Origin of the sequence: Roseomonas fluvialis, from assembly GCF_022846615.1 — a bacterium.
Lineage (GTDB): Bacteria > Pseudomonadota > Alphaproteobacteria > Acetobacterales > Acetobacteraceae > Neoroseomonas > Neoroseomonas fluvialis.
In genome coordinates this window covers 998,552-1,052,979 of sequence record NZ_AP025637.1, presented here as the reverse complement: position 1 = coordinate 1,052,979, position 54,428 = coordinate 998,552, and the positions used below count along the sequence as shown (strand labels likewise).

The following is a 54,428-nucleotide window of genomic DNA, read 5'->3' as shown; positions in this document are numbered from 1 at the left end:
GAGGACCTCACCGCCGTCATCCATGCACTCACGCATCCGCGCCCCGACGCGGTGTTCAACGCGCTGCACGGCCGCTTCGGCGAGGATGGCTGCATCCAGGGCGTGCTCGACTGGCTCGGCCTGCCCTACACGCATTCGGGACTGCGCGCGTCGGCGCTCGCGATGGACAAGGCCGCCGCCAAGGCCGTTTTCCGCCAGGCCGGGCTGCCCGTGGCCGAACACCGCCTGGTGACGCGCGACGAACTTGAAGCCGCCGATCCGCTGCCGCTGCCCTATGTCGTGAAGCCGGTGAACGAGGGTTCGTCCGTCGGCGTGCACATCGTCCAGCAGGGCGACAACCGGCGCGCCGAGATCGCACGCAGCTGGCGCTACGGCGACCACGCCATGGCGGAATCCTACATCCCCGGCCGCGAACTCACGGTCGGCGTGATGGGTGACCGCGCGCTGGCAGTGACCGACATCATCGCCGATGCCGGCGTCTTCTACGACTACGAGAGCAAGTACGCCGATGGCGGGTCGCGCCACGTTCTGCCCGCTCACATCAGCGAGGACGCCTATGGCCGGGCGCTCGACATCGCGCTGCGCGCGCACCAGGCGCTGGGCTGCCGCGGCGCCTCGCGCGCCGATTTCCGCTACGACGAGGCCGCAGACCGGCTGGTGCTGCTGGAAGTGAATACGCAGCCGGGCCTGACACCGACGTCGCTGCTGCCCGAACAGGCGGCGCATTGCGGCATCCCCTTCCCCGCGCTGTGCGCCTGGATGGTCAGGGAGGCCCGCCATGGCGCGTGAACGCCTCGCACGCACATCGAAGCCGCAGCGCGAACCTTCGCGCCCGTCGCGCCTGCGCATATGGGTGAAGCGCCGTCGGTCGCTGGTGAAGCCCGCGATCTACGGCGTCCTCGGCCTCGGCGCGCTCGGCGTACTGGTGCTGGCAGTGCGCGCGGTCGACCCCGCCGGGCGCGTTCGCGGTGTGGCGGACAGCTTCGCGCATGTCGGCGAATCCCTTGGCATGACCGTGCAGCAGGTGATCCTGGAAGGGCGGCGCAACACGCCGACCGACATGATCCGCGCGGCACTCGGCGTCTCTCGCGGCGACCCAATCCTGGATTTCTCGCCCGAGGCGGCGCGCACCCGCATCGAGACCATCGCCTGGGTGCAGACCGCGCATGTCGAACGCCGCCTGCCCGGCACGATCCTGGTGCGCATCGAGGAACGCCGGCCCTTCGCGATCTGGCAGAACAACACGCGCTTCGTGATCATTGACCGCGACGGCCGCGTGGTGGCGGCCGATGGGCTCGACCAATTCGGCCCGCTGCCGCTGCTGGTCGGCCCCGGCGCCGATTCCGCCGGCCCCGCGCTGTACGACCTGCTGAAGCGCGAACAGGACGTGGCCGACCGCGTGCAGGCCATGGTGCGCATCCACGAACGCCGCTGGAACCTGCGACTGCACAACGGCACCGACGTGCTCCTGCCCGAAGGTGCCGAGGCCGCCGCCATCCAGCGGCTGGCGGAATTGCAGCGGGAGGCGCGGCTGCTCGACCGCCCGCTCGCCGCCATCGACCTGCGCCTGCCCGACCGCCTGGTGCTGCGCCCGACGCGCCAGGCGGAACCGAGCGAGATCATCACCCCACGGCCTGGCGGAGCACGCCGCGGATGAACCAGATGTCTCGCCTGCCGCCGCCGATCGAACCCGGCGCGCCGCCGCGCCGCCGCCGCCATGCGCGCAGCGGCACCTTTGGCGTGCTCGACATCGGCTCGACCAAGGCGGTCTGCATGATCGCCCGCATCGAGAGCGACGGCACGCCGCGTGTGCTCGGATTCGGCTGGCGCCAGGGCCGCGGCGTCAAGGGCGGGTCGATCGTCGACCTCGAGGAAGCCGAACGCGCCATCCGCGCCGCCGTCGGCCAGGCCGAGGAGATGGCGGATACGCGCCTGCCCGGCGTGATCGTGAACCTCTCCTGCGGGCAGCCCGACAGCCGGCAGCTTCACATCCAATGGGGCATCGGCGGACGCGCCGTGACCGAACAGGACCTGCGCGCCATCCTGCACGAAGGCCGCCGCCGCACGGTCGAGGACGGGCGGGAGACGGTGCACGCCATCCCGCTGGCGTTCACCGTCGATGCCACGCCCGGCGTCGAGGACCCGCGCAGCATGATCTGCGACACGCTGGGCGCGCGACTGCACATGGTCAGCGCCTCGCAGGCCTCGCTGCGCAACCTCGGCGCCTGCCTGCTGCGATGTGATCTCGAAGTGGAGGAACTCGTCTCCGCACCCTTCGCCGCCGGCCTCGCAACCCTGGTCGATGACGAGAAGCAACTCGGCGCGACCGTCATCGACATGGGCGGCGGCACCACGTCGCTCGCGGTGTTCAGCGAGGGGCACCTGGTCCACACCGCGCAGGTCGCGATCGGCGGCGGCCAGGTGACGAACGACATCGCGACCGTGCTGGCCACGCCGCTGACGCATGCCGAACGCATCAAGACCCTGCACGGCAGCGTGCATGGCGGCGCCGACGACGACCGCGAATTCCTGCCGGTCCCGCTGCTGGGCGAGGACGAGCACGCCATCGCGCGCATCCCGCGCAGCATGATCGTGAACATCATCAAGCCTCGACTAGAGGAGACCTTCGAGCTCGTGCGCGAACGACTCGATGCCGCATCGCTCGGGCGCGAGGGCGGCACGCGTGTGGTGCTCACCGGCGGCGGCAGCCAGCTGGTCGGCGCGCGGGAGCTCGCCGCACGCATCCTTGACCGCCAGGTGCGCATCGGCCGCCCGCTGCCCGTGCGCGGGCTTGCGGAAGCGGCCTCGGGCCCGGCCTTCGCGAATGCCATCGGGCTGCTGCTCTGGGGGGCCGGGGAAGGCCGCCCGGTGCTCGACATCGCGCCCGGCCCGGCGCGCGCCGGCAGCCCGTTCCGCCGCTTCGTCAACTGGGTGAAGGACCGCGTGTGAATGCGCCTCGCCCCGAATCGATTCCACCGCGTAGACACGATCAACCAGGAGGCCCGCCCATGACCCTGAACCTGACCGTGCCGCAGCAGCAGCACACCGATTTCAGCCCGCGCATCACCGTGGTGGGCGTGGGCGGCGGCGGCACCAACGCGGTCAACAACATGATCGCGATGGGCCTCGACGGCGTCGAATTCCTGGTCGCCAACACCGACAGCCAGTCGCTGTTCCATTCGCGCGCCGAACGCCGCGTGCAGTTGGGCCCGCACCTGACGCAGGGCCTGGGCGCCGGTGCGAAGCCCGAGATCGGGCGCGCCGCGGCCGAGGAAGCGATGGAAGAACTCGCCCGCCACATCGAAGGCGTGCACATGGTCTTCATCACCGCCGGCATGGGCGGCGGCACCGGCACGGGGGCTGCGCCGGTGATCGCGCGGATGGCGCGCGAGCGCGGCATCCTGACCGTCGGCGTAGTGACCAAGCCGTTCGACTTCGAAGGGCCGAAGCGCAAGAAGTCCGCCGATTCGGGCATCGAGGAACTGCAGTCCTTCGTCGATACGCTGATCGTCATCCCGAACCAGAACCTGTTCAGGCTGGCCAATGAACGCACCACCTTCCAGGAAGCGTTCAAGATGGCCGACAATGTCCTGTACATGGGCGTGCGTGGCGTGACCGACCTGATGGTCAATCCCGGCATGGTGAACCTCGATTTCGCCGACATCCGCACTGTCATGGCCGAGATGGGCAAGGCGATGATGGGCACCGGCGAGGCCGAGGGCGATGACCGCGCTACCAAGGCCGCCGAGGCCGCCATCAGCAACCCGCTGCTCGAGGACATTTCGATGGCCGGCGCGCGCGGGGTGCTGATCAACATCACCGGCGGCTACGACATGACCCTGTTCGAGGTCGACGCCGCCGCCAACCGCATCCGCAAGGAAGTGGACGAGGACGCGAACATCATCTTCGGCACCTCGGTCGACGAGGGTATGAACGGGCGCGTGCGCGTCTCGGTCGTCGCGACGGGCATCGACGTGGCGTCGGCGAACGGCCGGGGCGAGGTGCCGCTGAAGCTGGTCGCGAATGGCGCGCCCACGCAGGCGGTGGCCACGCAGTCCGTGGCGCCGGCCGCTCCGGTGCGCACGTCGCCGTCCTTCATCCGCACCGTGGCGGCGCCGGCCCCGGCGCCGGCGATGCGCCCGGCGGTCGTGGACTCCACGCCCGAGCAGCCGCCGCTGGCTGAGCCGGAGGCGCTGGACGCCTATGCCCCCGCGCACCAGGCGCCGGCGGACGCGCCGATCGTCGTCGGCCCCGCCGTGACCGCCGAACCCGTCGCGCCGCGCCAGCCCGAACCGGCGCGCCAGTCCTCCGGCATGATGAGCAGCTTGTTCAAGCGGGCGACCAACGTGACCGGCATGATGCGCCGCACCCTGCCGGAGGCCCAGCCGCCAATGGCGCAGCATGCGGTGCGCGTTGAACCCTCGGTTGTGCCGCAGCACGCGGTACCCGCGCAGCGCGCGGCCCCGCGCGCCGCGGCGCCGGACGAAATGGGCCTCGAGATCCCGACCTTCCTGCGCCGTCAGCACAATCCCTGACCGCATCGGCCGTTTTTTGGCCTTATTTTGCGCTGCACTAATTCAATGTTTTCAGTGGCTTGCAGCGTAATATAGAGAAACAAGGCTTGAATAGCGCCCCGGCTCGCAGAATGCTTCTGTGATCCGGGGCGTTGCCCATCACAGCATCGCGCCGCATCGAGGGGGATGCGGCACCTGCGGTGAAGGCAGCGACGCCCCCGAAAGGCACGAGGGCTATGGACGGCTTCATTCCGGCGGAGAACGGGCGACGCAGGACGCTGAAGGCACCCATCGGGTGCGTCGGCACCGGCCTGCATTCCGGTCGTCGCGTCGCGCTCACGCTGCGCCCTGCGGCTGCGGGCACCGGCATCGTCTTCCGCCGCACCGACCTGGGTCTGGACATTCCCGCGATGTTCGACCGCGTGGTCGACACCCGCCTGTGCACCGCGATCGGTCAGGGCGACGCGTCCGTCTCCACCATCGAACACGTCATGGCGGCGCTCGCCGGCAGCGGCATCGACGATGCCGTGGTCGAGGTCGACGGCCCCGAAGTGCCGATCATGGATGGCTCCGCCGCCCCGTTCCTGTTCCTGATCGATTGCGCCGGCATCGTGACCACGGCCGCCCCACGCGCCGCGATCGAGGTTCTGCGCGCTGTCCGCGTCGAGGAGCCGAACGGCGCCTTCGCCGAATTGCTGCCCGGCCGCGAACCCGCCTTCGACGCCGAACTCGAGATCGACTTCCCGAATACCGCGATCGGCCGCCAGGCGCTGGCGCTGCGCGTCTCCCCCCTCGCCTTTCGCGAGGGCCTGGCCGATGCGCGCACCTTCACCCTGGCCGAGGACGTGGCGCGGCTGCGCGCCGCCGGCCTGGCGCAGGGCGGCAGCCTGGCCAACGCCGTGGTCGTGGATGGGCCGATGGTCCTCAACCCGGGTGGGCTTCGCCGTCCTGACGAATTCGTGCGGCACAAGCTGCTCGACGTGGTGGGCGACCTGGCCCTGGCCGGCGCGCCGATCCGCGGGCGCTTCCGCGGTGCGCGGTCGGGCCATGCGCTGAACAACCGCGTGCTGCGCGCGCTGTTCGCCGACGCCACGGCGTGGCGCATGACCGGCCTGCCCGTTATGTCCGAGGGCGCGGCCGCGACCCCCGTGCGCGCCGCCGCCGCACCCGCCATCGCCTGATCGGTCGCCGCTTGGCGGGCAGGGCCCTCGCCATGATATACAGCGGCCCGACCTCATGGCTCCCCCGATGATTCGCGTCGCACTCCCTATTCTCGTTCTTGTCGCGCTGGCCGGATGCAGCCGCTTCCAGCAGGGCACCGGCGCGGATCCGTCGTTGGCCCCTGGGGCCGCCGTGGCGGATGCGGCCGACCAGTCGCCCGAGGCGCTCTACGCCGCCGGGATGCAGGAACTGCGCGCCAACCGCTTCCAGCGTGCCGTCGACCTGTTCGACGCCGTCGAGCGCGAGCACCCCTATTCGACCTGGGCGACCAACGCGAAGCTGATGGCGGCCTATGCCGACTACACGCGCAATCGCTACACCGAGGCGATCGGCGCGCTCGACCGCTTCATCCAGCTGCATCCGGCGCATCGCGACGTCGCTTACGCGTACTACCTGCGCGCGTTGTCGCAGTACGAACAGATCAACGACGCGCAGCGCGACCAGCAGCAGACCATCACCGCGATGACCGCGCTGCAGGACGTGGTGAACCGCTTCCCCGACACCGCCTATGCGCGCGACGCCCGGCTCAAGATGGACCTGGCGCGCGACCACCTGGCGGGACGCGAGATGCATGTCGGCCGCTTCTACCAGCGCCAGGGCCTGCAATCGGCCGCGATCGGGCGCTTCCGCCGCGTGGTCGACGAATACCAGACCACCAACCACGTGCCCGAGGCGCTGCACCGCCTGACCGAGATTTACATCTCGCTCGGCCTGACCGACGAGGCGCGTCGGACGGCGTCGGTGCTCGGCTTCAACTACCCGGGCAGCCCCTGGTACCAGGATTCCTACGCGCTGCTGGTGGAAGGCGCGCAGCCCGCGCCGCAGGACCGCCCCGGCTTCGTCCGCCGCAGCATCAACTGGCTGTTCTGAGAGAGGGGCACGGAAGCCCGTGCTCGCCAGCCTCGCCATCCGCGACGTGGTGCTGATCGAACGGCTCGATCTCGCCTTCGGCGCTGGCCTCACCGCGCTGACCGGCGAGACCGGGGCGGGCAAGTCGATCCTGCTCGACAGCCTGGGCCTGGCGCTCGGTGGCCGCGCCGAATCCGGCATGGTGCGTGCCGGGCAGCCGCAGGCCTCGGTCGCTGCCGCCTTTCATCCGCCCGCCGGCCATCCCGCCTTCGACATCCTGCGCGAACAGGGCATCGAGCCCGAGGAGGACCTGGTGCTGCGCCGCGTGGTGCAGGCCGATGGCCGTTCCCGCGCCTTCGTCAACGACCAGCCGGTTGGCGTGGCGCTGCTGCGGCGCCTGGGTGCGACGCTGGTCGAAGTTCAGGGCCAGCACGACCAGGTCGGCCTCGCGGACCCGGCCTCGCATGGCGGGCTGCTCGATGCCTTCGGCGCGCTGGAACCCCGCCGCGTCGCGACCGCGGAATCGTGGGGCGCCTGGCGCACCGCCACGAAGCGCCTTGCCGATGCGCGCGAAGCGATCGCCACCGCGCAGCGCGAGGAGGAATGGCTGCGCCACGCCGTCGCCGAACTGCGCGAACTGAACCCGCAGGAAGGCGAGGAAGACCGCCTCGCCGCCGAGCGCCAGCGCCTCCAGCAGGGCGAGCGCCGCGCCGAGGCCATCGCCGCCGCCATCGCCGAACTGACGCCGCGCGACCGCCGCGCCGCCACGCCCTCCCGTGCGTTGCGCGAGGCCGCCCGCGCGCTCGAACGCCTGCCTCCGCCCAACGACGAAGCCCAGCCCGCCATCGCCGCCTTGGCGGCCGCGCAGGACGCGCTGGCCGAGGCCGAGGCCGCGCTGCAGACCCTGCTCCACGAGGGCGGCCCGGATCCGCGTCGGCTCGAACAGACCGAGGAACGCCTGTTCGCCCTGCGCGCCGCCGCCCGCAAGCATTCGGTCGCGGTGGTGGACCTGCCGGAATTCGCCGCCGGGCTGCGCGCGCGCCTCGAAGCACTCGACGCCGGGTCCGGGCGCGTCGCCGCGCTGGAACGCGACGAGGCCGCCGCGCGGAAGGCCTACCTCGCCGCCGCCGCCGCCCTGACCGACGCGCGGCGCGACGCCGCGGCGAGGCTGGAGAAGGCCGCCGCCAAGGAACTCCCGCCGCTCAAGCTCGACCGTGCGCGCCTGGTCATCGACATCGCCGCGAAGGACGAAGCCGGATGGGGGCCGGACGGGCAGGACCGCGTGGCCTTCCTGGTCAGCACCAACCCCGGCCAGGCACCCGGCGCACTGGCCAAGATCGCCTCGGGCGGCGAACTCTCGCGCCTGATGCTCGCGCTCAAGGTCGTGTTGGCGCGCGGATCACCCGTGCCGACGCTGGTGTTCGACGAAGTCGATTCCGGCATCGGCGGCGCCACCGCGGCGGCCGTGGGCGAACGCCTGGCGCGCGTGGCCGAACGGCTTCAGGTGCTGGTGGTGACCCATTCGCCGCAGGTGGCAGCGCGCGGCGCGGCGCATCTGCGGGTGGCCAAGATGGTCAAGGGCGGGCGCGCAGAAACCCGCGTGGAAACCCTGCCCGAAGGCGAGCGGCGAGAGGAGCTGGCACGCATGCTCGCCGGGGAGCGCGTCACTGACGCGGCACGCGCCGCCGCGGAAAGCCTTCTCGCGGATGCGCGGTGACAGCAAGGTCGGGGGAGGGAACTCCCCCGAACCCCCTCCTTTTTCTGGAACTCCGCCCGCGCAGACGGGCAGCGCCATCAGGCGCGCCACGCCAGACGATGCACGGGCACTTAAACACCTGATCGCGCAACTCAACCGCGACCAGGGCGACCCGGACGACCTGCTCACCGACGCGCATGTCGAACGCGACATCATCGGCAACCCAAGCACGATCGCCATGGTCGCCCAAGGCACCGACGGCGCACTCATCGGCTACGCCACCGCGCACGCCACCTACGAGACCGGGCATGCCGAACACGGCCTGTATGTCGCCGACCTGTACACGTCGCCCACGCATCGCCGCAGAGGCATCGCCCGCGCGCTGCTCGCCGGCATCGCGCGCGCCGGACACGCGCAGGGCGCACGCCACCTCTGGCTGACCGCGAAGGCGCAGAACACCGCCGCCCACGCCTTCTACCGGCGCCTCGGCAGCCGCGGCGAAGCCGTCATGGCCTTCGCGGTGGTACAGCAGGATTTCCTGAACCTCGCCGCCGAACCCCCGCCATGATCCGCACCGCACGCCCCGCCGAAGCCGACGACGTCGCGGCCATGTTCAACGCCATCAACAGCCTCGATGGCCCAGGCCCCGTCGTGCCCATGACGGGCGCGCATGTGCGCCACCACTTGCTCGGCCCGAACCCGCTGTCGATGCTGCGCGTGGCGGAAGCGGATGGCGTATTGGCCGGCTTCGTCACCGGCAACATCGTGTTCGATTCCACCCGCGCGGCAGGCGGCTGCATCGTGGTCGATCTGTTCGTGCGCCCGGAATTCCGCCGCCGCGGCATCGCCCGCGCGCTGATGGCCGCACTCGCCGCCGAAACCCGCGCCGCCGGCGCCGTCTGCCTGTGGTGGGGCGTCGATGACGGCGATGACGAGGCCTCGGCCTTCTATGACTCGATCGGCGCCGTCATCGAGGAACACTTCACCGGCCGCCTGCTCGCGGGCGCCGCCTACGACACCCTCGCCGCCGAGGCCACCCCATGACGCCGCGCGACCCCGCCACGCTCACCGAAGCCGAGGCCGCCGAGGAACTCGCCGCGCTGGCCGCCGAGATCGCCCGCCACGACGCGCTGTATCACGGCCAGGATGCGCCCGAGATCAGCGACGCCGACTACGACGCGCTGGTGCGGCGCAACCGCGCGATCGAAGCGCGCTTCCCTGCCCTCGTGCGCGCCGACAGCCCATCCCGCCGCGTCGGCGCCGCCACAGCCGAAGGCTTCGCGAAGTCCCGCCACGGCGAACCCATGCTGTCGCTGAACAACGTGTTCAGCGCGGAGGACTTCGCCGAGTTCTGCGCCTCGATCCGCCGCTTCCTCGGCCTCGGCCCGGAGGAACCGCTGCGCTTCGTGGGCGAGCCCAAGATCGACGGCCTATCGATCAACCTGCTGTACGAGGACGGCGCCTTCGTGAAGGGTGCCACGCGCGGCGATGGCATCGAGGGCGAGGACGTCACGGCCAACCTGCTGACCATCGCCGACCTGCCGAAGCGCCTGCACGCCCCCTTCCCCGCCCGCATCGAGATCCGCGGCGAGGTCTTCATGGACAAGGCGGATTTCCTGGCCTTCCGCACCACGCAGGAACGCGCCCTGGCCGAGCGCGAAGCCCGCCGCGCGCGTGGCGATAAGCTCGGCGATGCGGTGATCGTGCCGGCCAATCCGCGCAACGCCGCAGCCGGTTCCGTGCGCCAGCTCGACGCGCGCATCACCGCCTCGCGCCCGCTCAAACTGTTCGCCTATGCCATGGGCGCCGCGAGCGAAGCACCGGCCGAGAGCCACCATGCCTTCCTGCAGCGCCTTGAAGCCTGGGGCTTCGCGGTGAACCCGCTCTCGACCCTGCTCGACAACGAAGCCGATGCGGAGGCCTTCCAGCGCCGCATCGGCGACGGGCGCGCATCCCTCGGCTACGATATCGACGGCGTGGTCTACAAGCTGGACCGCCTCGACTGGCAGCGGCGGCTTGGCTTCGTCGGCCGCGCGCCGCGCTGGGCGACCGCCTGGAAATTCCCCGCCGAGCAGGCCACCACCGTGCTCGAAGCGATCGAGATCCAGGTCGGGCGCACCGGCGCGCTGACGCCACGCGCGGTGATGCAGCCGGTCACCGTCGGCGGTGTCGTGGTGCGCCACGCGACGCTGCACAACGAGGACGAGATCGCCCGCAAGGACATCCGCATCGGCGACACCGTCCGCATCCAGCGCGCCGGCGATGTCATCCCGCAGGTGGTCGAAGTCCTGCTCGACAAACGCCCGCCCAGCGCCCAGCCCTTCGCCTTCCCCACCACCTGCCCGGCCTGCGGCAGCCATGCCATCCGCGACGGCGAGGACGTGGTGCGCCGCTGCACCGGCGGCCTGGTGTGTCCCGCGCAGGCGGTCGAGCGCCTCAAGCATTTCGCGTCCCGCCGCGCCATGGATATCGAGGGCCTGGGTGAGGAGAACATCCAGAAGCTGTTCGACGAGGGCCTGGTGCGCAGCCCGGCCGACATCTTCCGCCTGGCACAGCACGCGGATCGGATGCGGCAATGGGAGGGCTGGGGCGCGCGGTCGAAGAAGGCCGACGATGCGCGCAAGGTCGCCAAGCTGCTCGACGCCATCGAGGCGCGCCGCAACGTCCCGCTGGAACGCTTCATCTTCGCGCTGGGCATCCGCCGCATCGGCGAACAGAACGCGAAGCTGCTGGCACGCCACTACCACACGCTCGAGGACTGGCGCGCCAGGATGATCGCCGCCCACATCATCGGGTCGGAAGCGCGCGAGGAGCTCGGCTCCATCCAGGGCATCGGTCCCGCCATCGCCGAGGAGCTGGTGGAATTCTTCGCCGAACCGCGCGCGGTCGCGGCGCTCGACGACCTGGCGCGCGAGGCCCCGCCGCTGCCCGCGGAATCCAGCGCTGCGGCCGACAGCCCCTTCGCCGGCAAGACGCTGGTCTTCACCGGCACGCTCGAGACCCTGTCGCGCGATGAGGCCGAGGCGCAGGCCGAACGCCTCGGCGCCAAGGTCACGAAATCGGTGTCGAAGAAGACCGACTTCGTCGTGGTTGGCGCCGATGCCGGGTCGAAGGCGACCAAGGCCACGGAACTCGGCCTGCGCATCCTGACCGAGGCGGAATTCCGCGACCTGGCCGGCATCACCTGACGGCCCGGCCGATCGCGGGCGCGGATCGCAAGGCCGCGGCCAGGACGGGATGCCGCTGCGGACGCTGGCTCCGCGCGGGCCTGCGGCACCTTGCATGCGGATCAGTGCCGCCGAGCACGCGTCGCGGATCGCTGGCAGGAGCAGATCCCGGTCGGCATGGGACATTTGATCGGGTGACAGTGCTCGCAAGGACAAATGCCGCGCACCCGGGCGAGCGGAGGCGGCTCCCGCGTCTCGCGTCGCTTGCACCGGCGGTCTCAACGCCCAACCTGACTGGGTGAGATACAGCGACAGGAGACCGACATGGCCGACAAGATCGACGCGAAATTCACCGCCCATGCCAGCGCCACTGGCGGGCGCAACGGCCACACCGCGGCCGATGACGGCCTGGTCTCCGTGGACCTGTCCGTGCCCAAGGCGATGGGCGGCCCCGGCAAGCCCAATACCTCGACGCCCGAGCACCTCTTCGCCGCCGGCTACGCCGCCTGCTTCGGCGGCGCGGTGGACTTCGTCGGTCGTCAGCACAAGGTGAACGCGGCAGGCGCCAAGGTCAGCGCGGCGGTCTCGATCGGCCCGCGCGAGGGCGGCGGCTTTGGCCTGTCCGTCGTGCTGACGGTCGAGGACCCGACCATTCCCCAGGCGACGCTGGAAACCCTCGCCCAGGAAGCGCACGAGAAGATCTGCCCCTATTCCCACGCCACGCGCGGCAACGTGGACGTGACGCTCACCATCAAGGGCGGCTGAACCGGCCCGCGAGGGCCAGCAGCGCCGGACGGACGGCATGGCCCCGCGCCATGCCGGCGCCCGGCACACACGGCCGGATGCAGCATCAACGCACCTGATGCATTCCATCAAGGCAATGCGTTGGACGAATGGTGAGCGGTGGGCGCATCACGCTGCCCATGCCCGTCGATCCTTCCCTGCTAGCCGGATTCCTCATCGCCTGTCTGGTGCTGGTGGTCACGCCAGGCCCGGACATGGCCTTCGTGCTCGGCCAGACGCTCTCGGGCGGGGCACGGCGCGGCTGGGCTGCCACCGCTGGCGTTTATGCCGGCGTCGGCGTGCACATCGTGCTGGCCGCGCTTGGCGTCGCCGCCCTTGTCGCGGCGAACCCGGCGCTGTTCACCGCGCTGCGTATCGCCGGCGCGCTCTACCTGTTGTGGCTCGGCGCGCAGGCGATCCGTGCGGCATGGCGCGGCCCGGCCGCGGACAGCGCCGCCGAACCGGCCGCCATCAGCCTGTCGGCTGCCTTCCGCCAGGGCTTCGTGACCAACCTGCTGAACCCGAAGGTGGGGCTGTTCTTCCTGGCCTTCGTGCCGTTGTTCGTCGATCCCGGCCGCAGCCCGGCCTGGGTGCAGATGCTCATCCTCGGGCCACTGCTGCCCGCCATCGCGCTGCCCTTCTACGCGCTGCTGATCCCGGCCGCGGCGCGCATCGCCGGGCGGCTGCGCGCGTCATCGGCCGGGCGCTGGCTGGATGGCGCGGCGGGCACGCTGTTCGTTGGCCTCGGTGTCAGGATGCTGCTCGGGGCGCCGCGCTGAACAGCGCATCGAGACCGACGCGCATCATCGCGACGGGGTCGCGCCCCGGTCCGCGGCTGACGCTCGCAATGTGGCTGCCGGCCAGCACCACATGCCGTGCGCCGGCGATCAGCGCGCTGTCCACCGGCACCAGCCCGTCATTCGGGCCGTAGCCGCGCTTCTCCATCCATTGCGCGGCGGCCAGGTGCAGCCTCTCGCGCCCGCGCGCGGTGCCGGGGGCGAGCGCGGTCGCGAGGCACGCCACCGGCAGCGCCGCCAGCAGACGCGCGATCGGCCCCTGCGCGGCCGCCATCCAGTTGCGCCGTACGCCGGTCGTCAGGTCGCGCACGCCCTGCTCGGTGCCGATGCGCATCATGCGCGCGAAGCCGCCGGCCGCGGCCTCGAGCGGCTTGGCGCCAACCACCACATCTGCCACCGGGCTGCCGTGGAAAGGCGACTGCATCGCCAGGAAGCCCATGCAGCGCGCCTGTGCCGCGGGGTCAAGCAACGCCGCCAGCGCCTCCAGCCCGCCCTTGCTGTGCGCGATGACCAGCGCGGGGCGCGGGTCGGACAGGATGGCGGCGCGCAGCAGCGCGGCATTCGCCGCGACGGATTCCGCGGTGCGCAGTTTCACCACCGAGGCATCCGCACCCTGCGCGCGCAGCCATTCGGCCAAGGGCTGCATGTATTCCAGGCCAAGCGGCTGCAGCGCGACCGCCAGGTCGCCCATCAGCCCATAGACGAGCAGCACGCGCTGCCCGCCCAGGCGCGGCGTGTCACTCCCGCTCGGCATCCAGGCGATAGGCGATGCCGCCCTTCTCCGACACCAGGCGCGCGGTGGCGCGGCCCTCCGCGCTGCGTTCCAGGACAAGCAGGAAGGGGTCGTCGGGATCGGCCGAGATCCGCAGAAGCACCGCGAGCGCCCCCGGCCCCGCCGCCACCGCCAGCCCGCGTCCCCGTGCCGACACCCATTCGCAGGGCGCGGCATTCGGGTCCTCGCAGATGCCGCGATCGGCGGTCCATTGCAGTTCGACCGGACCGGCGGCGTCCTGGATCACATGTAGCCGCAGCGTGGCGGCGCCGGCGCGGGTGCGGATGCGCGGGTCGTCGCGCAGCAGCGACCAATTGCCGTTCCACGGCCCGGCCGCAGTGCCCCTCGCGCGCTCGGCCGCCGCCAGGGCACCGGCGGACTGCCCCGCCGCCGGCCCCGCCAGCAGCGCTGCCAACGCGGCGGCCCGGGCGGCGTGCCTCATCGCGGCGCCTCCAGCGCGCCGAGGCCCTGCTGCGTCCAGGCGACCGACTCGCACTGGCGTATGCAGGTCACGGTGGTCACGCGCACCCGCACCTGGTCACAGGACGCACCAACGGCCTGGGTGGGCGTGATCGAATCCCTGGATTCGCCCGCGTCGACGTTGCTGACATTCACGACGGAAACCGGAAGCGTCAGCGCCGCGCTGTTGCGCATATCGGTGGCGGCGATCTCGGCGATGAAGGTGCTCAGGCGCACCGTGCCGACGTTCCGAATCCGGAAGACCATGCCGCAGCGCGGCGTGGCGCCCCCGGTGTCGGTCTGCGCGATGACCTGGACCTCCGCCCGGTTGAGCACCCTGGCAGGGGTCTGCGCAGTGGCGGGGCCAGCCGCCAGGACGACGCCAAGCGCCAGCGCCATGTATCGAACCATTCACCCGGTCTCCATCGTTGCTGTCCCGGTCACCGCCGGGTGGCACAGCCTAGATGCCGCGCAGACCGTGTCACGACTGCATTTCACAGCATGGAATCCCCGGTCGGTGACCGCCGCCTGCACGTCGGCCGCGGGTTCCTAGAGCGGGGCGCAGGCCGCCGCCAGCCAGGCCGCCGTAGCGCCGTCCAGCGCCGGGCCGACCTCCGTCAGCACCCGGGCGTGATAGGCGTTCAGCCAATCCCGCTCCGCCACCGTCAGCAGCGCCACATCGACCAGCGCCCGGTCGAAGGGCGCCAGCGTCAGCGTCTCGAATTCCAGGAAAGGCTTGGCCGCGCCCGGCACGGTGGACGGCACCACCAGCAGCAGGTTCTCCAGCCGTATGCCGTATTCGCCGGTGGCGTAGAAGCCGGGTTCGTCGGACAGGATCATGCCCTCGCGCAGCGGCACCACGCGTGCGGCGCGCGAGAAGGCCGCCGGGCCTTCATGCACCGACAGGAACGACCCCACGCCATGCCCGGTGCCGTGGTCGTAGTCGAGCCCGGCATCCCACAGCGGCCGCCGCGCCAGCGCATCGAGGTGCGGCCCCGCGACCCCCGCGGGGAAGCGTGCGGTCGCCAGCGCGATATGCCCCTTCAGCACGCGCGTCGCGCGGTCGCGCAACCCCGCCGGCGCGGGCCCCGGCCCGGTCCAGAGCGTACGCGTGATGTCGGTCGTGCCGTCCAGGTACTGCCCACCGGAATCGATCAGGTAGCACTCGTCGGGCGCGATGCGGCGGTTGCTTTCCGGGGTGACGCGATAGTGGACGATGGCACCGTGCTCGCCCGCGCCCGAGATGGCGGAGAAGGATTCGCCGCGGAAGCGGTCCACCTCGCGGCGGAATGACAGCAGTTGGTTCGCCGCCGAGATCTCGCTGAGGCCACCCTGAGGCGCCTGCGCCGCGAACCAGGCGAGGAATCGCGCCATCGCCACCGCGTCGCGGCGATGCGCCGCACGCGCGCCGTCACGTTCCACCGCGTTCTTGCAGGCGCGTGGCATCCGGCAGGGGTCCTCGCCCGGGCTGACCTCAGCACCGGCGGCGCGCAGACGTTCGGCGAACCAGGCGGGCGTCGCCTCGGCATCGATGCGCACGCGCCGGCCACGCAGCGCATCGAGCGCGGCGGGCAATTCCTCGCGCGGTCGCACGACCACCTGGTTGCCGAGGTGCGAGCGCGTGGCCGGCGGCACCTTGCGCGGGTCCATGAAGACATCGACGCGCGCGTCGTCATGCAGCAGCGCGAAGCCCAGCGCGAGCGGCGTATTCGCAAGATCCCCGCCGCGGATATTGAGGAGCCAGGCGAGCGAATGCGGGTCGGCCAGCACCACCGCGGCTTCCTTCGCGGCGCGGAGTTCGGCCGCGGCCTCGGCCCGCTTGTCCTCGGCCGGCTTGCCGGCGAAGGCGATGGGGTGCGGCAGGGCCTCGGCCATCGGTGCGGGCGGGCGATCCGCCCAGGCGGCATCGACCGGGTTCGCCGTGACCGGCACAAGCGTGACGCCGGGCACAGCCAGGCGATCGATCGCGGGCGCCGCATGCAGCCACGGGTCGTAGCCGATGCGCTGGCCCTGGGCATGCGCCTTCAGCCACTCGGTCGCGGGTTCCTCGGTCAGGTGCCGGCATTCCCATAGCGCCGGGTCGGTCTGGGTGCGCACCTGCAGCGTGTAGCGGCCATCGGTGAAGACCGCCGCGCGGTCCGCCAGCACGATCGCCATGCCGGCGGAGCCCGTGAATCCGGTCAGCCAGGCCAAGCGTTCGCCCGAGGGCGGGACGTATTCGCCGATATGCTCGTCGGATCGGGGGATGATGAAGCCCTGCAGGCCGGCGTCATGCAGGCGGGCGCGGAGGGCGGCGAGGCGGTCTTGGGGTGACAGGGTCGTGATCCTCGTTACCGCATTGTTGCATTCATCCACAGGAAGCCATGCGTTTATCACATAACTTGATCGTGTCCTTGGCGCATCACCTGTGGCCGTGCTGCACCTATATTGCGTCCACGAAGGGTCGGCCGCCCCGCACGGGCCGCCCACCCGGGACAAGGACACTTACCATGGACGCCCGTATCACCAAGGCCGAGGCCGCCCTGCTGCTGCCCGCCACAACCATCCCCTCCCGCCGCCTGGCCGAGGTCGAGGCCATCCGCCTCGCCGCCATCGCTGCGCGCGACGAGGCTGTCGCCGACGGCGTCCGCCGCGCCGGCCAGGCCATGCTGAACGCTGCCGAGGCTCTGGTCCGCGCGCTGGTCACCTTCCCCGCGCGCATCGACACCTACCGCGCGCTGCGCAGGCTGTCGGACCGCGAGCTGCGCGACATCGGCATGACGCGCTTCGATATCCCGCGCGTCTTCGACCCGTCCTTCGCGACGCGCGCCGCGAATGACAGCCCGCAGGCGCCGCAGCGCGCCGCCTGAGGGTCTGTTCGGCACCTCCGCCACCGGCGTCCCACATCCGCATCCTGGAATGGGTCGCCGGCCGGGGGCGGGCCGGTACCGGGCGGCGCGCATGCGCGAGACGGAACATGCCCGACCAGACACGGACACCGTGGCGGCGCGGCGATCACCGCGCCGTTACAATTTTCGTTGTTGGCGCCGCCCCGCCATGCCTACGCTTTCCCTGGGGAAAACCCTGGGGGAACGAACATGCTGCGCATATTCCAGATCGTCGGCGCCCTTCTATTGCTGGCAGCCCCGGCTGCCGCCCAGGCCCCCTGTCCAGCCAATTTCCAGGGACAGTCGGCGCCGGTGACCTGCTCCTGCGCGACCGAGGCGGCGCTTTCGGGCAGCGTGTGGGGCTCCGGGACCTACACCACCGACAGCCGGATCTGCCGCGCCGCGGTCCATTCCGGCGCCATTCCCGCCACCGGCGGCGTGGTGGTGGTCACCCCGGCGCCTGGCCTGCCCGCCTATGCCGGCAGTGCGGCGAACGGCATCACCACCTCCAACTACGGGCCTTGGAGCGCATCCTTCACCGTAGCCGCGCCGGCCGCCGCCGCCGCGGCCTGCCCCGCCACCTTCCAGAACCAGGCCGCACCGCTGACCTGCACCTGCACCACCGAGGCCGCGCTGTCCGGCACGGTCTGGGGGACCGGCGTCTACACCGCCGATAGCCGGGTCTGCCGCGCCGCCATCCATGCGGGCGCCATCCCGGCCACCGGCGGCGTCGTCGCGGTAACGCCGGCGCCCGGCCAGCAGGCCTATGCCGGCAGTGCGGCGAACGGCATCACCACCTCCAACTACGGGCCGTGGAGCGCCTCCTTCACCGTGGCTGCCGCCGGCGCCCTGGCGGCGGACCTCGACGCCTGCCCGGCGAATTTCGAGGGGCGGACCGCACCCGTCAGCTGCGCCTGCGCGCCGGAAGCGGCGATGTCGGGGTCGGTCTGGGGCACCGGCATCTACACCACCGACAGCCGCGTCTGCCGCGCCGCGGTCCATGCCGGGGTCATCCCGGCGACAGGCGGGGCCGTGAACATCGTCCCGGCGCCGGGGCAGAACGCCTATGCCGGCAGCGCCGCCAACGGCATCACCACGTCGAACTACGGGCCGTGGGGCGCATCCTTCACCTTCCGGCGCTGATCGGAAGCTTCGCTTGAACATCGGGTGCCGGCGGTCGATCCCATCGACCGCCGGCCTTGGCGTGTCCCGACCCTCGCATGCGTCCGGCCTGAGGCACCCCTCGGCCGATGCCCGAACGGCCGGGCGGGCTCGCGGGCGGCGGCCGCTGCGGTCACCCAGCCCCGCGCTTGGCCGCAAGTGCCGCTGGCATGACGGCCGAGGCGCGGCGGCGCGCCTGGCCTCGCAGCACCGTGGGGCACGCACCCCTGGATGCATGCCAGGGCAGCGGCGGCACGACATCGTGGCGCCCCAGGCGGCTGCACCGCCGCCGGCCGGGACAAGGCGCGTGCGCGCGTCACCCGTTGCGCAGGCGAAGGCGGCCCTGCCGCGGATAAGCCCGCCGTCCTGCGCGTCCAATCAGCGCTCGAAGCTGAAGGACCCGCCCCAGGGCCCGAAGTTCAACGAGGTGACGCCGTTGGACTGGCTCCCGGTGAACTGGGCCTGCCGTCCGCGCGGCACCATGCCCACGGCGCCGCCCTGCGGCCCGACAAGGCCGGCATGCCGCGCAGCGCGGCAGATCTGGCTGTCGGAGGAATACACGCCGGTGCCCCAGACCGATCCGCTCGCCACCAGGTTGGCGGTGCAGATGCAGGACAGCCGTTCGGTGCGGCCCTCGAAATTCGCCGGGCAGGTCGGTGTCTCGGCGATCTGGGGCATGCCGAAGGTGAAGGATGCGCGCCACGGCCCGAAGGCCTGGGTGGTGATGCCGTTCTGACTCTCACTGGGATAGGAGGCCTGGCCGGGTGCCGGCTCCACGCCCACGACGCCGCCGCTGCGGTCGATGACGCCGGCATGCATCGCCGCACGGCAGATCCGGCTGTCTGAGGTGTAGATCCCCGAGCCCCAGACAGCGCCCGTCCGGCCGGCCTCGGCACTGCAGGTGCAGGTAAGCGGCGCGGTCCGCCCCTCGAAATTCGGGGGGCAGGGCGCCTGCGCGGCCGCCGTGCCGGCCAGGGCCAGCAAACCGCCGAAAGCCAGAATCAGACGCCGCATCGCGCTACCCTCACAGGACCGTGGGCGCCGAGACTAGAGCATCACGCGGCAGAGCGGAATCGACCGGGCGGATCAACGACATGGTGCCTGTTCACCACACCGGCGATGTCGCCTTTGCCGATCGGCCGCGAGCGCATCTTCCGGGCTGTCGGTCGCGGCGCCGACCCGGCCACCCAACAACCGATGCCGGGTGGGAACCCGGCCGGTGCCGCCCGGTCGGAAAGCGCGCTAGCCTGGGACGCGTCCTTGGAGGGATCGCCCCGAATGCGTCTTGGTCTGTTCATGATGCCGCTCCACCCGCCGGCACGCCCGATGCACGAGACGCTGGCCGAGGATACCGAGAAGTCCCTGCTGGCCGACCGGCTGGGCTTCGACGAGCTTTGGGTCGGCGAGCATTTCTCCGCCACCTCCGAACCGATTGCATCCCCACTGATGTTCATGGCCGGGCTGGTGCACCGCACGCGGCTGGCCTTCGGCACCGGCGTGATCAACCTGCCCAACCACCACCCGGCCATCGTCGCGGCCGAGGTCGCGCAATTCGACCATATGTCCGGCGGGCGGTTGATGCTTGGCATCGGGGCCGGCGGCCTCGCCTCGGACTTCGAGCTGTTCGGCGACATCGCGCCGATGGAACGCGGCAAGCGCATGCTCGAATCGATCGAGACCATCCAGGCGATCTGGGCCGGCGGCCCGCCCTACGACATCGCTGGTGCCACCTGGCCCATCCGCCTGTCCCGCACTGTGCTGCCCGACTACGGCGTGGGCTTCATGCCCAAGCCCTTCCGGCCGGGCGGGCCGTCGGTGCACATCTCCGCCCGCCAGGCCGACAGCTACGGCGTGACCGTGGCCGCCGCGCGCGGCTGGGGCGTGATCAGCGCCAATTTCGTGGCGCACCGGATCCTGGCCGGACATTGGCGCAGCATGGCGAAGGGCCTGGCCGAGGCCGGCCGCCCGGTGGACGGGTCGAACTGGCGCGTCGCGCGTAACATGGTCATCGCCGCGACCGACGCCGAGGCCCGCGCCCGCGCCACCGCGCCCGAGGGGGCGACTCGCTACTACTACGACTACCTCGGCAGCCTCGCGAAGCGCGCGGGCCTGGCTGGCACCATGACCCCGCGCGAGGACATGGACCCGATGGCGGCCACGCCCGAGGACATGATCGAGGCCTGCGTCATCGCCGGATCCCCACGCACCGTGCTCGACCGCCTGGTGGCGCTGCGCGAGGAGGCCGGCCCCTTCGGCCACCTGCTGATGCCGGGCCTCGACTGGACCGGCGTGAACGCGGCCTGGGAGGCGGAGAGCATGCGGCGCCTGGCGGAGGAGGTGATGCCGTGGCTGCGCCAGCATGCGGAGGCGACGGCGAAGGCGGCGGAGTAGCGCGCCTGCATGCTGCCGACATCCTGCTGCGCGTGCTCGGGATCTGCTGCTGGCTGGTCGCGATGAACATCCTGGCGATCGTCGCCGTCCACCACGACAAGCGCATGGCGCAGCAGCGCCGGTGGCGGCTGTCGGAGCGGCTGCTGCTCCTGATCGCGCTGCTTGGTGGCTCGCCGGGCATGCTCGTGGCGCGCCGGCGCTTTCGCCACAAGACGCGCAAGCAGCCCTTCACCGCTGCGCTGTATGCGGTCTGCGGCCTGCAAGTGGTCGCCATCGCCTGGCTGGTGCTGAACGGTCCGACCATCCCGCCCGCGGTCTTGCGGCAGGTCAGCGCGTTAACGTCGCGCTAACCGCCGTCCCGCACAGTGCGACGATGCAGGTTGCACTCAACACGTCCATTGCCGCGTCGGTGCAGGGCATGCAGCGGGCCACCGACCGGCTCGCTGAGGCCGCCAGCGTCATTGCGGCACCCGCGGCGAGCCCTGCACGCGGGTCTGACCCATCGCCGGCGCCGCCCACCGGCAATGAGGGCCTGACCGCCGCGCAGGCCAGCGGCGATGTCGAGCAAGCGATGGTCGATACCATCCTGGCCCGCCGCGCCTACGAGGCCAACGCCAAGGCGCTCGAGACCAATGCCCAGCTCCAGCGCGACGCGCTGAGCCGCAGCGCCTGACCGGGCGTCAGGCGAACAGGTCGAGCCCGTCCGTCGCGAAGCGCACGCTGCCGTCGCACAAGATCGGGTTGACCCCGCCGGTGTGGTGGCTCCGTGCGGGCGCGGCGTCGGCCGGCGCAGGATCCCACGCCAGATCCTCCGTCACGGCGGGGCCAGGCCAGTCGGGGAACGTGCCGTCGCGCCCATCTGGCGCTAGGGCCTTGAACAGGAACATGTCCGGCTCCGCGACGGTGTCCTGGCCGCCCGACGGCGGAACGGTCACCTTGATGTGCAGTTCCTTGATCTCGATGGGCATGACGGGCCTCCTTCAGGGCTTGATGAACGCCTTCGCGTTCGCGTTCGACGAAGTGCTTCAGGGCGGTAGGTGGGGGTGCGCGGTCGGTCGCGCGGCGGCCACGACCGTGCAGTACGCGATGCGCCCTGCACGGTGCGCAGCGGGCCCGGGCGCCCAACCCGCCCGGCCCGTCGACGCCCGCGCGATGTGTCAGACCGCGTTGTCCGAGACCTTGACGTAGCCGGTCGAGTACGGCCCCCCGGCTTCGACGCCCGCAGTCGCAAGGTCGGACAGGTCGTCGAATGGCCCCAGCAGGGCCGCAGGCAGGTCCTCGAGCGCCGAAGGCGGGCGCACGGTGACGTATTTCCACTCGACATCGGCCATGGCCGCGGAAGCCGGGTTCTCGCCGGTGATGATCCGGCCATCGACGATGACATCATCGCCCGCGACCGCTTCGATCGTGTCGACGGACACACGGTACTCGCGCCAGCCAGCCGCCGCCGCTGCCTCGCCCGGTGGCGCCGCGTCCCAGGAGAAACTGTCGACCTCGATGGTGCCACGCTGGTCGTCGCCGCCCGCCGTCGCCGACGTCCCGTCGATCCGCGCCCAGGCAAGGACGGTGGTCGCATGGGAGATGCCCGCTGCCGGGTCCGCCGCATCCACCGCCAGGCGCGCGTCGTCCGCCTCGCCCGTCGTCGCGCCGTGCCCGAGCAGCGCTGCCGAGAGGGTCTTGCCGGTGCCGGGCGGTCCCTCCGCCATCCCGGATTCCGGCGTCGCGCCCATGAGCGCGTCGGCGTGGGACAGCTCACCGGTACTGCTTTCGCTTCCGCCCCCGTGGCCGCTGACCTGGTAGCTCGTGACCAGTACGTCCGGGAGGTCCACGCTCGCGGCGGCCGCATCGTCGCGCAGGATGCCGCTGTCATCGGCCGCCTGCGCGTTCAGCTCGTGGTTGCGCACGAGGATCGTCGGGCCGCTGGGCCTGCCGGCCGCGTCCCCGACGGAACCGGCAACGAGCGCGGCATCGCTTGCCTCGGGACGGCCCTTGATGTCGCCGATCGGTATGTAGATGGGCATGGCGGTGTTTCCTTTTCCGTGTGGATGGTGAGGCCACGCTCATGCGCAGCCGGCCGTCCTATGGATCGCTCCGTATCCGGAAAGGAACCCGCAGCCCCGCACGCACCTCATGCGCGGTTGCATCCGCGCAGGCGCCTGATGCAGCGTTGCGGCGGGGGAATGTGATCCATGTCGCTGAACTGGGATGACCTGAAGGTGCTGCTGGCGATCAGCCGGTCGGGGTCGCTCACCTCCGCCGCCGCGCTGCTCGGCATCGACCAGTCCACCGCCGGGCGGCGCATCTCGGCCCTCGAGGCGGATCTCGGAGCCATCCTGTTCGTCCGCTCCAAGACCGGCTTCGCGCCGACGCCCGCGGGCGAGGTCACCATCGCCCGTGCCCTCGAGATGGAAGCCCGCGCCATCCGCCTCAGCGAGGAGGTCGCGAACGCGGGCCAGGGCGCGGTGGGCCTGGTGCGCATCATCGGCAATCCGTGGAGCACGACGCGGCTCGTCGAGCGCGCGGTGCCGGCGCTGCTGGCGCGCCATCCGCGGCTCGACCTGCGGATCATCACTGCATACGCGGGCCGCAGCCTCGGTCGGGGCGAGGCCGCACTCGCATTGTGGTTCGAGGTGTCGCCGCGCGACGCGGAATTCGCGGTCAAGCTCGGCGACGTGCCCTACGCGGTCTATGCGCCCGCCGGCGTCGATCCCGGCCCGCTGCCCTGGGTGTCATTCTGGGACGACGACGCGCCGCTGCGCGGACTGATCCGCTGGATCGAACGCGAACGCAAGGCGGGCGAGGCCCTGCGGCTGACCGCGACGGATTCGGCGGTGCTGCGCGCGGGCATCCGCGGCGGCCTGGGCAAGGGGCTGCTGCCGATGTGCCTGGCCGAGGGCGATGCATCCCTGGTGCGCGTGGCCGACGGCCCGCCCGAACTCGTGCGCACCCTGCACATCCATGCGCATCCGGACACGATCCAGACGGCGCGCATCCAGGTCACCATGGCCTGGCTGCGGGAGTCCTTCGCAGACGTCTTCCTGCCGGCGACCGTCGGGCGGACCGCGTGATAGGCTGCAGGGTGGCATCTGCGCGGACCGGGACCCATGCGGCTTCAGGACGACGATATCGACCTCGTGCGCGGCAGTTTCTGGCATGTCTCCCGCATGGGGCCGGAGACGGCTGCGATCTTCCATGACCGGCTGTTCGAGATCGCGCCACAGACCCGCGTGATGTTTCCCACCGACCTCACGGAGCAGGGCACCAAGCTCATGAGCATGCTGGGGTCCATCGTGGCACGGCTGCATGACCACGAGGTGCTGTTCCCCATGGTGGCCGACCTTGCCCGCCGCCACGTCGCCTACGGCGCGCAGCCCGCGCATTACGAAGCGGTTGGTGCGGCGCTGATGGCGGCGCTGTCCCGCACGCTCGGCGAGCGTTTCACGCCAGACGTCGAGTCCGCGTGGCGCAACGCCTACGACGCCCTGGCGCGGACCATGATCGAGGCCGCCTGGCCGCCAGAGCAGCCCGCCTCCTAGTCGACCCCGCGCCGCGCCGCATGACTGGCCTGCCGCGAACGGAGCCCGCGCCCGACCGCTGCGCTCACAAAGCGCGCAGCTGTTCGCAACGCCGCATCCTGCTCTTCACGGTATGCAACGTTGCACAGACGTCGGCCCCTTTGGCGCGCTCAAAACCAGTGCCGGGCTGATCCGTCGGACAGCCACGCCGCGCAGCGGTCCGCTGCCGTGCAGGACGGACGGACGGAAAGGACCAGTAACGTGCCAGTATTTCTCAAGTGGGACGGGATCGACGATGATCCTACGCCGCCGCCCCCGCCCCCACCCCCGGCGAATGGCGGCGGTCGCGATGGCAAGGTCAGCGATCTCTCGGCCGATCCGGGTGGCCGCGCCGATGGCGGCGGCACGGGCAAGACGCTGTCGGCGACACTGCTTGGGAAGCCCGGCCCGATCGGCGGCGAGGCCGATGCCCATGCATCCGATGCCTTCTTCTTCGACCAGACGGGTCGTCTCGAGCACACGTCGCCCGACGATGGGGCCAGCTTCGTCATGAACGACATGATTCCGGCCGAGCCGACGGAGCAATTCGACCTGATGGGGAGCGAGCCAGATCTGGGTGTGCTGCCCCTGGAGCAGATGGCGCTGAACTTCACGAGGGTCGATTGGGACTGAGGATGCCGACGGCGCGGCAATCCGCCCCGTACCGAGAACCGGGCCGGTCGCTGACAGTCTGGCCCGGGTCAGGCGCCAAGGGTGACCGCCCCTCGCTGGATGGCCGTGCTCCAGACCGCGCCCAAAAGGGCGGCCTCGGGCGCGCAGGCGCAGCCGCATGGCGTTGGACCGACGGGGCGGCTCAACCCCGCCGGCGCAGCACGAGCGTCGTCCAGGGCCCGACATCGATGCGGCGTTCCAGCACCACCCCCTGCCGCCGATGCGCCGCCAGAACCATGCGGGCCTGCGTGCCGAGCAGCCCCGCCAGGATCGCCGTCCCGCCCGGGGCCAGGTGCAGCGCCAGATCCCGCGCCATGTCGCACAACGGCCGCGCCAGGATATTCGCGAAGATCAGGTCGTAGCGCACGCCTTTCATCTGCCGCGGCTTCCAGCCATCGGCCAGAATGGCGCGCATGCGCCGCGGCACCAGGCCGTTCAGCCGCGCATTTTGTTCGCAGACCCGCACGGACCAGGGTTCGATGTCGGTGGCGAGAGCACGGCAGGGCAGCATCTTCACCGCCGCCATGGCCAGGATGCCGGATCCGCTGCCGAGGTCGCAGACCGTCCGCGGCCGCCGATGCGCCACGGCCTCGAAGGCGCGCAGGCAGCCCTGGGTGGAGGCGTGTTCGCCGCTGCCAAACGCCAGACCGGCATCGAGCTTCAGCACGATACGCCCGCGCGTGACGGGGTCCGGCACATGAGTCGGGCGGATCAGGAAGCGCCGGCCGATCGGCATTTCCGGAAACGCCTGCACGGTGCGCGCGAGCCAGCCGTCGGCCTCGACCGGCGCGGCCAGCAGCGGCGGCGGATCGATGCCGGCGACGGCGGCGGCGAGCGCCAGCGCGGCGTCCAATTCCGCGTCATGCGCGCCGGCCTCGCGCACGCCTTCGATCCGCCAAGTGTCGGTCGGTTCGTCGCGGAACAGTGCGACGGTGCTGCACACCTGCTGCAACGCCGCCTCGAAGACCGGCACGGCGTGTTCGGGCAGGGCGTCGATGACCAGCGCCTCCAGCGGCTCGGCGCGGCGGCGCGACAGGGATGCGGCGGTATCGGGCCCCGAGGCGCGCATCAGGACTTCTCCACGAAGCGGTCGAGCAAGCGCTTCTCGCCGGCCTTCTCGAAGGCGATGTCGAGGCGATCCTCCTCGACCGCCAGGACGCGGCCGTAGCCGAATTTCTGGTGGAAGACGCGCTCGCCCACGACGAAGACGGAACTCGCCGCGGGGCGTTCCTTCACCTCCCAGGCACCGGCTTCGATCATGCGGCGCGGGCGCTGCGCGAACAGGCCGCCACCGGCGAAGACCGAGGCTTGCGGGCGGGCCTCGCGCTGCGCCGCGCCTTCGCGCTGCACCTGTTCGGCCGGGAGTTCATCGAGGAAGCGCGAGGGCAGTTGCGACTGCCAATTGCCATAGACCATGCGATTGGCAGCATGGCTGATGACCGCGACGCGCCGTGCGCGCGTGATGCCGACATAGGCGAGGCGGCGTTCTTCCTCCAGACCCTTGTCGCCGCCCTCGTCCACGCTGCGGCGGGAAGGAAACACGCCTTCCTCCCAGCCCGGCAGGAAGACCATGTCGAATTCCAGCCCCTTGGCGCCATGCAGCGTCATCAGGCTGACGCGCTCGCCCTCGGCGGCCTCGTCATTCTCCATCACGAGTGCCACGTGTTCGAGGAAGGCCGCCAGGCTCTCGTAGTCGGCCATGGCGCTGACCAGTTCCTTCAGGTTCTCGAGCCGACCCGGCGCCTCGGGCGATTTGTCCTGCTGCCACATGGCGGTGTAGCCGCTCTCATCCAGCAGGGTCTGCGCCATGACCACATGGCCCTGGACGGGCAGGATGGCGCGCCAGCGGTCGAAGCCCTGCATCAGTTCCGACAGCGCGGCGCGGGCGCGGGCGTTCTTGATCGCGCCGGTCTCCAGCGCGCGCGCGGCGGCCAACGCCAGCGGAATCGATTCTGCGCGCGCGATGGCGTGCATCGATGCCATGGCGGTGTCGCCCAGGCCGCGCTTGGGCAAGTTCACGATGCGCTCGAAGGCCAGGTCGTCGGCCGGCTGCGCCACCACGCGGAAATACGCCATGGCGTCGCGGATCTCGGCGCGTTCGTAGAAGCGCGCGCCGCCGACGATCCGGTACGGCACGCCGATCGCGATCAAGCGTTCCTCGAAGGACCGGTTGAGGAAGCCGGCGCGCACCAGGATGGCGATCTCGCTGAGCGACGTGCCAGCGCGCCGTGCGGCTTCGATGCGCTCGCCGACCATGCGGGCTTCCTCGACGCTGTCCCACATCGAGACGACGCGTACCTTGTCGCCATCCGCATCGTTGCGGCCCGCGCGCAGCGTCTTGCCCAGCCGCCCTGCATTGTGCGCGATCAGGCCGGATGCGGCGGCGAGGATCGGCTTGGTGGAACGGTAGTTGGATTCCAGGCGCACGATCGTGGCACCCGGAAAATCCTTCTCGAAGCGCAGGATGTTCTCGATCTCCGCGCCGCGCCAGGAATAGATCGACTGGTCGTCGTCGCCGACGCAGCAGATGTTCCGGTGGCCCTGCGCCAGCAGCCGCAGCCAGTAGTACTGCACCAGGTTGGTGTCCTGGTATTCGTCCACCAGGATGTAGCGGAAGCGCCGGTGGTAGTCGGCCAGGATGTCGGCGTTGTTGCGCAGCAGCGTCACGACATGCAGCAGCAGGTCGCCGAAATCCGCCGCGTTCAGCGCTTTCAAGCGATCCTGGTAGGCGACATACAGCTCCGTGGCGCGCCCGCCCGCATAGTCGGAATCCTCGGCCGGCGTCACGGCCGTCGGTTCGAGCCCACGATCCTTCCAGCGCTGGATCACCGCCATCAGCCCGTTCGCCGGCCAGCGCTTGGTGTCGATGCGCGCGGCGTCCATCACCTGCTTGAGCAGCCGCATCTGGTCGTCGGCATCGAGGATGGTGAAGTTCGAGGACAGCCCGACCTGCTCGGCATGCCGGCGCAACATGCGCGCCGCCAGGGCGTGGAAGGTACCGAGCCACAACCCCTCGGCCGGCTGGCCCAGGATCGCGGAGACACGCTCGCGCATCTCGCGCGCCGCCTTGTTGGTGAAGGTAACGGCCAGCACCTGCGACGGATACGCCTTGCCCTGCAGCAGGATATGGGCGAAGCGCGTCGTCAGCACCCGCGTCTTGCCGGTGCCGGCACCGGCCAGCACCAGCAGCGGCCCGTCCACCGCCTCGACCGCCGCGCGCTGCTCGGGGTTCAGCCGAACCAGGTAGTCCGCGCCGCTCACTGGCAGTTCCCGACCGACCCCGCCGCGCAGATGCGCCGCCCATCGGTCCAGCGCGCCCCGCCCAGCAGAGCGCCCGCCAGGTTCGCACCCGCCAGGTTGGCGCCGGTCAGGTCGGCATCGGTCAGGTCGGTGCGGAACAGCGTGGCGCGGCGCAAATCCGTGCCCACCAGCTTGGCGCGCTGCAGGTTCGCCCGCGTGAGGTCGGCGCTGCGCAGCACCGCGCGCGACAGGTCGGCACCCGCCATCTCGGCCGAGACGAACCGCGCCTCGATCGCATCGGCCTCGACCATCTTGGCGTCGGTCAGCGTCGCGCGTTGGAAGGATGCGTCGCGCAGCAACGCCCCCGACAGGTCCGCCCCTGACAATTCGCTGGCATCGAGCAGGCAGCGGCGCCATTCGACGCGGGGCGCGGGCGGGTCGGTGCAGCCGGCCATGGCAGGAAAGGCCAGCAGGACCAGCCCCGCGATCAGGGTGGGCAGCGAGGATGGTGTCAGCACGCTACGGCATATAGAACCTCGGGCGCATCCCACCAACTGCCAGGCCTGCCGATCCTGTCTCCCCTGCGCTTCCTCGAATGGTCGGCCCGCCAGGGCGGTGCGCTGCTGGCCGGCGGCATCTTCGTGGGGCTGCTGGTTCCGCCACTCGCGGCGCTGTTCCGCGACGTGGTCACCATCACGGTCGCGGGGCTGATGACCCTGGTGCTGCTGCGGGTGGATCTCGCGCAGGTGCTGGCCTATCTGCGCCGGCCGGTGCTGGTGGCGGCACTCACGGCCTGGCTGCTGCTGGCCCTGCCGGTGCTCGCCTATGTCATTGCGATGGCGGCGGGCATGGACGGGCCGTTGGGGGCGGCGCTGGTGATCAGCGCCATGGGCTGCGCTGCCACCTCCTCGCCCGCCTTCGCGCGCCTGGTCGGGCTCGATGGCGAGATCAGCCTGGTGGTGGCGGTGGTCACCACGCTGCTGGTGCCCTTCACGGCGCCGCCGCTGGCGCTCGGGCTGATGGGGATCGACCTCGCGATCTCGCTGCCCGGGTTGATGGCGCGCCTCGCGCTGGTGGTGGGGCTGCCGCTGCTGCTGTCGATCGCGATCCGGCGGCTGGTGGCGGCCCCCACGCTGGCGCGGTTTGGCGGCGCGGTGGATGGCGCGGTGGTGTGGCTGGTGGTGCTGTATGGCTTCGGTGTGATGGACGGGATGCTGGCCCGGCTGCTGGCCGAACCGGCCTGGGTCATGGGCGGCCTGGCGCTCGCCTTCGCGGGGAATTTCGGCATGAACATCGCGACCGCGCTGGCCTTCGCGGCCGCCGGGCGGCGCCTGGCGCTGGCCGGCGGGCTGCTGGCGGGCAACCGCAACATGGCGCTGTTCCTGGCGGTGCTGCCGGCCGCCACCGACGAACGTATCCTGCTGTTCTTCGCGCTGTGCCAGTTCCCGCTGTTCCTCAGCCCCTTCCTGCTGCGCCCCATCTATGCGCGCATCGGCGGCCGCGGACCGTGACCGGCGCGGCGCCGCGCTGGTAGCCTGCGAATCGCACCATGCCCCTAGCCATCCTCCTGGTCCTTGCCGTCCTGTTCGCGCCGCACGGCGCCGCCGCCCAGCCGCGCGAATTCCGCGACTGCCCGGACTGCCCGCTGATGGTCGCGGTGCCGCCGGGCACCTTCACCATGGGCGCCGACGCGGCGGAGGAGCAGCGCGACGGCCTGCCCGCCGAACTGCGCGGCCGTGCGGCCCCCACCCTCCCGGTCACCTTCGCGCGCGGCTTCGCGATCGGGAAATTCCTCGTCACCCGCGCGGAGTTCCTGGCCTTCGCGCAGGCCAGCCGCCGCGCGCCTGGCCAGTCCTGCTGGGGCATGGGGGCGCCGCGCGAGGGCAGCGGCCGCTGGCAGGAACGCCCGCGCACCAGCTGGACCGCCCCCGGCTTCGGTCAGACCCCACAGGACCCGGTGGTCTGCGTGAGCTGGGGCGATGCCACGGCCTATGCGGAATGGCTGTCGCGCCGGACCGGGCGGCGCTACCGCCTGCCCAGCGAAGCCGAATGGGAATACGCGGCGCGCGCCGGCACCAGCGGCCCGCGTCCCTGGACCGAGGAGCCCGCGGCCGCCTGTACCCGCGCCAACCTGCGCGACCTGGCGATGGCCGGCTTCTACGGCGCGACCCAGGATGCGTCCTTCGCGCCGTGCAATGACGGCTTCGTGCAGACCTCGCGCGTCGGCGCCTTCCCGCCCAATGGCTTCGGGCTGCACGACATGCTCGGCAATGTCTGGCAGTGGACGCAGGATTGCTGGAACCCGACGCTGGAGGGCCAGGCGCGGCAGGGCACCCCGCGCCTGACCGGGGATTGCGCGCAGCGCGGGGCGCGCGGCGGGTCCTGGAGCAACGACGTGCGCCTGGTCCGCGCGAGCTTCCGCAACTCCGGCCCGGCCGCGGCGCGAAGTTCCAACACCGGGTTCCGGTTGGTCCGGGCCGACCTGACACCCTAGGAATATTGTCTTGCAGATCGCCGTCTGCGGAGGCTAGGCTGCCCCTCCGGGCAGGAAGGACCCCGCGATGCGGCCTCGTGCCCATCCCCCAACCGGCCGATCCACCCGGCGCGCCGGGTGGTCCCTGCCGCCGCCATGTCATTTGTCCGAAACCGACAGGTCGTGGCGGACCGCCCGGTCAGGGGCGGATCAGCGTGCCCGCCCCGCCATCGGTGAACAATTCGCGCAGCACGGCGTGTGGCACGCGCCCGTCCAGGATCACCGCGCCCTTCACGCCGCGCTCGACCGCGTACATGCACGTCTCGACCTTCGGGATCATGCCGCCGGAGATCCAACCGGCCTCGATGCCGTGCTTCACCTCGGCCACCGACATCTCCGGGATCAGCCGCTTCTCGGGGTCGAGAACGCCGGGCACGTCGGTCAGCATCAGCAGGCGCTCGGCGCCCAGCGCCCCGGCGATCGCGCCGGCCGCGGTGTCGGCGTTGATGTTGTAGGTCTGCCCGTCCTCCCCCACACCGACAGGCGCGACCACGGGGACGATGTCGGCGCCGATCAGCAGGCGCAGCACCTTTGGGTCGACGCTGGCGGGTTCCCCGACATAGCCGAGGTCCAGCACACGCTCGATGTTGCTGTCGGGATCGCGATAGGTGCGGTTCAGCTTGCGCGCGCGGATCAGCCCGCCATCCTTGCCCGAGATGCCCACCGCCAGCACGCCGGCGCGCGTGATGGCCTCGGCCACCTGCTTGTTGACCGGGCCGGCCAGGACCATCTCGACCACGTCGAGCATTTCCTCGTCCGTCACGCGAAGCCCCTGCACGAAGGTGGACTTCACGTTCAGGCGCTTCAGCATGGCGTTGATCTGCGGCCCGCCGCCATGCACCACCACGGGGCTCACGCCCACCTGTTCGAGCAGCGCGATGTCGCGCCCGAAGCGCAGCGCGGTCTCCTCCTCGCCCATCGCGTGGCCGCCGTACTTCACCACCACGATCGCGTCGTCGTAGCGCTTCAGGAAAGGCAGCGCGCCGGAGAGGATCTGCATCGGATCGTTCGGCGTGGCGGTGTCGGTCATGCTGGGCACCTGGCTGGGGTAGCGCGGCGGGGTTTACGCCGGATCGCCGCGCGGGGAAATCACCCGCGGCCCGGCGCGTTGACAGCCGCGCAACGACAGGTTGCAGTCAACGCCATGCGCCTGACGAAGAACGCCGTGCCGCGCCTGGTCGCCGTGCTGCTGCTGGCTGTGCTGGGTGCCTGCGCCGCGCGTACCCAGGCCGGGCGGAGCGAGGCCGCGCCCCAGGTCTGGCGCCCCACCGCCGCCAAGGGCGCCTGGCTGATCGCCGGCCACATGGACACGCAGCGCGTCCCCGCCGGCATCGCCACCACGCCGCGGCACGAGGTGGTCATCACCGTCAACGGCACCCCGGCGATGCGCGCCGAGATGCCGCGCGACCGCCCCGTGGAACTCTCGGGCAGCGCCGAAGGGTCCGCGCTGGCCGCGATGTGCGCCCCGCGCATGCTGGCCCGCGCGACGGTCGAGGTGACCTGCCTGGTGCTGGTCGACAACGAGCGTGCGGCATCCCTGGTATTCACCGCCGGCACCAGGCGGTCGGCGTGACGCGGGCCGCGACCGGCCGGAGGCCCCGCCCATGACCGCGCGCCGCATGCACATGGTCGCCTACCTCAAGACCGGGCCGACGGCGAACCACCCGGGGGCCTGGCGGCACCCCGAGGCAGCGCTCGACGACATCTTCGACCCGGCGCGCTACGAGCACATCGCCCGCGTGCTGGAAGACGCGCGCTTCGACGCCTGCTTCTACGCCGACACCTTCGGCCTGCCGGACATCCACGGCGGAAATTTCGACGCCTATCTGCGGATGGGCGGGCAGATCAGCTACCTCGATCCGCTGGTGGTGCTGCCGATCATGGCGCGGGTGACGAAGCACCTGGGCCTGGGTGCCACGCTGTCGACCACGCTGCTGCATCCCTACTGGATCGCGCGCACGCTCGCTTCGCTCGATCTGCTCAGCGGCGGGCGGATGGCGTGGAACATCGTGACCTCGGCGACTGATCTCGAGGCGCGCAACTTCGGGATGGACGGCATCGCGGCGAAGAACGAACGCTACGACCGCGCCGAGGAGGTGGTCGCCGCCTGCAACGCGCTGTGGGAGTCGTGGGACGACGGCGCGATGGTGGCCGACCGCGAGGGCGGCGTGTTCATCGACCCGTCGAAGGTGCGCTACACGAACTACGAAGGCCGCTACGTGCGCACGCGCGGGCCGCTGGCCATGCCGCGCACGCCGCAGGTGCGCCCGGTGTTCATGCAGGCGGGGTCGTCCGATCGCGGGCGGGACTTCGCGGCGCGTTGGGCGGAGCTGGTGTTCTGCACGCCGAACACCATGGCGGACGGCATCGCCTTCACCACCGACCTCAAGGCACGCATGGCGAAGTTCGGCCGTGCGCCGCAGGACTGCAAGGTTCTGCCATCCTTCATGACGGTGATCGGCGAGACGCAGTCGATCGCGCAGGAGAAGTACGAATACCTGCAGTCACTGATCGATCCCGACGCGCAGCGGATGTTGAATTCGGCACTGATGGGCGTGGACTTGTCGAAGGTGGCCTCGCCCGAGGAGATGCGCGCGCGCCAGGGCAACCAGGGGATCGTGGGCTCGCAGGACCGCGTGCTGCAGGTGATGAAGGCCGAGGGCATCGCCTTCCAGGATGCGGTGGCGAAGCCCCGCTCGCTGCTGGTCGGCACGCCGTCGTCGATCGCGGACACCCTGGAGGAATGGTTCACCGCCGACGCCTGCGACGGCTTCATCATCACGCCGACGGTGCATCCGCGGATGTTCGAGGAATTCTGCCGGCTGGTGGTGCCGGAATTGCAGCGGCGCGGGCTGTTCCGGCGGGAATATGCGGGGGCGACGCTGCGGGAGAACCTCGCGCGGGGGTGACAGCGGAGGACATTGTGATTCTGCGTTGCACCACGAGCCGAAGACGCTCCGAATCCTGGAGCTTGATGGGGCACCATCGGCATTCTGCGGTGTGGATTGGCAGGATCCGCCGGATGCTTCGAGCATTGTTTGCGACGTGCCTTGTCATCGCGGTGACGACGCCGCCCGCGACGGCTCAGACCGTCGTCGACCGTGAGTCGTGGCGTCCTTCATTCGAGCATGATCCGCAGGGCGGCGTGCTCTGCGCTTGGAGCATCTATATCGTGATCCAGCGGGTCGGCGCCGTTTGCTTCCCGGAGGAGCGGACATTTCAGACAACTATCGACGAAGCCGTGCGCCGCCTGGACGATTTCATCATCGTGAACATGCCGACTTCTCGCCAGGTTCTGGACGAAGCCAGAAGTGCGGGGCTCCGAATGTCTCGCGTCGACGCGGGGCTTGGTCAGCGTTGTTCGAGTAGCGATCGCGGACTTCGCGATGTGCTCGCTCTGCATCGCCAGCTTCGCTCGCGCGATCCCGAACTGATGCGGGCAGAAATAGATCGGCTCCTCGCAACGCCGCGGCGCCCGACCATGAACCCCTGCCTGTAGCGCTCCGGTTCACGCCGCCAGCGCCGCCACCTCCGCACGCAACTCATCGATCCCCTGCCCGGTCCGGCTGCTCGTCACCAGCACCAGCGGATGCCCCGCCGTATGCTCGCGCGCCAGCGCCTGTGCCTCCGCGAAGCGCGTGGCCATCTTCACCGGCCCGACCTCATCGGCCTTGGTCAGCACGATCTGGAAGGCCACCGCGGCATCGTTCAGCAGTTCCATCGCGGCGCGGTCGGCGGTTTTCGTCTCGATGCGCGCATCGAGCAGCAGCATCACCCGCACCAGGTTCGGCCGGCCGCGCAGGTAGTCGAACATCATGCCCTGCCAGTCGCGCTGCAGGTCCTTCGAGGCCTTGGCGTAGCCGTAGCCCGGGAGGTCCACCACCACCAGGCGTTCGGCCAGGTTGAAGAAGTTGAGCTGGCGCGTGCGCCCCGGTGTCTGCGACACGCGCGCCAGCGCCTTCTGCCCGGTCACGGCGTTGATCAGTGACGACTTGCCGACGTTGGACCGCCCGCAGAAGGCCACTTCCGGCAGGCCGGGCGGGGGAAGTTGCTCGGGCTTCTGCGCCGCGTGAAAGAAGGTGCAGGGGCGCGCGAACAGCAGCCGCCCCGCTTCGATCAGCGCTGCGCGTTCCGCGTCATCCCTGGCTTCCGAAAGCCCCGTCATTCCCTGCCCTTGCCTGGATGGGCCGTGCCATGTGCGTTGGCGCGCCTTGGTGACAAAGCACGAGACAGGGGAGTTCCCTCCCCCGCCGCCTACTTCTTCTTCGCCGCCTTCGCCGCCGCCCGGTCGTGCCGCATGATGTAGTATTGCTGCGCGACCGACAGCGTGTTGTTCCAGGCCCAGTAGATGATCAGCCCCGCCGGGAACGACGCCAGCATGAAGGTGAAGATGATCGGCATCCAGGCGAAGATCTTGGCCTGGATGGGATCCGGTGGCTGCGGGTTCAGCTTCTGCTGCACCCACATGGTCACACCCATGATGAGCGCCCAGGCCGGCATGTGCAGGAAGCTGCTGTAGTGCATCGGGTCGAACGGCAGCAGCCCGAACAGGTTGAACAGGTTGGTCGGGTCCGGTGCCGACAAATCGTGGATCCAGCCGAAGAAGGGCTGGTGGCGCATTTCGATGGTGACGAACAGCGCCTTGTATAGCGCGAAGAAGACCGGGATCTGGATCAGGATGGGTAGGCAGCCCGAAGCCGGGTTGACCTTCTCGGCGCGGTACAGCGCCATCATCTCGGCCTGCGCCTTCTGCGGCTCGTCCTTGTAGCGTTCGCGCAGCTCGGTCATTTTCGGCGCGAGCACCTTCATCCGCGCCATCGAATGATAGGCCTTGTTGGCCAGCGGGAAGAACGCCGCCTTGATCAGCACCGTGAAGATCAGGATGGCGACGCCGAAGTTGCCGGTCATCCGGAACAGCCAGTCCAGCGCCAGGAAGAATGGCTTCACCAGGAAGTAGAACCAGCCGAAGTCGATCGCCTTGTCGAAGTCGGTGATGATCAGCCGGTCCATGTAACCGTCGAGCAGGTGCACTTCCTTGGCACCGGCGAACAGCCGTGTGGGCATGGACCCCGTTGCACCCGGTGCAACGGCGACCGGCGCGGGCGGCGCCATGTCCACCTGCCAGCGGTCGCCCGCCGCCCCGGCGCCCTCGCTGACCGCGCGGTACGAAGCGCGCAGTGTCTGGTCGGGTGCGGCCGGCATGACCGCGGCCAGCCAGTACTTGTCGGTGATGCCGGCCCACCCGCCGGTGGTCTCCTGGTCGAGCGCGGTGCCGCCGCGCCGCGCGCCTTCGGACTTCGCGTCGGAATAGGTCACCTCGCGCAGGCGCCCGCCCAGAACGCCGGTGAAGCCCTCATGCAGGATGAAGAAGCCGGCCAGCTGCGGCGTGTGTTCGCGCCGGATGCGCACCCAGGGCAGCACCGAGATCGCCTCGGTGCCGCTGTTGCGCACGCGCTGGTCCGCCGTGATCATGTATTCGGCATCGAGCGCGAGGACGATCTCGAAGACCTGCCCCTGGCCATTGTCCCAGGACAGCGTCACCGGCTGGTTGGGTGCGAGCGGCCCGCCGGTTGCGGTCCAGTCGGTGTCGCCATCGGGCACGCGCGTGCGGCCATCGGCGGCGGTCCAGCCCCATTGCGCGAAATACGGGTTGGCGCCGTCGCGCGGCGCGAACAGTCGGACCTGCGGCGAATTGGGCGCCAGCGTCTCGCGATAGGTGGTGAAGACCAGGTCATCCAGCCGCGCGCCACGCAGGTTCAGGCTGCCGGCCACGCGCGGGTTGCTGATCTGGATGCGCGCCGCGGGCGGGCGGTCGGGGGTGGCGGTCGCCTCCGTGCGTGCCGGCGCGGCGGGCATCGGCACGCCGGGCGCACCCGCCGCGGGTGCGGGCACGGGCACCGGGACCGCGGTCTGCGATGCGGGCGCGCTCACCGGCGGGACCGGCGGACGGTTCGTGCGGTTCCATACGTCGAAGATCAGCAGGATGCCGATCGAGAGCGCGATGGCCGCGAAAAGGCGCTTCTGGTCCACGGAATCTCAGCCCTTCGGCGCTGGAGCAGGTCCCGATCCGGTGGGCGCACCATGATCGGGCAGGGATGCTCGCGAGTACGGAGTATCGGCAGGGGGCACCGGGTCGAAGCCGCCCGGATGCCAGGGATTGCAGCGAAGGATACGCCGCGCGGTCAGCCCGGCGCCACGCAGCGCGCCATGGGTGCCGAGCGCCTCGAGCGCGTAGTCGCTGCAGGACGGGTAGTGTCGGCAATGGCTGCCGATGATGCCGCGAAGCGTGTAGCGGTACGCATGCACGCAGCCCTTCAGCACGGCGGCGGGGGCGGTCGTCATGGCGTGACCCCGGCCTGGCGCAGCGCACCGCGCAGGTCGGCCACCAGCGTCCTGAAGTCGCGCCCGCGAGTGCCGTCGCGGCCGATCAGCACCAGGTCCCAGCCCTCGATCGCCGGCATCGCGAGGCGCGCGGCTTCCTTGAGGCGGCGCCGCGTGCGGTTGCGCACTACGGCATTGCCGACCTTCTTGGTAACGGTGAATCCGATACGCAGCTGGCCGGCCTCGCCAGGCGCGGCCTGCAGCACGAGCCCCGGCCTTGCCGCACGCTTCCCGCGCGAGGCCACGCGCAGGAAATCGCGGCGCTTCTTCAGGCGACCGGCGGGCGCACCCGAGCGGGGCGGGGCCGGATCGGCGGCTCCCGACATGCGAGGCTCCCCGCGGCGTGCTCGGTCAGGCCGACAGGCGCTTGCGGCCCTTGGCGCGACGGTTGGCAAGCACCTTGCGGCCGCCCACCGTGGCAGTGCGCGCGCGGAACCCGTGCCGGCGCTTCCGGACAAGCTTGGAGGGCTGGTAGGTACGCTTCACGACAAGTCTCCTGAACCTCGGTACTGGCCTGCTGGCGGCGCCGCCAGCAGGACGCGCCGGCGGTAACCCAGTGAAGGGGTGCCCCGGCGAGGGGCCGACGTATAGGGAGGGGGATCGCCAGGCGTCAACCGCGCAGCGCCGCCCGGGCACGTAACTCTTGAGGAAAAGGCGCCGAACACTGGCCGACATGAACACTCCGAGGCCCCGCGCGACCCTGGCCAGGTTCTGGCCGCTGCTGCTGCTGGCGGCGCTGGTGGCGGGTGCCTGGGCGTCCGGCGCCACCCGGCTGCTGTCCTTCGAAGCGCTGGGCCAGCATCGCGCGGCCCTGGATGGCTGGGTGGCGGCGCGCCCGGTGGTCGCGGCCGGGGCCTATGTGCTGGCCTATGTGGGGGTGGTGGCGCTGTCGCTGCCCGGCGGGGTGGTCATGACACTGGCCGGCGGGCTGCTGTTCGGCCCCTGGGTCGGTACGGCGCTGACCGTCGTGGGTGCGACGGTCGGCGCCTGCCTGCTGTTCCTCGCGGCCCGCAGCGCCCTGGCACCGCTGGTCGCCGGACGCGCGGCGGGGCTGGTCGACCGGATCCGGCCGGGACTCGAGCGCGATGGCTTCTTCTACCTGCTGACGCTGCGGCTGATCCCGGTGGTGCCCTTCTGGCTGGCCAACCTGGCGCCGGCGCTGGTGGGCATGCCCTTCGGGGCCTACGCCGCAGCGACGTTCCTCGGCATCATTCCAGGCACGGCGGTTTTCTCCGGCATCGGAGCCGGGCTGGGCGATATCCTGGCGGCCGGCGGGCGGCCGGAACTCGGGATCATCTTCTCTCCGCCCATCCTGCTGCCGCTGCTGGGGCTGGCGGCACTTTCCCTGATCGGCGCCTGGTGGCGAAAAAGGAACAGCAATGCCTGACGTGGACGTGGCGATCATCGGGGCGGGTGCGGCGGGGCTGTCGGTGGCGGCCATCTCGGCAGGGCTCGGCCTCAAGGTCGCGCTGTTCGAACGCGGCGAGATGGGCGGGGACTGCCTGAACTATGGCTGCGTGCCATCGAAGGCGCTGCTGGCGGCCGGCCACGCCGCGGCCGAGGCGCGGCGCGCGCCGCGCTTCGGCGTGCATGCCGGCGATCCGCGCATCGACTGGGCCGGCGTGCGCGCGCATGTGCACGGTGCCATCTCCGCCATCGCCCCCAATGATTCCGCCGAGCGCTTCCGCGGCATGGGCATCGACGTGGTGCGCGCCACTGCCCGCTTCGTGGCGCGCGACGCGATCGAGGCCGGCGGCCGACGCTATGCGTTCCGCCGCGCCGTCGTCGCCGCCGGTTCGGCCGCGGTGGTGCCGCCGATCCCGGGCCTTGCGGAGGTGCCCTTCCTGACCAACGAGACGCTGTTTGGCCTGCCGGAGAAGCCCGGCCACCTGGTCATCATCGGCGGTGGGCCGATCGGGCTCGAGATGGCGCAGGCCCATGCGCGCCTGGGCTGCCGCGTGAGCGTCATCGAGGCGGTGTCCATCGCCGCGCGCGAGGAACCGGAATGCGTCGGCCCGCTGCGCGCCGCGCTGGTGGCCGATGGCGTGGCCCTGCACGAGGGCGCGCGAGTGGCCCGCGTGGAGGGCGATCAGGCGGGCGTTGCGGTGGTGCTGGCCGATGGCGGGCGCATCGCGGGGACGCACCTGCTGCTGGCGGTGGGCCGCGCGCCGCGGCTCGATGCGCTGGGGCTCGAGGCCGGCGGGGTGGCCTTCGGACCGCGCGGCATCAGCACGGACCTGGCGCTACGGTCCACCACGAACCGTCGCGTCTGGGCGGCGGGGGACATCGCCGACCCCGTCGGCCTCGGCCCGCGCGCCTTCACCCATGTCTGCTCGCAGCACGCCGGCATCATCGCGCGCGGCATGATCTTCCGCCTGCCGGCGAAGCTCTCCTACGACGCTCTGCCGCGCGTCACCTATACCGACCCCGAGGTCGCGCAGATCGGCCCGACCGAAGCGGAGCTGCGCGCCGCGGGGCGCGACGACCTCACGATCCTACGCTGGCCGTTGGCGGAGAACGACCGCCTGATCGCCGAAGGCCGCACGGAAGGCCTGGTCAAGCTGGTGGCGGACAGGAAGGGGCGGCTGCTCGGTGCCTCGCTGGTCGGCGCGGGCGTGGGCAACATGGCAGGGATGTACGCGCTGATGATCGGGCGGAAGCTGTCGACGCTCGCGGGCGCGGTGCTGCCCTATCCGACGGCGCAGGAGGCGGGAAAGCGGGCGGCGGGGGATTTCTACACGCCGAAGCTGTTGTCGGCACCGGTGAAGCGGGCGGTCGGGTTGCTGAAGTACCTGCCTTAGGCGAGGGGGCCTGCCCCCTCGACCCCCGCCAAGGGGCAGCCGCCCCTTGGATCCGGGGCCAGCTGGTTCCCGCTGTTCAGGGGGCCGCAGCCCCCTGGTGGGGGACCACGAGGGGGTGAAACCCTCTCGGTGTCACGCCGCCCGAATGCCGGCGAGGAACCCATCGACCTGGCCGCGCAGCCGTTCGGATTGCTCGGCCAGTTCTGTGGAGGCGCCCCGCAGGTCCTGCGCGGCACCACCGGTGCGTTCGGCACCCTCCTTCACGCCGATGGCGCTGCGCGAGGCCTCCTGCGTGCCCTGCGCAGCCTCGGCCACGGCACGGCCGATCTCCTGCGTCGCGGCGGCCTGCTGCTCGGACGCGGCGGCGACCTGCGCGGTGTTGGCGTTCAACTCCTCGATCGTGCGGGCGATGGCGGCAATCGCCTCCACCGTGCGACCCGTCTCGGTCTGCATGGCGTTGATCTGCGCGGCGATCTCCTCGGTCGCCTTGGCGGTCTGGGTTGCGAGATTCTTCACCTCGCTCGCGACCACGGCGAAGCCCTTGCCCGCCTCCCCCGCACGCGCGGCCTCGATCGTGGCATTCAGCGCCAGCAGGTTGGTCTGGCCCGCGATGTCGCTGATCAGGCGCACCACGTCGCCGATCTTGTTCGCGGCCTCGGCCAGGCCGCGCACGGTCGAGTCGGTGTCGCGCGCCGCATCGGCAGCGCGATTGGTGATACCGGCGGTATCGCGCACCTGGCGCGCCACCTCGGCGATGGAGGCCGCCAGTTCCTCGGTCGAGGCCGCGACGGTCTGCACGTTGACGCTCGCCTGCTCGGAGGCGGCGGCGACGACGGTCGCCTGGCGCGTTCCGTCCTCGGCCGTCTCGCTCATGCTGGAGGCGGTGGCCGAAAGCTCGGTGGCGGCGGCGCTGACGGTGCGCAGCACGGCGGTGGCCTCGGCCTCGAAGGATTGCACCAGGGTCTCGATGCGGCTTGCGCGTTCGGCGGCACGGCGTTCGTTCTCCTGCTGCTGCGTGGCCAACCGGTCCGCCTCGCGCAACCCGTCTCGGCAGGCATCGAGGGCCCGCGCCATGGCGCCGATCTCGTCGCCGTCCTTCGTCTCGGCCAGGTCGAAGGCGTAGTCGCGGCGCGCCAGGCGGTCGAGTGCGACCGAGAGGTTGGCGGTGCGCCCGGCAATGCCGCGGGCTATGGCCCAGGCCATGGCGCCACCGAACAGCAGAGAGATGGCGGCGCTGACCAGGAGCAGCGTCTCGCCCCAACGGATCGACGCGTAGGCCTCATTCGCGGTGATGTCGGCACCGCGGCGGTTGTAGTCGACGAGTTCCATCGCCGCCGCGGCGTGCTGGTCGAAGGCCGCGCGACCGCTGGCGATCGCGGCGACGATGGCCTCCTGCGAGCCGGTCGCCACCGCCCGCATCAAGCCGGCATGGGAGGACAGGACATCGGCTTCCAAGCGCTTTGTCCGGTCCGCCATGCGGCGTTCCTCGGCGCTCGAGATCAAGGGTTCGTAGTCGCGCCAATGGGTCTGGAGCGCCGTCATGACACCCTCGATCTCGCGGGCGCGGCGCTGGCGGACCTCGGGGTCGGTATAGGCGGCGAGGGCGAGTTCGGCGCGGCGCACCTCCAGCGCCGCGCCGCGGTAGCGGTTCACGGCGTCGATCGAGGCAAGCCAGTTGTCGCGGATGGTGCTGACGTCGCTCTCGACGCTGCGCAGCGTGACGACACCGGCGCCGGCCATCAGGGCCATCAGTAGCAGGACAAAGCCGAAACTCCCGAACAGCCTGGTACGGATGGTGAATTTTGCAAGCATCGCGGTTCTCCTGATCGCCCGCCACTCGCCCGGCGGACCCTCGATGCGTAAGTGTCGATGAATTGAATGATCGACGGGTTAAGCCCCCGGCGCCCCGCGGGGCTTCCCCCGGCCAGCCCGCTTCGCCACCATGCGGCCAGCCTATCGCGACGCATATGAAACGAAGGATCACGCGCCCATGGACCGCACCCTCGAAGGCCGCACGGCCCTTATCACCGGATCGACCTCGGGCATCGGCCACGGCATCGCCATGCTGTTCGCGCAGGCCGGTGCCAAGGTCATGCTGAACGGCTTCGGCAAGCCCGAGGAGGTCGCCGCCGCGCGCGCCAGCGTGGGGGCCGCCATGGGTGGCGGCGACGCGCCCTACTCCGCTGCCGACATGTCGAAGCCCGACGAGATCCGCGCCATGGTCGCCGACTGCGAGGCGACGCTCGGTGCCTGCGACATCCTGGTGGACAATGCCGGCATCCAGGTCGTCAGCCCCATCGAGGACTTCCCGGACGCGAAGTGGGACGCGATCATCGCGATCAACCTGTCGTCCAACTTCCATGCCATCAAGGCCGCGCTGCCGGGCATGCGCAAGCGCAACTGGGGGCGCATCATCAACGTCGCTTCCGCGCACGGCCTGGTCGCGAGCCCCCACAAGGCGGCCTATGTCGCGGCCAAGCATGGCGTGGTCGGGCTGACCAAGGTGGTGGCGCTGGAAGTCGCGACCACGCCCATCACCTGCAACGCGATCTGCCCCGGCTTCGTGCGCACCCCGCTGGCCGAGGCGCAGGTAGGCCCGCTGGCGAAGCAGCACGGCGTGAGCGAGGAGGTGGCGCTGCGCGACTACCTGCTCGAGAAGCAGCCCTCCAAGCGCTGGATCGAAGTGGACGAGGTCGCGCAAATGGCGCTGTGGCTGTGTGGCCCCGGGTCGGGCGGGGTGAACGGCGCCGCGCTGTCGATCGACGGCGGATGGCTGGCGGCGTGAGCGAGCCTGCCGCACCCGCCGTCGCGAAGCAGCCCCCGCGCAAGCGTATCAGCCTGGCACTGCAGGGCGGGGGCACGCATGGCGCCTTCACCTGGGGCGTGCTCGAACGGCTGCTCGAGGACGACCGCCTGGAGGTGGACGGACTGTCCGGCACCTCGGCCGGGGCCATCAATGGCGTGATGCTGGTGGAAGGGCTGCTGGCGGACGGGCCGGCGGGCGCGATCGCGGCACTCGACCGCTTCTGGCATTCCATCGCCGCGCGGCTCGCGATCAGCCCGCTGCGGTCGACGCCGCTCGAGAAGCTGATGTGGGGCCACGACCTGACCTGGTCGGTCGCGTACCGCACTTTCGACACGCTCTCGCGCGTGCTGTCCCCGTACCAGATCAACCCGTTTCCCTACGACTACAACCCGCTGCGCGCCGCGCTGGAGGACAGCATCGACTTCGAGCGCCTGCGCATGGAAGCGAAGGCGCCGCGGCTCTTCGTCTCGGCCACCTCGGTGCGCACCGGCAAGCCGCGCGTCTTCACGCGGCGCGAGTTGACGGTCGAGATGCTGCTGGCCTCGGCCTGCCTGCCGCAGGTGTTCAAGGCGGTGGAGATCGACGGCGAGCCGTACTGGGATGGCGGCTACCTCGGCAACCCCGCGCTGTGGCCGCTGTACGACCAGGGCGGGCCGCCCGACCTGGTGCTGGTGCAACTCAACCCGCAGGTGCGCGACGAGGCGCCGACCTCCGCCTCGGACATCCTGAACCGGCTGACCGAGATCACCTTCAACGGATCGCTGATGGCCGAGATGCGCGCCATCGACTTCGTGCAGCGGCTGCTCGACACCGGGCGGCTTGAACAACCACGCTACCGGCGCCTGTTCATCCACGTGATCGAGGATGAAGACCGGATGCGCAAGTTCAAGCTGAGCACGAAGTTCAACGGCGACTGGGATTTCCTGCTGACGCTGAAGGGATACGGGCGCGAGGCGGCGGAGCTTTGGCTCGACGAACATTTCGACAAGCTGGGGCGCGAGAGCAGCGTGGATATCAGGAGTAGATTTCTTTGATCTCAAGCGCCGGTGCCGCATTTCTTGTGGCCTCAGACGCCGGCGCCGCCATCCGGCGGCTTGGCTTTCGCCGCTTGGCGGGCGCACCTGCGGGGCAAGCCTCATGGGCGGCGCCGGCCGCCGTGCGGCCGGATCCTGCGGCGGCGCACGAGGTCTGCCCGGGCGCGCTCGATGTGGCGGTGAAGGGCGCGCCCGGTTTGCGCGGCGCGCGCTGGCGAATTGGCAGCCGCGCGCGGGTTGCTGGCCGTCGCGCCATCCGTCCGCGGCCCCGTGCGGTGCAACGGGCAGCACGGAGGATCGGATGAGCTGGGACGCAGCGCAATACCTGCGCTTCGAGGATGAACGCCTGCGTCCCGCGCTCGACCTCATCGGGCGCATCGCGCATCCGGGGCCGGCGCGGGTGGTCGATCTCGGCTGCGGTGCGGGCAATGCGCTGCCGGCGCTGGCCGCGCGCTTCGCGGGGGCTGAGGTGATGGGCGTGGATGGCAGCGCGGCGATGCTCGCCAAGGCGACCGGCTTCGCCACGCAGCAGGCCGACATCACCACCTGGACACCGGCCTCGCCGGTGGACGTGCTGTTCTCCAACGCGGCGCTGCAATGGCTGGGCGCGCACGCTACGCTGTTCCCGCGCCTGCTGACCTGCGTGGCACCGGGCGGCGTGCTCGCGGTGCAGATGCCATCGATGCACGCCGCGCCGCTGCGCGCCGAACAGGACCGCGTCGCGCGTGAGGGGCCCTGGGCCGCAACGCTCGCGCGCGTGGGCAGCGCGCCGCCAATCCTTTCGCCGGGCGACTACTACGACCTACTGCGACCGCGCGTCGCTGCGCTCGATCTGTGGGTCACGGAGTACGTTCACGTCCTGCGCGGCGAGGACCCGGTGGTGCAATGGGCCATCGGGACCAGCCTGCGGCCGTTCCTCGATGTGCTGGAGGGGCCGCTGCGCGAGGGCTTCCTCGACGCCTACCGCGCGGCGATGCGCGCGGCCTATCCGCCGCGGGCCGACGGCGCGGTGCTGCTGCCGTTCCGCCGGCTGTTCATCCTGGCGCGCCTGCCATGAGCGAAGCCGCCGCGCTGCGCCGCCTGATCGAGGCCGCGGGGCGCATCGCCATCTTCACCGGCGCTGGCATCAGCACCGATTCCGGCATTCCGGATTTCCGCGGCACCAACGGCGTCTGGACGAAGATGGCGCCCATCCTGTTCCAGGATTTTGTGACGGACCCCACCGCGCGGCGCGAGGCCTGGCGCCGGCGCTTCGACAGCGACGACGTCATGCGCGCCGCGCGCCCGAACCGCGGCCACCGTGCGGTGGCGCTGCTGCTGCACCAGGGCCGCGCGCGCGCCGTCATCACGCAGAACATCGATGGGCTGCACCAGGCCTCCGGCATTCCGGATGACCAGGTGATCGAACTGCACGGCAATTCGACCTATGGCGCCTGCCTGGATTGTGGCATGCGGCATGAGATCATCGACTTGCGCGCGGCCTTCGCGCGCGACGGCGACGTCCCGCCCTGCCGCGCCTGCGGCGGCCTGGTGAAGACCGCGACGATCAGCTTCGGCCAGTCGATGCCCGAGGAACCGATGCGCCGCGCACAGGCGGAGACGCTCGCCGCCGATCTGTTCATCGTCCTGGGCTCGTCGCTGGTGGTTCACCCCGCCGCGGGCTTTCCGGAATTGGCGAAGCGCCGTGGCGCGCGGCTGGTGATCCTGAACCGGCAGGAAACACCGCTCGATGGGATCGCCGACCTCGTGATCCGCAACGGCATCGCCGAGGTGCTGGGCAGCGCGACCGGCGCGAACTAAGCCCCACGCCGGCACCCGGTTGCATGCCCGCGACAGCGCGCACGGCACGACATCCGGTCACGGATTGTCACTGCGGCCGGATGCTGCCCCACGCGCCACCTCCCGCCGGAACAGCCCGAACAGCACCAGCGCGGCCATCAGTAGCGCCGCCGCCAGCAGCACCGGCGCACGCGCGCCGCCGAAGCTGTCCGCGAACCATCCGGCGAGCGGCGGGAAGCCGGTGCAGCCCGCGTAGAAGAAGATGAAGTACACGCCGAGCCCCTGCGCACGCCGCGCCGGGGGCACGGCCATCGCCGGCAGCGCCGAGAACACCGTGATCGGCAGCGCATACAGCAGCCCATGCGCCGCCAGGATGGCAGCCCCCCAGCCGACCGGCGCGAAGGGCAGCGCGGCGGCCAGCGCCGCAGCGCCGGTGATGCACACCAGGACCATCGGTCGCACCGCGCCCGCGCGCCGCGCGACCATCGCGCCGGCCGGCACGGCCAGGATGTTCACCCAAGACATCAGCGATGTCGCGAAACCGGCTTCCGCCACGCCGAGCCCGCGTTCGACCAGCAGCGGCGGCGCGAAGGTGACCAGCACCATGTAGGTCCCGTTCACGCAGGCCCAGCACGCGCCAGCCAGGCACATCAGCCGCACCTCGCGCCCCGAAAGCCGCGCCGTACCGGGCGCCGGCGCGGGCACGCGCGGCCCCGGTCGCGAGGCCAACGACAGCGCCGCGAAGGCCAGCGAGCCCGCCAGCGCGGCCACGAGGAACGGGAATTGCCAGCCCAGCCGCAACGCCATCGCCGGCAGCGCCGCCTGTGCCGCCGCAATGCCGATCGGCCAGCCCAGCACATAGACCGCCATGGCCGGGAACAGGTCCGCGCCCTGGAAGCGGTCCTGCATCATCTTGGTCAGCAGCAGGATGACCAGCACGGTGCCGACACCCATCAGCAGGCGCCCGCCGAACAGCAGTAGGGGTTCGCTTGCCGCCGCGCAGACGAGGGCGCCGGCCACCAGGAAGCCCAGGCCGAGCAGCACGCCCGTGCGGTCCGCCATACGCCCCGCCGCGAGGCCGAGCGGATAGACCAGCACCAGGCCCGGCAGCCAGAACAGGCCCACCAGCGTGCCGAACTGTGTCCAGTCGAGTCCGAACTCCGGGACCAGCACCGGGCCCGCCGCACCCGGCGCCTGGAACAGCGCGCCCAGCGCCGCGCGCACCGCGAAGACCGCCGCCAGGAAGGGCACCGTGCCGGTCACCGCAGCACGCGCAGCCGTGCAAGGTCGTGCAGGCGCACCACCACCACCGCGTGCTGGCCGAAGCGATGCGCAAGGACCATGGCACGGCGCCAATCGCCGAGCAGCAGCAGGTGGTCCTCGCTCCAGGCCGGACGTGCGGCGCAGCCTGCACCATCGTGATGCGCGATGCCGCGACGCGTCGCCACGGCACGCAGCCGCGCCAACGCCGCGTCGTTGCGCCAGCGCGGGGCGCGCCGACTGCACGGGTTCCACGCGCCGACGAAGGCGCCGTGGCGCACACCGGCACGCCGCAGCAGTCGATCGAGTTCGGATGAGCGCCGCCCCACGCGCACCACCGCGCCGGCGGCCGCGAAGTCGGTGATGCGCCACCCTCGCGCCAGCCGCGGACCGACCGGAAGCGGGCGCGGCGTCCAGCACCGTGCATGCGGCAGGGGCGGCATGACGATCACGGCAGGTGCAGCAGCATGCCCTTCAGATAGGCGCTTTCGGGCAGCATCGGGTGCAGCGGGTGGTCGAGCCCAGCGCCGCCCATGTGCAGGACGCGCGCGTCCCGCCCTGCTGCGCCAGCGCGGCCGGAGCGCGACGCGCGATGCACGCCCGACAGTACCGCGTCGGCGAATTCGCCCGGCGCCACGTGGTGCGAGCACGATGCGATGAACAGAAAGCCGCCGGGTTCGGTCAGCGTGGCGGCCAGCCGCGCGAGCTTGCCATAGGCGCGCAGCGCGGCCGGCTGGTCGCGCCGCGCCTTGGCGAACGCCGGCGGATCCGTGATCACCACACCGAAGCGCCGGCCTTCGCCCACCATGCGTTCCAGCGCGTCCATCGCTTCGGCGCGCTGGGTCGTGACGCGGCCGGCCACATCGTTCATCGCCGCGGCCTGCATCGCGGTGGCGAGGGCATGTTCGCTGCGGTCGACCAGCGTCACTTGCGCCGCGCCGGCCACCGCACAGCCGATCCCGAAGCCGCCGGTGTGGCAGAAGGCATCAAGCACGGTGGCACCCTGCGCGATGCGGGCGACGCGCGCGCGGTGTTCGCGCTGGTCGAAGAACCAGCCGGTCTTCTGGCCGCCGACCAGGTCGACCGGGAACCGCAACCCATTCTCCTGTACGGTCGCGCCCGCGGCATCGCCATGCAGCAGCCGCGTTTCCTCCGCCAGACCTTCCAGCGCCCGCACCGCGCTGTCGTTGCGCGCGACGATGCCGCGCGGCGCGAACAACGCACGCAGCGCGTCGACGATCATCGGCGTCGCGGCCTCCATGCCCGCGGTGTTCGCCTGCAGCGCGACCACGTCGCCATAGCGGTCCACCACCAGACCGGGCAGGCCATCCGCCTCGGCATGCACCAGGCGGTAGTGCGGCGCATCGAACAGGCGATCGCGCAGCGCCAGCGCCTCCGCGAGCCTCGCCAGGAACCAGGCGCTGTCGCAGGCCGCGGTGGGGTCGGGCGACAGCCGCCGCGCCGCGATCAGCGAGTGCGGGTTGAAATGCCAGGTGCCGTGCTTCACGCCGTCATCGCCTTCGATGCGCACGAGGCTGCCAGGCGGCAGCGCCTTCGCGGCAGGCGTCATGGTGATCTCGTTGCTGAAGGCCCAGGGGTGGCCGGCCTTCACGCGGCGGTCGCGGCCAGGCAGCAGGCGGAGGAACGGACGGTCGGGCATGGCGCCGCCTAGACCCTGGCGCCGGGCGCGGCAAGCCTGTCTGGTCCGGCAGCGGCGACGCAGGACGGCAGCGCCGCGCGGCCGGCGCATGGCTGGCATCCTCCCTGCCAATTCCGTCACGGCACGGCAGGGGCTAGGGTCGCGCGCCGGGTGCGCCCGGCCAAGGCCCGCTCGCGCAATGCGATACGTCAAGCCGGAGAAACGCCGATGCTCGTCTGCCGCGACCTGCCCGCGCTGCGCGACGCCACCGCCCGGCTGCGCGCGGGCGGCCGGCGCCTGGGCCTGGTGCCGACCATGGGCGCGCTGCATGCGGGGCACATCGAACTCGTCGCCGCCGCCCGGCGCGCGTCGGATGCGGTGGCCGCCTCGATCTTCGTCAACCCGCTGCAATTCGCCGCGAACGAGGACCTGGCGCGCTATCCGCGTGACGAGGAAGGCGACCTCGCGAAGCTGCACGGCGCCGGATGCGACCTGGTCTGGATGCCGCCGGTCGCGACGATGTACCCGCCCGGCGCGGCGACGGTGATCGAGGTCGCCGGCCCGTCCGCCGGCTGGGAAGGCGATGCACGGCCCGGACATTTCCGCGGCGTCGCGACGGTCTGTGCCAAGCTGTTCCTGCAGACGAGCGCCGATGTCGCGGCCTTCGGCGAGAAGGACTGGCAGCAATTGCAGGTGGTGACGCGCATGGCGCGCGACATCGACCTTCCGATCCGGATCCTGCCGGTGGCCACGGTACGGGAGGCGGATGGCCTCGCGATGTCGTCACGCAATCGCTTCCTGTCCGCTGCCGAACGCACCACGGCACCGCTGCTGCACCAGGTGATGACGCGAGCGGCAGCGGAGATGCTGCGCGGCGCGTCGGTCGCCGGCGTGCTTGCCGCCGGCGAGGCCGACCTGCGTGCGGCCGGCTTCGCACCCGACTACCTGGCGCTGGTGGAGGCCGACACGCTGCAGGCGATCGGCGTGCTGCGCAGCGACGGACCGATGCGGCTGCTCGCGGCGGCGCGGCTCGGCGGCGTGCGGTTGCTGGACAATATCGCGGTGGGCTGACCGCCCGTCACCCGCGCGCCGCAAGCGCGACGCCCGACAGCGTCAGCCCCAGCGCCGTCGCCTCCCGCCAGCCGAAGGGTTCGCCGAGCACGATCGCCGCACCCGCCACGCCCACCATCGGCGTCAGCAGCGTGCCCATCGACGCCAGCGAAGCCGGCAGCCGCCGTAGCGCCGCGAACCAGGACAGGTAGCACAGCCCCAGCGCGAAGACGCCGCCATAGCCGATCAGCGCCCAGCCCTGCAGCGACAGCGCGCCGAAGGCCGGCGGGTCGATCAGCAGCGCCAGCAGCGCCAGCGGCGCGATGCCCAGGCCCACCTGCCACACCGCGCCAGCGGTCGGCGGCAGCCCGAGCGGCCAACGCTTCGTCACCACCGTGCCCAGCGAGAACAGCACCGCCGAACCGAGCCCAAGCGCCACGCCCGGCAGCTTCTCGAGCCCGACCGAAAGCCCCTGGCCCAGCACCAGCAGCGCAAGGCCCCCCAGTGCCAGCAGCAGCCCCGCGATGCGGGTGGCCTGCGGGCGCTCGCCCAGGATCGCCCAGGCCATCAGCACGGCCCAGACCGGCATGGTGTAGCAGACGATGGTGGCCTCAGCCGCCGAGAGCCACAGCAGCGCGAAGGATGCAAGGCCCATCCACGCCGTCACGTTCAGCAGAGACGCCACCAGCAGCCGCGGCCACAGACCGCGCGGCACCGCCAGGTTCTCGTGGCGCAGCAGCGCCACCGCCAGCAGCACGGTGCAGCCCAGGATGCCATGCGCGGCGCGCGTCGAGAGCACCGGCAGCTCCGCCAGGAGCAGCTTCATGGCCGGCCAGTTCAGCCCCCATCCGATGGTGGTCGCGACCAGCAGCACCAGCCCCGCCGCATCGGGCCGCGGCGTAGGCCCCGCCATCAGAAGCGGCAGCGCGCGCCGGCGCTCAGAACGGCCGCCCCATGGGTCGATCCGTTGATCACCCGAGGGCACCCGAGCGGTGATGCAGGCGGAACAGCGCCTCGGGCTGCGGCGGCGGCGGCGCGGTGAGCGTCAGATCCAGCGCGAAGCCGTTCAGCCAGGTCGCCGGGCGCCCATCCTTCGACACTTCCGATCGCGAAAGGTCCGTCACGGAAGACGGCCCGATCGGATAGACCGCGAAGATCGACACGCCGTTGTCGCGGCGCGACGGTGGCGGAACATCCTCGGCCAGCGCAGGCAGCGCGGCCGCGATCGCGCCACGCAGCAACGCCAGGGTCAATGCATGAACTCCGGTTCCTCTCGCGACAGGATGCGCTTGATGCTGTCCAGGTGCAGGCGCGCGCTGTCGCGGTCGCCCTCGCGCATCTGGGCGTAGGTGCGCGCCGCCAGTTCCGGCGGCACCGGCTTGAGCGTGCGCCCGGTCGCCATCGCCATGCGCTGCACCTCGGCCGCACGTTCGAGGTAGTACAGGTCGTCCCAGGCCTCGGCGATCGACCCGCCTACCACCATCACGCCGTGGTTCTTCATGAAGACGATGTCGGCGTCGCCGATGCTGGCCGCGATGCGGTCGCCTTCCTTCTCATCGAGCGCGAGCCCGCCATATTCCTCGTCGACCAGGGTGCGGCCGTAGAATTTCAGCGCGCTCTGCCCGGCCCAGACCAGCGGCGGGCCTTCGAGCATCGCCAGCGCCGTCGCGTTGGGCATGTGCGTGTGGAAGGCGGCCTTCGCGCGCGGCTTGTTCAGGTGCACGCGGGCATGGATGAAGAAGGCGGTGGCTTCCGGCACGCCCTCGCCGGCGATGACATTGCCGTGGAAGTCGCAGACCAGCAGGCGCGACGCCGTGATCTCGCTGAATGCCCAGCCATAGGGATTGACCAGGAACAGGTCGTCGCGCCCGGGCACCACGAAGGAGAAGTGGTTGCAGATGCCTTCGTGCAACCCGAGCCGCGCGGCCATGCGGAAGCACGCGGCGAGGTCGATGCGCGCCTGGCGCACCGCATCGGCGTCGAGTTCGGCATTGCGCAGGATGGCGGGCGCGGCTGGCGCGCCGAGGGCATGGGCCATGGGTCTCTCTCCTGGGGCTGGCCGCAAGGTTGCGCATGGCGCGGCGCAGGGCAATCCGTGACGGTTGCGTGGCTGCGGGGCGGCTTGTATCCGAAGCGCCGCGGCAATCGGCGCCCGCCCACGTCCACCTGGCCAGCAACTCGACCTGGCCCGTCTGTCCCTGGATTGCCAAACCGCTCGGCGTGCCGGGCGGCCTGGTGGTCCAGCGTGCCGCACCCGCCGTCCGTGCGCATGGGCTCCCCCTCGGCCTGCAGGCGCTGATCGGCGCTACGCCGAGCTGCCCCGCGTGGTCTTCCAGGGCGAGGAGATCGGCTTCGCGCGCACCGCGCTTGCGGGCCTGCTGCGCATCGGCGCAGGCTGACGCGAAAGGCCGCCCGCGGCCTCGGAGGAACGCCATGATTCATCGCCGCATCCTGGTCGCGGGGCTGTGCGCGCCCGCGCTCGCACGGGCGCAGGCCACGCCGGTGCGCGTGCTGGGCACCGGCGCCGTCGCGGCCTCGGTACGCGATCTCGCCGGCGCTTTCGCGGCACGCGGCGGCCGCGAGGTGCTTCTCGCTACCGCCAATGCCGGCGTGGCAGCGCGGCGGCTGCGCGAGGGCGAGGCCGCGGACCTCATGCTCAACAGCGCCGACCAGGTCGCGCGGCTCACGGCCGATGCGCTGCTCGATGGCACCACCACGCGCGAACTGGGCCGCATGTTGATCGGCGTCGCGGTGCGCGCCGGCGCGGCGCATCCCGACATCTCGACCGAGGCGGCGCTGCGCGCTGCGATCCTGGCCGCGCCGATGATCGCGCATTCCGACCCGGCCACCGGTGCCACCGCCGGCACGCATGCGGCGCGCCTGGTGGAACGCCTGGGCATCGCCGACCAGATGCGCACGCGAACGCTGGTGTTTCCCGGTGGCGGCGCAGCGGTACAGGCAGTGGCGGAAAGCCGCGCCGCGCTCGCGCTCACGCAGGTCAGCGAGATCATCGCTGTGCCCGGTGCAGTGCTGGTCGGACCGCTGCCCGACAGCGCGCAACTGGTCACGCCCTATCTCGGCGCCGTCGCGACGCGCGCGACGGATCGCGCGGGTGCCGCGGCCTTCCTGAGCTTCCTGACCGGGCCCGAGGGCCAGGCGCGCTTCCGCGCGGCGGGCTTCGCCGTCGGCTGACCCCTGGTCGGCGCCGCTGCGCATGGCATGATGCCGCCCAAGAACGACCAACCGGAGGAAGCCTCATGAACCGCAGGACCCTGCTCGGCGGCGCCGTCGCGCTGCCGCTCACCGCCATCCGCCCGTCCGAGGGGCGCGCGCAATCGGGCATCTCGGACGGCGTGGTCAAGATCGGCGTGCTCGACGACATGTCGGGCGTGTTTGCCGACCAGCAGGGCATGGGGGACGTGGTGTCCGCCCGCATGGCGATCGAGGATTTCGGCGGGCGCGTGAACGGCGCGCCGATCGAACTGGTCTACGGCGACCTGCAGAACCGTGCCGATGTCGGGCTCGCGGTGGCGCGGCGCTGGTACGACCAGGAACGGGTGGACGCCATCTTCGGCCTGGGCAATTCGGCCGTGGCGCTGGCGGTGCAGAACCTGGCGCGGGAGAAGCAGAAGATCGACGTGGTGATCGCCGCCGGTACCACCGACCTGACCGGCCCGGGCTGTTCGCCCTTCGGCGTGCACTGGACCTACGACAACTACGCGCTGTCGCGCGGGACCGTCGGTGCGGTGATGGCGGGCGGCGGGCGGCGCTGGTACTTCATCACCTCCGACTACGCCTTCGGCCATTCGCTGGAAGCCAATGCCACTGCCGCACTGCGTGGCCTCGGCGGGCAGGTGGTCGGCAGTTCGCGCGCGCCGCTGGGCGAGACCGACTATTCGTCGCACCTGGTGCGCGCGGCGGGGTCGGGCGCCAACGTGGTGGGCATCGCGGCGGCGGGCACCGACTTCATCAACATCGTGAAGCAGATGGGCGAATTCGGGCTGTCGCGCCGTGGCATCCAGCCCGCAGCGCTGCTGTGCCTGCTGACCAACGTCAAGGCGATCGGCCTGGATACCGCGCAGGGCATGGTCTTCACCGAGGCCTACTACTGGGACCAGAACGACCAGACGCGCGCCTTCTCCAACCGCTTCGCGCGCATCCATGGCCGCCCGCCGACCATGTTCCAGGCGAGCATGTGGGGCGCCGTCACGCACTACCTGAAGGCCATCCAGGCGGCCGGCACCGATGCCGCCGCACCCGTCATGGCCAAGATGCGCGAGACACCGATCAACGACTTCATGACGACCAACGGCAGCCTGCGCGTCGACGGCCGCGTGATCCGCGACATGTACCTCATGAAGGCGAAGCAGCCTGCCCAGGCGCGCGGCGAATGGGACCTGCTGGAGGTGGTGCAGACCATCCCTGGCAACGAAGCCTATCGCCCACTCGCCGAGGGCGGCTGCCCGCTGGTGCGGTAGCGCCGAAACGCCCGCGCGCGTCACGTCGCGCGCGCTGCCTCCTGCGCGCGCCGCACCGCATTCGCCGCCGCATGCGCGGCGCGGATCGGCAGCGGCAGCCGCCGCCCGTCGCAGGCGGCGCGCACCACCGCCACCGCCGTGTCCAGCCCGACGCGGTGGCCCACCGAGACATACACCGGGCCGGCGCCATGCCGCGTGCGCAGCGCCGTGCCGATATGCGCGCCCTTCCACAGGATCGGTGCGACATCCCCGACCGCCGGGCCGGGCTCGGTGGTCCCGACCAGCAGCGACTTCGCGACGCCGATGGTCGGCACACCCAGCACCAGGCCGAGGTGGCACGCAGTGCCGAGGCCGCGCGGGTGCGCAAGGCCCTGCCCGTCCACCAGCAGCAGGTCCGGCTTCGGGTCGAGCCGCGCCCAGGCCGCCGCCAGCGCCGGGACCTCGCGGAAACCGAGGTAGCCCGGCACATAGGGGAAGTCCCCCACACGGCTTTCGTCGGCCTGCGCGACGACCGCCCCAGCGGC

General features: G+C 71.2%; 58 protein-coding genes (2 of these 58 running past the window's edge). 34 read left to right on the top strand and 24 right to left on the bottom strand.

The window, feature by feature from the left end; translation table 11 throughout:
- From MWM08_RS05160 to MWM08_RS05105, 12 genes are all read left to right on the top strand, one after another.
- Nucleotides 1-789: the 3' portion of a D-alanine--D-alanine ligase gene (locus tag MWM08_RS05160; RefSeq protein WP_244458403.1), read on the top strand. 129 nt of this gene lie to the left of the window's left edge; the window shows 789 of its 918 coding nt (coding positions 130-918); the start codon falls outside the window, past its left edge; it ends in the stop codon at nt 787-789.
- A complete protein-coding gene (locus tag MWM08_RS05155) occupies nt 779-1,657 on the top strand; it encodes a cell division protein FtsQ/DivIB (protein ID WP_244458402.1) in 879 nt (292 codons plus the stop codon). The genes MWM08_RS05160 and MWM08_RS05155 overlap by 11 nt, the downstream gene beginning before the upstream one ends.
- On the top strand, nt 1,654-2,949 hold the full coding sequence (gene ftsA / locus MWM08_RS05150; protein ID WP_244458401.1) for a cell division protein FtsA: 1,296 nt from the start codon (nt 1,654-1,656) through the stop codon (nt 2,947-2,949). The genes MWM08_RS05155 and ftsA overlap by 4 nt, the downstream gene beginning before the upstream one ends.
- Before the next feature lie 59 nt (nt 2,950-3,008).
- Nucleotides 3,009-4,535 carry a cell division protein FtsZ gene (ftsZ, locus tag MWM08_RS05145; RefSeq protein ID WP_244458400.1) on the top strand — a complete coding sequence of 509 codons (1,527 nt, stop codon included), beginning with the start codon at nt 3,009-3,011 and terminating at the stop codon, nt 4,533-4,535.
- 215 nt (nt 4,536-4,750) lie between these two features.
- Nucleotides 4,751-5,695, top strand: coding sequence for a UDP-3-O-acyl-N-acetylglucosamine deacetylase (gene lpxC, locus MWM08_RS05140; protein WP_244458399.1), 945 nt, complete (start codon nt 4,751-4,753; stop codon nt 5,693-5,695).
- Between the two features lie 67 nt (nt 5,696-5,762).
- Nucleotides 5,763-6,605 (top strand): outer membrane protein assembly factor BamD, encoded by an 843-nt coding sequence (locus tag MWM08_RS05135; RefSeq protein ID WP_244458398.1) that lies wholly within the window; start codon nt 5,763-5,765, stop codon nt 6,603-6,605.
- Nucleotides 6,606-6,624: 19 nt separating this feature from the next.
- Nucleotides 6,625-8,301 carry a DNA repair protein RecN gene (gene recN / locus MWM08_RS05130; RefSeq protein ID WP_244458397.1) on the top strand — a complete coding sequence of 559 codons (1,677 nt, stop codon included), beginning with the start codon at nt 6,625-6,627 and terminating at the stop codon, nt 8,299-8,301.
- Nucleotides 8,291-8,848: a GNAT family N-acetyltransferase gene (locus MWM08_RS05125; protein WP_244458396.1), complete on the top strand. Its 558-nt coding sequence runs from the start codon at nt 8,291-8,293 to the stop codon at nt 8,846-8,848. The genes recN and MWM08_RS05125 overlap by 11 nt, the downstream gene beginning before the upstream one ends.
- On the top strand, nt 8,845-9,324 hold the full coding sequence (locus MWM08_RS05120; RefSeq protein WP_244458395.1) for a GNAT family N-acetyltransferase: 480 nt from the start codon (nt 8,845-8,847) through the stop codon (nt 9,322-9,324). The genes MWM08_RS05125 and MWM08_RS05120 overlap by 4 nt, the downstream gene beginning before the upstream one ends.
- The gene (gene ligA / locus MWM08_RS05115; protein ID WP_244458394.1) at nt 9,321-11,468 is read left to right on the top strand and encodes an NAD-dependent DNA ligase LigA; all 2,148 of its coding nucleotides are present in this window, start codon (nt 9,321-9,323) and stop codon (nt 11,466-11,468) included. Before MWM08_RS05120 ends, ligA begins: the two co-directional genes overlap by 4 nt.
- Nucleotides 11,469-11,771: 303 nt before the next feature.
- Nucleotides 11,772-12,212 (top strand): organic hydroperoxide resistance protein, encoded by a 441-nt coding sequence (locus tag MWM08_RS05110; protein ID WP_244458393.1) that lies wholly within the window; start codon nt 11,772-11,774, stop codon nt 12,210-12,212.
- Between the two features lie 158 nt (nt 12,213-12,370).
- Nucleotides 12,371-13,009 (top strand): LysE family translocator, encoded by a 639-nt coding sequence (locus tag MWM08_RS05105; RefSeq protein WP_244458392.1) that lies wholly within the window; start codon nt 12,371-12,373, stop codon nt 13,007-13,009.
- On the opposite strand, the gene MWM08_RS05100 is transcribed toward MWM08_RS05105, so the two are convergent.
- From MWM08_RS05100 to MWM08_RS05085, 4 genes are all read right to left on the bottom strand, one after another.
- Entirely contained in the window at nt 12,981-13,781 is an 801-nt protein-coding gene (locus tag MWM08_RS05100) for a hypothetical protein (RefSeq protein ID WP_244458391.1), read from the bottom strand. The two genes, MWM08_RS05105 and MWM08_RS05100, sit on opposite strands and share 29 nt — an antisense overlap.
- Nucleotides 13,765-14,241, bottom strand: coding sequence for a hypothetical protein (locus MWM08_RS05095; RefSeq protein WP_244458390.1), 477 nt, complete (start codon nt 14,239-14,241; stop codon nt 13,765-13,767). The genes MWM08_RS05100 and MWM08_RS05095 overlap by 17 nt, the downstream gene beginning before the upstream one ends.
- Complete coding sequence (locus tag MWM08_RS05090; protein WP_244458389.1) at nt 14,238-14,657, bottom strand: hypothetical protein; 420 nt, start codon at nt 14,655-14,657, stop codon at nt 14,238-14,240. The genes MWM08_RS05095 and MWM08_RS05090 overlap by 4 nt, the downstream gene beginning before the upstream one ends.
- 150 nt (nt 14,658-14,807) lie before the next feature.
- Nucleotides 14,808-16,613 carry an aminopeptidase P family protein gene (locus MWM08_RS05085; RefSeq protein WP_244458388.1) on the bottom strand — a complete coding sequence of 602 codons (1,806 nt, stop codon included), beginning with the start codon at nt 16,611-16,613 and terminating at the stop codon, nt 14,808-14,810.
- 134 nt (nt 16,614-16,747) lie between these two features.
- Here MWM08_RS05085 and MWM08_RS05080 point away from each other — a divergent pair, with 134 nt between their 5' ends.
- Entirely contained in the window at nt 16,748-17,107 is a 360-nt protein-coding gene (locus MWM08_RS05080) for a DUF1127 domain-containing protein (protein WP_244458387.1), read from the top strand.
- Between the two features lie 228 nt (nt 17,108-17,335).
- The gene (locus MWM08_RS05075) at nt 17,336-18,268 is read left to right on the top strand and encodes an LCCL domain-containing protein (RefSeq protein WP_244458386.1); all 933 of its coding nucleotides are present in this window, start codon (nt 17,336-17,338) and stop codon (nt 18,266-18,268) included.
- Nucleotides 18,269-18,664: 396 nt separating this feature from the next.
- On the opposite strand, the gene MWM08_RS05070 is transcribed toward MWM08_RS05075, so the two are convergent.
- Complete coding sequence (locus tag MWM08_RS05070) at nt 18,665-19,300, bottom strand: LCCL domain-containing protein (protein WP_244458385.1); 636 nt, start codon at nt 19,298-19,300, stop codon at nt 18,665-18,667.
- A 105-nt stretch (nt 19,301-19,405) separates the two neighbouring features.
- Here MWM08_RS05070 and MWM08_RS05065 point away from each other — a divergent pair, with 105 nt between their 5' ends.
- From MWM08_RS05065 to MWM08_RS05055, 3 genes are read left to right on the top strand one after another with little or no spacing between them, the layout of a single operon-like run.
- Nucleotides 19,406-20,677 carry an LLM class flavin-dependent oxidoreductase gene (locus MWM08_RS05065; protein WP_341482856.1) on the top strand — a complete coding sequence of 424 codons (1,272 nt, stop codon included), beginning with the start codon at nt 19,406-19,408 and terminating at the stop codon, nt 20,675-20,677.
- Nucleotides 20,632-21,027, top strand: a complete 396-nt coding sequence (locus MWM08_RS05060) for a DUF1294 domain-containing protein (protein ID WP_244458383.1) — start codon at nt 20,632-20,634, stop codon at nt 21,025-21,027. The genes MWM08_RS05065 and MWM08_RS05060 overlap by 46 nt, the downstream gene beginning before the upstream one ends.
- 23 nt (nt 21,028-21,050) lie before the next feature.
- Nucleotides 21,051-21,350, top strand: a complete 300-nt coding sequence (locus MWM08_RS05055) for a flagellar basal body rod C-terminal domain-containing protein (RefSeq protein ID WP_244458382.1) — start codon at nt 21,051-21,053, stop codon at nt 21,348-21,350.
- A 7-nt stretch (nt 21,351-21,357) separates the two neighbouring features.
- Here the strand turns inward: MWM08_RS05055 and MWM08_RS05050 are convergent, their stop codons facing one another.
- Complete coding sequence (locus MWM08_RS05050) at nt 21,358-21,645, bottom strand: DUF5908 family protein (protein ID WP_244458381.1); 288 nt, start codon at nt 21,643-21,645, stop codon at nt 21,358-21,360.
- 189 nt (nt 21,646-21,834) lie between these two features.
- The gene (locus MWM08_RS05045; RefSeq protein ID WP_244458380.1) at nt 21,835-22,698 is read right to left on the bottom strand and encodes a type 1 glutamine amidotransferase family protein; all 864 of its coding nucleotides are present in this window, start codon (nt 22,696-22,698) and stop codon (nt 21,835-21,837) included.
- A 168-nt stretch (nt 22,699-22,866) separates the two neighbouring features.
- Between MWM08_RS05045 and MWM08_RS05040 the strand changes: the two genes are divergently transcribed.
- From MWM08_RS05040 to MWM08_RS05030, 3 genes are all read left to right on the top strand, one after another.
- Nucleotides 22,867-23,745, top strand: a complete 879-nt coding sequence (locus MWM08_RS05040) for a LysR family transcriptional regulator (RefSeq protein ID WP_244458379.1) — start codon at nt 22,867-22,869, stop codon at nt 23,743-23,745.
- Between the two features lie 36 nt (nt 23,746-23,781).
- On the top strand, nt 23,782-24,213 hold the full coding sequence (locus MWM08_RS05035; protein ID WP_244458378.1) for a globin domain-containing protein: 432 nt from the start codon (nt 23,782-23,784) through the stop codon (nt 24,211-24,213).
- A gap of 240 nt (nt 24,214-24,453) precedes the next feature.
- Entirely contained in the window at nt 24,454-24,864 is a 411-nt protein-coding gene (locus MWM08_RS05030; RefSeq protein WP_244458377.1) for a hypothetical protein, read from the top strand.
- Nucleotides 24,865-25,045: 181 nt separating this feature from the next.
- On the opposite strand, the gene MWM08_RS05025 is transcribed toward MWM08_RS05030, so the two are convergent.
- From MWM08_RS05025 to MWM08_RS05015, 3 genes are read right to left on the bottom strand one after another with little or no spacing between them, the layout of a single operon-like run.
- On the bottom strand, nt 25,046-25,972 hold the full coding sequence (locus MWM08_RS05025; protein ID WP_244458376.1) for a 50S ribosomal protein L11 methyltransferase: 927 nt from the start codon (nt 25,970-25,972) through the stop codon (nt 25,046-25,048).
- Nucleotides 25,972-28,164, bottom strand: coding sequence for an ATP-dependent helicase (locus MWM08_RS05020; protein ID WP_244458375.1), 2,193 nt, complete (start codon nt 28,162-28,164; stop codon nt 25,972-25,974). Before MWM08_RS05020 ends, MWM08_RS05025 begins: the two co-directional genes overlap by 1 nt.
- Nucleotides 28,161-28,661: a pentapeptide repeat-containing protein gene (locus tag MWM08_RS05015; RefSeq protein WP_341482855.1), complete on the bottom strand. Its 501-nt coding sequence runs from the start codon at nt 28,659-28,661 to the stop codon at nt 28,161-28,163. Before MWM08_RS05015 ends, MWM08_RS05020 begins: the two co-directional genes overlap by 4 nt.
- A gap of 123 nt (nt 28,662-28,784) precedes the next feature.
- Here MWM08_RS05015 and MWM08_RS05010 point away from each other — a divergent pair, with 123 nt between their 5' ends.
- Together MWM08_RS05010 and MWM08_RS05005 are read left to right on the top strand one after the other, a co-directional pair.
- Entirely contained in the window at nt 28,785-29,654 is an 870-nt protein-coding gene (locus tag MWM08_RS05010) for a hypothetical protein (RefSeq protein ID WP_244458374.1), read from the top strand.
- A 38-nt stretch (nt 29,655-29,692) separates the two neighbouring features.
- On the top strand, nt 29,693-30,637 hold the full coding sequence (locus MWM08_RS05005; protein ID WP_244458373.1) for a formylglycine-generating enzyme family protein: 945 nt from the start codon (nt 29,693-29,695) through the stop codon (nt 30,635-30,637).
- 178 nt (nt 30,638-30,815) lie between these two features.
- Here the strand turns inward: MWM08_RS05005 and argB are convergent, their stop codons facing one another.
- A complete protein-coding gene (gene argB, locus MWM08_RS05000; RefSeq protein ID WP_244458372.1) occupies nt 30,816-31,706 on the bottom strand; it encodes an acetylglutamate kinase in 891 nt (296 codons plus the stop codon).
- A 114-nt stretch (nt 31,707-31,820) separates the two neighbouring features.
- Between argB and MWM08_RS04995 the strand changes: the two genes are divergently transcribed.
- From MWM08_RS04995 to MWM08_RS04985, 3 genes are all read left to right on the top strand, one after another.
- Nucleotides 31,821-32,249: a hypothetical protein gene (locus MWM08_RS04995; protein ID WP_244458371.1), complete on the top strand. Its 429-nt coding sequence runs from the start codon at nt 31,821-31,823 to the stop codon at nt 32,247-32,249.
- A gap of 31 nt (nt 32,250-32,280) precedes the next feature.
- The gene (locus MWM08_RS04990) at nt 32,281-33,585 is read left to right on the top strand and encodes an NtaA/DmoA family FMN-dependent monooxygenase (protein WP_244458370.1); all 1,305 of its coding nucleotides are present in this window, start codon (nt 32,281-32,283) and stop codon (nt 33,583-33,585) included.
- A gap of 113 nt (nt 33,586-33,698) precedes the next feature.
- Nucleotides 33,699-34,175 (top strand): hypothetical protein, encoded by a 477-nt coding sequence (locus MWM08_RS04985; RefSeq protein WP_244458369.1) that lies wholly within the window; start codon nt 33,699-33,701, stop codon nt 34,173-34,175.
- A gap of 9 nt (nt 34,176-34,184) precedes the next feature.
- Here MWM08_RS04985 and yihA read toward each other — a convergent pair whose 3' ends face one another.
- From yihA to rpmH, 5 genes are all read right to left on the bottom strand, one after another.
- Complete coding sequence (yihA, locus tag MWM08_RS04980; RefSeq protein WP_244458368.1) at nt 34,185-34,841, bottom strand: ribosome biogenesis GTP-binding protein YihA/YsxC; 657 nt, start codon at nt 34,839-34,841, stop codon at nt 34,185-34,187.
- A gap of 89 nt (nt 34,842-34,930) precedes the next feature.
- Nucleotides 34,931-36,706, bottom strand: coding sequence for a membrane protein insertase YidC (gene yidC, locus MWM08_RS04975; RefSeq protein WP_244458367.1), 1,776 nt, complete (start codon nt 36,704-36,706; stop codon nt 34,931-34,933).
- Nucleotides 36,707-36,712: 6 nt separating this feature from the next.
- On the bottom strand, nt 36,713-37,018 hold the full coding sequence (gene yidD / locus MWM08_RS04970) for a membrane protein insertion efficiency factor YidD (RefSeq protein WP_244458366.1): 306 nt from the start codon (nt 37,016-37,018) through the stop codon (nt 36,713-36,715).
- Nucleotides 37,015-37,383: a ribonuclease P protein component gene (gene rnpA / locus MWM08_RS04965; RefSeq protein ID WP_244458365.1), complete on the bottom strand. Its 369-nt coding sequence runs from the start codon at nt 37,381-37,383 to the stop codon at nt 37,015-37,017. Before rnpA ends, yidD begins: the two co-directional genes overlap by 4 nt.
- A 25-nt stretch (nt 37,384-37,408) precedes the next feature.
- Nucleotides 37,409-37,543, bottom strand: coding sequence for a 50S ribosomal protein L34 (rpmH, locus tag MWM08_RS04960; RefSeq protein WP_198371839.1), 135 nt, complete (start codon nt 37,541-37,543; stop codon nt 37,409-37,411).
- 187 nt (nt 37,544-37,730) lie between these two features.
- Here rpmH and MWM08_RS04955 point away from each other — a divergent pair, with 187 nt between their 5' ends.
- Both MWM08_RS04955 and MWM08_RS04950 read left to right on the top strand, forming a co-directional pair.
- A complete protein-coding gene (locus MWM08_RS04955; protein ID WP_244458364.1) occupies nt 37,731-38,444 on the top strand; it encodes a TVP38/TMEM64 family protein in 714 nt (237 codons plus the stop codon).
- Nucleotides 38,437-39,858 carry a dihydrolipoyl dehydrogenase family protein gene (locus tag MWM08_RS04950; protein ID WP_244458363.1) on the top strand — a complete coding sequence of 474 codons (1,422 nt, stop codon included), beginning with the start codon at nt 38,437-38,439 and terminating at the stop codon, nt 39,856-39,858. Before MWM08_RS04955 ends, MWM08_RS04950 begins: the two co-directional genes overlap by 8 nt.
- Nucleotides 39,859-39,990: 132 nt before the next feature.
- On the opposite strand, the gene MWM08_RS04945 is transcribed toward MWM08_RS04950, so the two are convergent.
- A complete protein-coding gene (locus MWM08_RS04945; protein WP_244458362.1) occupies nt 39,991-41,670 on the bottom strand; it encodes a methyl-accepting chemotaxis protein in 1,680 nt (559 codons plus the stop codon).
- 178 nt (nt 41,671-41,848) lie between these two features.
- Here MWM08_RS04945 and MWM08_RS04940 point away from each other — a divergent pair, with 178 nt between their 5' ends.
- The 4 genes from MWM08_RS04940 to MWM08_RS04925 all read left to right on the top strand — a co-directional run bounded on the left by MWM08_RS04940 (nt 41,849) and on the right by MWM08_RS04925 (nt 45,498).
- A complete protein-coding gene (locus MWM08_RS04940) occupies nt 41,849-42,643 on the top strand; it encodes a 3-hydroxybutyrate dehydrogenase (RefSeq protein ID WP_244458361.1) in 795 nt (264 codons plus the stop codon).
- The gene (locus MWM08_RS04935; RefSeq protein WP_244458360.1) at nt 42,640-43,698 is read left to right on the top strand and encodes a patatin-like phospholipase family protein; all 1,059 of its coding nucleotides are present in this window, start codon (nt 42,640-42,642) and stop codon (nt 43,696-43,698) included. Before MWM08_RS04940 ends, MWM08_RS04935 begins: the two co-directional genes overlap by 4 nt.
- 301 nt (nt 43,699-43,999) lie before the next feature.
- A complete protein-coding gene (locus MWM08_RS04930; protein ID WP_244458359.1) occupies nt 44,000-44,755 on the top strand; it encodes a methyltransferase domain-containing protein in 756 nt (251 codons plus the stop codon).
- Nucleotides 44,752-45,498, top strand: a complete 747-nt coding sequence (locus tag MWM08_RS04925) for an SIR2 family NAD-dependent protein deacylase (RefSeq protein ID WP_244458358.1) — start codon at nt 44,752-44,754, stop codon at nt 45,496-45,498. Before MWM08_RS04930 ends, MWM08_RS04925 begins: the two co-directional genes overlap by 4 nt.
- Before the next feature lie 57 nt (nt 45,499-45,555).
- Here the strand turns inward: MWM08_RS04925 and MWM08_RS04920 are convergent, their stop codons facing one another.
- Genes MWM08_RS04920 through MWM08_RS04910 form a run of 3 tightly spaced genes read right to left on the bottom strand, consistent with a single transcriptional unit; the run spans nt 45,556 to nt 48,397 of the window.
- The gene (locus MWM08_RS04920) at nt 45,556-46,740 is read right to left on the bottom strand and encodes an MFS transporter (protein WP_244458357.1); all 1,185 of its coding nucleotides are present in this window, start codon (nt 46,738-46,740) and stop codon (nt 45,556-45,558) included.
- Entirely contained in the window at nt 46,737-47,180 is a 444-nt protein-coding gene (locus tag MWM08_RS04915; RefSeq protein WP_244460061.1) for a DUF3293 domain-containing protein, read from the bottom strand. The genes MWM08_RS04920 and MWM08_RS04915 overlap by 4 nt, the downstream gene beginning before the upstream one ends.
- Nucleotides 47,181-47,185: 5 nt before the next feature.
- Nucleotides 47,186-48,397 carry a class I SAM-dependent rRNA methyltransferase gene (locus MWM08_RS04910; protein WP_244458356.1) on the bottom strand — a complete coding sequence of 404 codons (1,212 nt, stop codon included), beginning with the start codon at nt 48,395-48,397 and terminating at the stop codon, nt 47,186-47,188.
- A gap of 207 nt (nt 48,398-48,604) precedes the next feature.
- Between MWM08_RS04910 and panC the strand changes: the two genes are divergently transcribed.
- Nucleotides 48,605-49,447 carry a pantoate--beta-alanine ligase gene (gene panC / locus MWM08_RS04905; RefSeq protein ID WP_244458355.1) on the top strand — a complete coding sequence of 281 codons (843 nt, stop codon included), beginning with the start codon at nt 48,605-48,607 and terminating at the stop codon, nt 49,445-49,447.
- A 7-nt stretch (nt 49,448-49,454) separates the two neighbouring features.
- Here panC and MWM08_RS04900 read toward each other — a convergent pair whose 3' ends face one another.
- From MWM08_RS04900 to MWM08_RS04890, 3 genes are read right to left on the bottom strand one after another with little or no spacing between them, the layout of a single operon-like run.
- Nucleotides 49,455-50,339: a DMT family transporter gene (locus tag MWM08_RS04900; RefSeq protein ID WP_244458354.1), complete on the bottom strand. Its 885-nt coding sequence runs from the start codon at nt 50,337-50,339 to the stop codon at nt 49,455-49,457.
- A 58-nt stretch (nt 50,340-50,397) separates the two neighbouring features.
- Nucleotides 50,398-50,679, bottom strand: coding sequence for a hypothetical protein (locus tag MWM08_RS04895; RefSeq protein ID WP_244458353.1), 282 nt, complete (start codon nt 50,677-50,679; stop codon nt 50,398-50,400).
- Entirely contained in the window at nt 50,676-51,464 is a 789-nt protein-coding gene (locus MWM08_RS04890) for an aldolase (RefSeq protein WP_244458352.1), read from the bottom strand. Before MWM08_RS04890 ends, MWM08_RS04895 begins: the two co-directional genes overlap by 4 nt.
- 395 nt (nt 51,465-51,859) lie before the next feature.
- Between MWM08_RS04890 and MWM08_RS04885 the strand changes: the two genes are divergently transcribed.
- Entirely contained in the window at nt 51,860-52,618 is a 759-nt protein-coding gene (locus MWM08_RS04885) for a molybdate ABC transporter substrate-binding protein (RefSeq protein WP_244458351.1), read from the top strand.
- A 65-nt stretch (nt 52,619-52,683) separates the two neighbouring features.
- Nucleotides 52,684-53,904, top strand: coding sequence for an ABC transporter substrate-binding protein (locus MWM08_RS04880; RefSeq protein ID WP_244458350.1), 1,221 nt, complete (start codon nt 52,684-52,686; stop codon nt 53,902-53,904).
- A 20-nt stretch (nt 53,905-53,924) separates the two neighbouring features.
- Here the strand turns inward: MWM08_RS04880 and MWM08_RS04875 are convergent, their stop codons facing one another.
- Nucleotides 53,925-54,428, bottom strand: the 3' portion of a protein-coding gene (locus tag MWM08_RS04875; protein ID WP_244458349.1) for an endonuclease V. Its footprint extends 198 nt past the window's final position; only the last 504 of its 702 coding nucleotides appear in the window; the start codon falls outside the window, past its right edge; it ends in the stop codon at nt 53,925-53,927.

Bases quoted from the DNA above. Each gene is read 5' to 3' on its own strand.
- MWM08_RS05155 (WP_244458402.1), top strand. From the start codon at position 779: ATGGCGCGTGAACGCCTCGCACGCACATCGAAGCCGCAGCGCGAACCT.
- ftsA (WP_244458401.1), top strand. From the start codon at position 1,654: ATGAACCAGATGTCTCGCCTGCCGCCGCCGATCGAACCCGGCGCGCCG.
- ftsZ (WP_244458400.1), top strand. From the start codon at position 3,009: ATGACCCTGAACCTGACCGTGCCGCAGCAGCAGCACACCGATTTCAGC.
- lpxC (WP_244458399.1), top strand. From the start codon at position 4,751: ATGGACGGCTTCATTCCGGCGGAGAACGGGCGACGCAGGACGCTGAAG.
- MWM08_RS05135 (WP_244458398.1), top strand. From the start codon at position 5,763: ATGATTCGCGTCGCACTCCCTATTCTCGTTCTTGTCGCGCTGGCCGGA.
- MWM08_RS05125 (WP_244458396.1), top strand. From the start codon at position 8,291: ATGCGCGGTGACAGCAAGGTCGGGGGAGGGAACTCCCCCGAACCCCCT.
- MWM08_RS05120 (WP_244458395.1), top strand. From the start codon at position 8,845: ATGATCCGCACCGCACGCCCCGCCGAAGCCGACGACGTCGCGGCCATG.
- ligA (WP_244458394.1), top strand. From the start codon at position 9,321: ATGACGCCGCGCGACCCCGCCACGCTCACCGAAGCCGAGGCCGCCGAG.
- MWM08_RS05110 (WP_244458393.1), top strand. From the start codon at position 11,772: ATGGCCGACAAGATCGACGCGAAATTCACCGCCCATGCCAGCGCCACT.
- MWM08_RS05105 (WP_244458392.1), top strand. From the start codon at position 12,371: ATGCCCGTCGATCCTTCCCTGCTAGCCGGATTCCTCATCGCCTGTCTG.
- MWM08_RS05100 (WP_244458391.1), bottom strand. From the start codon at position 13,781: ATGCCGAGCGGGAGTGACACGCCGCGCCTGGGCGGGCAGCGCGTGCTG.
- MWM08_RS05095 (WP_244458390.1), bottom strand. From the start codon at position 14,241: ATGAGGCACGCCGCCCGGGCCGCCGCGTTGGCAGCGCTGCTGGCGGGG.
- MWM08_RS05090 (WP_244458389.1), bottom strand. From the start codon at position 14,657: ATGGCGCTGGCGCTTGGCGTCGTCCTGGCGGCTGGCCCCGCCACTGCG.
- MWM08_RS05080 (WP_244458387.1), top strand. From the start codon at position 16,748: ATGGACGCCCGTATCACCAAGGCCGAGGCCGCCCTGCTGCTGCCCGCC.
- MWM08_RS05075 (WP_244458386.1), top strand. From the start codon at position 17,336: ATGCTGCGCATATTCCAGATCGTCGGCGCCCTTCTATTGCTGGCAGCC.
- MWM08_RS05070 (WP_244458385.1), bottom strand. From the start codon at position 19,300: ATGCGGCGTCTGATTCTGGCTTTCGGCGGTTTGCTGGCCCTGGCCGGC.
- MWM08_RS05065 (WP_341482856.1), top strand. From the start codon at position 19,406: ATGTCGCCTTTGCCGATCGGCCGCGAGCGCATCTTCCGGGCTGTCGGT.
- MWM08_RS05055 (WP_244458382.1), top strand. From the start codon at position 21,051: ATGCAGGTTGCACTCAACACGTCCATTGCCGCGTCGGTGCAGGGCATG.
- MWM08_RS05050 (WP_244458381.1), bottom strand. From the start codon at position 21,645: ATGCCCATCGAGATCAAGGAACTGCACATCAAGGTGACCGTTCCGCCG.
- MWM08_RS05045 (WP_244458380.1), bottom strand. From the start codon at position 22,698: ATGCCCATCTACATACCGATCGGCGACATCAAGGGCCGTCCCGAGGCA.
- MWM08_RS05040 (WP_244458379.1), top strand. From the start codon at position 22,867: ATGTCGCTGAACTGGGATGACCTGAAGGTGCTGCTGGCGATCAGCCGG.
- MWM08_RS05035 (WP_244458378.1), top strand. From the start codon at position 23,782: ATGCGGCTTCAGGACGACGATATCGACCTCGTGCGCGGCAGTTTCTGG.
- MWM08_RS05025 (WP_244458376.1), bottom strand. From the start codon at position 25,972: ATGCGCGCCTCGGGGCCCGATACCGCCGCATCCCTGTCGCGCCGCCGC.
- MWM08_RS05005 (WP_244458373.1), top strand. From the start codon at position 29,693: ATGCCCCTAGCCATCCTCCTGGTCCTTGCCGTCCTGTTCGCGCCGCAC.
- argB (WP_244458372.1), bottom strand. From the start codon at position 31,706: ATGACCGACACCGCCACGCCGAACGATCCGATGCAGATCCTCTCCGGC.
- MWM08_RS04995 (WP_244458371.1), top strand. From the start codon at position 31,821: ATGCGCCTGACGAAGAACGCCGTGCCGCGCCTGGTCGCCGTGCTGCTG.
- MWM08_RS04990 (WP_244458370.1), top strand. From the start codon at position 32,281: ATGACCGCGCGCCGCATGCACATGGTCGCCTACCTCAAGACCGGGCCG.
- MWM08_RS04985 (WP_244458369.1), top strand. From the start codon at position 33,699: ATGCTTCGAGCATTGTTTGCGACGTGCCTTGTCATCGCGGTGACGACG.
- yihA (WP_244458368.1), bottom strand. From the start codon at position 34,841: ATGACGGGGCTTTCGGAAGCCAGGGATGACGCGGAACGCGCAGCGCTG.
- yidD (WP_244458366.1), bottom strand. From the start codon at position 37,018: ATGACGACCGCCCCCGCCGCCGTGCTGAAGGGCTGCGTGCATGCGTAC.
- rnpA (WP_244458365.1), bottom strand. From the start codon at position 37,383: ATGTCGGGAGCCGCCGATCCGGCCCCGCCCCGCTCGGGTGCGCCCGCC.
- MWM08_RS04955 (WP_244458364.1), top strand. From the start codon at position 37,731: ATGAACACTCCGAGGCCCCGCGCGACCCTGGCCAGGTTCTGGCCGCTG.
- MWM08_RS04950 (WP_244458363.1), top strand. From the start codon at position 38,437: ATGCCTGACGTGGACGTGGCGATCATCGGGGCGGGTGCGGCGGGGCTG.
- MWM08_RS04945 (WP_244458362.1), bottom strand. From the start codon at position 41,670: ATGCTTGCAAAATTCACCATCCGTACCAGGCTGTTCGGGAGTTTCGGC.
- MWM08_RS04940 (WP_244458361.1), top strand. From the start codon at position 41,849: ATGGACCGCACCCTCGAAGGCCGCACGGCCCTTATCACCGGATCGACC.
- MWM08_RS04930 (WP_244458359.1), top strand. From the start codon at position 44,000: ATGAGCTGGGACGCAGCGCAATACCTGCGCTTCGAGGATGAACGCCTG.
- MWM08_RS04925 (WP_244458358.1), top strand. From the start codon at position 44,752: ATGAGCGAAGCCGCCGCGCTGCGCCGCCTGATCGAGGCCGCGGGGCGC.
- MWM08_RS04915 (WP_244460061.1), bottom strand. From the start codon at position 47,180: ATGCCGCCCCTGCCGCATGCACGGTGCTGGACGCCGCGCCCGCTTCCG.
- MWM08_RS04910 (WP_244458356.1), bottom strand. From the start codon at position 48,397: ATGCCCGACCGTCCGTTCCTCCGCCTGCTGCCTGGCCGCGACCGCCGC.
- panC (WP_244458355.1), top strand. From the start codon at position 48,605: ATGCTCGTCTGCCGCGACCTGCCCGCGCTGCGCGACGCCACCGCCCGG.
- MWM08_RS04900 (WP_244458354.1), bottom strand. From the start codon at position 50,339: ATGGCGGGGCCTACGCCGCGGCCCGATGCGGCGGGGCTGGTGCTGCTG.
- MWM08_RS04890 (WP_244458352.1), bottom strand. From the start codon at position 51,464: ATGGCCCATGCCCTCGGCGCGCCAGCCGCGCCCGCCATCCTGCGCAAT.
- MWM08_RS04885 (WP_244458351.1), top strand. From the start codon at position 51,860: ATGATTCATCGCCGCATCCTGGTCGCGGGGCTGTGCGCGCCCGCGCTC.
- MWM08_RS04880 (WP_244458350.1), top strand. From the start codon at position 52,684: ATGAACCGCAGGACCCTGCTCGGCGGCGCCGTCGCGCTGCCGCTCACC.